At 60.4% G+C, this 56,891-nt stretch carries 51 protein-coding genes and 1 tRNA gene (1 of these 52 cut by a window edge); 18 read left to right on the forward strand and 34 right to left on the reverse strand.

Annotation, left to right across the window (positions count from 1 at the left end; all coding sequences use genetic code 11):
- The 4 genes from ACTIE1_RS08130 to ACTIE1_RS08145 form a co-directional block, all read left to right on the forward strand.
- A protein-coding gene (locus ACTIE1_RS08130; protein WP_439562016.1) for a lytic murein transglycosylase crosses the window boundary here: on the forward strand, positions 1-1,089 show its 3' portion. It extends 90 nt beyond the left edge of the window; the window shows 1,089 of its 1,179 coding nt (coding positions 91-1,179); its start codon lies beyond the left edge, outside the window; its stop codon occupies positions 1,087-1,089.
- Positions 1,090-1,216: 127 nt separating this feature from the next.
- Complete coding sequence (locus tag ACTIE1_RS08135; protein ID WP_439562017.1) at positions 1,217-1,558, forward strand: DUF2853 family protein; 342 nt, start codon at positions 1,217-1,219, stop codon at positions 1,556-1,558.
- Between the two features lie 338 nt (positions 1,559-1,896).
- On the forward strand, positions 1,897-4,302 hold the full coding sequence (gene lon, locus ACTIE1_RS08140; protein WP_439562018.1) for an endopeptidase La: 2,406 nt from the start codon (positions 1,897-1,899) through the stop codon (positions 4,300-4,302).
- Between the two features lie 177 nt (positions 4,303-4,479).
- Positions 4,480-4,554: transfer RNA gene (locus ACTIE1_RS08145), tRNA-Val, on the forward strand.
- A 98-nt stretch (positions 4,555-4,652) separates the two neighbouring features.
- On the opposite strand, the gene ACTIE1_RS08150 is transcribed toward ACTIE1_RS08145, so the two are convergent.
- Entirely contained in the window at positions 4,653-4,967 is a 315-nt protein-coding gene (locus tag ACTIE1_RS08150; RefSeq protein ID WP_439562019.1) for a DUF1244 domain-containing protein, read from the reverse strand.
- Positions 4,968-5,170: 203 nt separating this feature from the next.
- Here ACTIE1_RS08150 and pyk point away from each other — a divergent pair, with 203 nt between their 5' ends.
- The 7 genes from pyk (at position 5,171) to ACTIE1_RS08185 (ending at position 9,513) form a co-directional block, all read left to right on the forward strand.
- Entirely contained in the window at positions 5,171-6,628 is a 1,458-nt protein-coding gene (pyk, locus tag ACTIE1_RS08155) for a pyruvate kinase (RefSeq protein ID WP_439562020.1), read from the forward strand.
- Between the two features lie 30 nt (positions 6,629-6,658).
- Positions 6,659-6,892 carry a hypothetical protein gene (locus ACTIE1_RS08160; protein WP_439562021.1) on the forward strand — a complete coding sequence of 78 codons (234 nt, stop codon included), beginning with the start codon at positions 6,659-6,661 and terminating at the stop codon, positions 6,890-6,892.
- A gap of 118 nt (positions 6,893-7,010) precedes the next feature.
- Complete coding sequence (gene rpmI, locus ACTIE1_RS08165) at positions 7,011-7,211, forward strand: 50S ribosomal protein L35 (RefSeq protein WP_274352190.1); 201 nt, start codon at positions 7,011-7,013, stop codon at positions 7,209-7,211.
- 12 nt (positions 7,212-7,223) lie between these two features.
- Positions 7,224-7,586 (forward strand): 50S ribosomal protein L20, encoded by a 363-nt coding sequence (rplT, locus tag ACTIE1_RS08170; protein WP_439562022.1) that lies wholly within the window; start codon positions 7,224-7,226, stop codon positions 7,584-7,586.
- A 164-nt stretch (positions 7,587-7,750) separates the two neighbouring features.
- Entirely contained in the window at positions 7,751-8,659 is a 909-nt protein-coding gene (gene trxA, locus ACTIE1_RS08175) for a thioredoxin (protein WP_439562023.1), read from the forward strand.
- 27 nt (positions 8,660-8,686) lie between these two features.
- On the forward strand, positions 8,687-9,328 hold the full coding sequence (locus ACTIE1_RS08180; protein WP_439562024.1) for an LON peptidase substrate-binding domain-containing protein: 642 nt from the start codon (positions 8,687-8,689) through the stop codon (positions 9,326-9,328).
- Complete coding sequence (locus tag ACTIE1_RS08185; protein ID WP_439562025.1) at positions 9,325-9,513, forward strand: Trm112 family protein; 189 nt, start codon at positions 9,325-9,327, stop codon at positions 9,511-9,513. Before ACTIE1_RS08180 ends, ACTIE1_RS08185 begins: the two co-directional genes overlap by 4 nt.
- Before the next feature lie 89 nt (positions 9,514-9,602).
- On the opposite strand, the gene ACTIE1_RS08190 is transcribed toward ACTIE1_RS08185, so the two are convergent.
- The 4 genes from ACTIE1_RS08190 to ACTIE1_RS08205 all read right to left on the reverse strand — a co-directional run bounded on the left by ACTIE1_RS08190 (position 9,603) and on the right by ACTIE1_RS08205 (position 12,606).
- A complete protein-coding gene (locus ACTIE1_RS08190) occupies positions 9,603-9,740 on the reverse strand; it encodes a hypothetical protein (RefSeq protein ID WP_439562026.1) in 138 nt (45 codons plus the stop codon).
- Positions 9,741-9,962: 222 nt separating this feature from the next.
- Positions 9,963-10,361 carry a (deoxy)nucleoside triphosphate pyrophosphohydrolase gene (locus ACTIE1_RS08195; protein WP_439562027.1) on the reverse strand — a complete coding sequence of 133 codons (399 nt, stop codon included), beginning with the start codon at positions 10,359-10,361 and terminating at the stop codon, positions 9,963-9,965.
- Complete coding sequence (gene argJ, locus ACTIE1_RS08200) at positions 10,358-11,587, reverse strand: bifunctional glutamate N-acetyltransferase/amino-acid acetyltransferase ArgJ (protein ID WP_439563332.1); 1,230 nt, start codon at positions 11,585-11,587, stop codon at positions 10,358-10,360. Before argJ ends, ACTIE1_RS08195 begins: the two co-directional genes overlap by 4 nt.
- 161 nt (positions 11,588-11,748) lie before the next feature.
- Positions 11,749-12,606, reverse strand: coding sequence for a peptidylprolyl isomerase (locus ACTIE1_RS08205; protein WP_439562028.1), 858 nt, complete (start codon positions 12,604-12,606; stop codon positions 11,749-11,751).
- A 223-nt stretch (positions 12,607-12,829) separates the two neighbouring features.
- Between ACTIE1_RS08205 and secA the strand changes: the two genes are divergently transcribed.
- Positions 12,830-15,520: a preprotein translocase subunit SecA gene (gene secA / locus ACTIE1_RS08210; protein WP_439562029.1), complete on the forward strand. Its 2,691-nt coding sequence runs from the start codon at positions 12,830-12,832 to the stop codon at positions 15,518-15,520.
- Here secA and pdeM read toward each other — a convergent pair.
- The 10 genes from pdeM to ACTIE1_RS08260 form a co-directional block, all read right to left on the reverse strand.
- Complete coding sequence (gene pdeM / locus ACTIE1_RS08215) at positions 15,492-16,142, reverse strand: ligase-associated DNA damage response endonuclease PdeM (protein ID WP_439562030.1); 651 nt, start codon at positions 16,140-16,142, stop codon at positions 15,492-15,494. The two genes, secA and pdeM, sit on opposite strands and share 29 nt — an antisense overlap.
- Positions 16,139-18,514, reverse strand: coding sequence for a ligase-associated DNA damage response DEXH box helicase (locus tag ACTIE1_RS08220; protein WP_439562031.1), 2,376 nt, complete (start codon positions 18,512-18,514; stop codon positions 16,139-16,141). The genes pdeM and ACTIE1_RS08220 overlap by 4 nt, the downstream gene beginning before the upstream one ends.
- A complete protein-coding gene (locus ACTIE1_RS08225) occupies positions 18,511-20,079 on the reverse strand; it encodes a cisplatin damage response ATP-dependent DNA ligase (protein WP_439562032.1) in 1,569 nt (522 codons plus the stop codon). Before ACTIE1_RS08225 ends, ACTIE1_RS08220 begins: the two co-directional genes overlap by 4 nt.
- A complete protein-coding gene (locus ACTIE1_RS08230) occupies positions 20,076-21,074 on the reverse strand; it encodes a ligase-associated DNA damage response exonuclease (RefSeq protein ID WP_439562033.1) in 999 nt (332 codons plus the stop codon). The genes ACTIE1_RS08225 and ACTIE1_RS08230 overlap by 4 nt, the downstream gene beginning before the upstream one ends.
- An 82-nt stretch (positions 21,075-21,156) precedes the next feature.
- Positions 21,157-22,062, reverse strand: a complete 906-nt coding sequence (locus ACTIE1_RS08235; RefSeq protein ID WP_439562034.1) for a bile acid:sodium symporter family protein — start codon at positions 22,060-22,062, stop codon at positions 21,157-21,159.
- Between the two features lie 4 nt (positions 22,063-22,066).
- Positions 22,067-23,800 carry an AMP-binding protein gene (locus tag ACTIE1_RS08240; RefSeq protein ID WP_439562035.1) on the reverse strand — a complete coding sequence of 578 codons (1,734 nt, stop codon included), beginning with the start codon at positions 23,798-23,800 and terminating at the stop codon, positions 22,067-22,069.
- 159 nt (positions 23,801-23,959) lie between these two features.
- Positions 23,960-24,565, reverse strand: a complete 606-nt coding sequence (locus ACTIE1_RS08245) for a pyridoxamine 5'-phosphate oxidase family protein (RefSeq protein WP_439562036.1) — start codon at positions 24,563-24,565, stop codon at positions 23,960-23,962.
- Between the two features lie 3 nt (positions 24,566-24,568).
- On the reverse strand, positions 24,569-25,297 hold the full coding sequence (locus tag ACTIE1_RS08250; protein WP_439562037.1) for a lysophospholipid acyltransferase family protein: 729 nt from the start codon (positions 25,295-25,297) through the stop codon (positions 24,569-24,571).
- Positions 25,297-26,169 (reverse strand): cell division protein FtsX, encoded by an 873-nt coding sequence (locus ACTIE1_RS08255; RefSeq protein WP_439562038.1) that lies wholly within the window; start codon positions 26,167-26,169, stop codon positions 25,297-25,299. Before ACTIE1_RS08255 ends, ACTIE1_RS08250 begins: the two co-directional genes overlap by 1 nt.
- On the reverse strand, positions 26,166-26,837 hold the full coding sequence (locus ACTIE1_RS08260) for a cell division ATP-binding protein FtsE (RefSeq protein WP_439562039.1): 672 nt from the start codon (positions 26,835-26,837) through the stop codon (positions 26,166-26,168). The genes ACTIE1_RS08255 and ACTIE1_RS08260 overlap by 4 nt, the downstream gene beginning before the upstream one ends.
- 163 nt (positions 26,838-27,000) lie before the next feature.
- On the opposite strand from ACTIE1_RS08260, the gene ACTIE1_RS08265 reads away from it, so the two are divergent.
- Positions 27,001-27,780: a zinc-ribbon domain-containing protein gene (locus ACTIE1_RS08265; protein ID WP_439562040.1), complete on the forward strand. Its 780-nt coding sequence runs from the start codon at positions 27,001-27,003 to the stop codon at positions 27,778-27,780.
- Positions 27,781-27,808: 28 nt separating this feature from the next.
- On the opposite strand, the gene ACTIE1_RS08270 is transcribed toward ACTIE1_RS08265, so the two are convergent.
- Positions 27,809-29,974, reverse strand: a complete 2,166-nt coding sequence (locus ACTIE1_RS08270; protein WP_439562041.1) for a transglycosylase domain-containing protein — start codon at positions 29,972-29,974, stop codon at positions 27,809-27,811.
- A 316-nt stretch (positions 29,975-30,290) separates the two neighbouring features.
- On the opposite strand from ACTIE1_RS08270, the gene ACTIE1_RS08275 reads away from it, so the two are divergent.
- Positions 30,291-30,629, forward strand: a complete 339-nt coding sequence (locus ACTIE1_RS08275; protein ID WP_277805398.1) for a P-II family nitrogen regulator — start codon at positions 30,291-30,293, stop codon at positions 30,627-30,629.
- Between the two features lie 41 nt (positions 30,630-30,670).
- Positions 30,671-32,026, forward strand: coding sequence for an ammonium transporter (locus ACTIE1_RS08280; RefSeq protein ID WP_439562042.1), 1,356 nt, complete (start codon positions 30,671-30,673; stop codon positions 32,024-32,026).
- Positions 32,027-32,123: 97 nt separating this feature from the next.
- Here ACTIE1_RS08280 and ACTIE1_RS08285 read toward each other — a convergent pair whose 3' ends face one another.
- The 5 genes from ACTIE1_RS08285 to ACTIE1_RS08305 all read right to left on the reverse strand — a co-directional run bounded on the left by ACTIE1_RS08285 (position 32,124) and on the right by ACTIE1_RS08305 (position 37,167).
- A complete protein-coding gene (locus ACTIE1_RS08285; RefSeq protein ID WP_439562043.1) occupies positions 32,124-33,284 on the reverse strand; it encodes a WD40/YVTN/BNR-like repeat-containing protein in 1,161 nt (386 codons plus the stop codon).
- Positions 33,285-33,370: 86 nt separating this feature from the next.
- Positions 33,371-34,201 (reverse strand): sulfate ABC transporter permease subunit CysW, encoded by an 831-nt coding sequence (gene cysW, locus ACTIE1_RS08290; RefSeq protein ID WP_439562044.1) that lies wholly within the window; start codon positions 34,199-34,201, stop codon positions 33,371-33,373.
- Positions 34,198-35,058, reverse strand: a complete 861-nt coding sequence (cysT, locus tag ACTIE1_RS08295; protein ID WP_439562045.1) for a sulfate ABC transporter permease subunit CysT — start codon at positions 35,056-35,058, stop codon at positions 34,198-34,200. The genes cysW and cysT overlap by 4 nt, the downstream gene beginning before the upstream one ends.
- 4 nt (positions 35,059-35,062) lie before the next feature.
- Positions 35,063-36,061: a sulfate ABC transporter substrate-binding protein gene (locus tag ACTIE1_RS08300; RefSeq protein ID WP_439563333.1), complete on the reverse strand. Its 999-nt coding sequence runs from the start codon at positions 36,059-36,061 to the stop codon at positions 35,063-35,065.
- On the reverse strand, positions 36,058-37,167 hold the full coding sequence (locus ACTIE1_RS08305) for a sulfate/molybdate ABC transporter ATP-binding protein (RefSeq protein WP_439562047.1): 1,110 nt from the start codon (positions 37,165-37,167) through the stop codon (positions 36,058-36,060). Before ACTIE1_RS08305 ends, ACTIE1_RS08300 begins: the two co-directional genes overlap by 4 nt.
- Before the next feature lie 360 nt (positions 37,168-37,527).
- Between ACTIE1_RS08305 and ACTIE1_RS08310 the strand changes: the two genes are divergently transcribed.
- The gene (locus ACTIE1_RS08310; RefSeq protein WP_439562048.1) at positions 37,528-38,454 is read left to right on the forward strand and encodes a cation diffusion facilitator family transporter; all 927 of its coding nucleotides are present in this window, start codon (positions 37,528-37,530) and stop codon (positions 38,452-38,454) included.
- A 53-nt stretch (positions 38,455-38,507) separates the two neighbouring features.
- Here ACTIE1_RS08310 and ACTIE1_RS08315 read toward each other — a convergent pair whose 3' ends face one another.
- The 4 genes from ACTIE1_RS08315 to dgcN form a co-directional block, all read right to left on the reverse strand.
- Positions 38,508-39,371, reverse strand: a complete 864-nt coding sequence (locus ACTIE1_RS08315; RefSeq protein ID WP_439562049.1) for a D-amino-acid transaminase — start codon at positions 39,369-39,371, stop codon at positions 38,508-38,510.
- Between the two features lie 3 nt (positions 39,372-39,374).
- Positions 39,375-41,216 carry a dihydroxy-acid dehydratase gene (gene ilvD, locus ACTIE1_RS08320; RefSeq protein WP_439562050.1) on the reverse strand — a complete coding sequence of 614 codons (1,842 nt, stop codon included), beginning with the start codon at positions 41,214-41,216 and terminating at the stop codon, positions 39,375-39,377.
- 60 nt (positions 41,217-41,276) lie between these two features.
- Positions 41,277-42,239, reverse strand: a complete 963-nt coding sequence (gene dgcA, locus ACTIE1_RS08325; protein WP_439562051.1) for an N-acetyl-D-Glu racemase DgcA — start codon at positions 42,237-42,239, stop codon at positions 41,277-41,279.
- Between the two features lie 89 nt (positions 42,240-42,328).
- On the reverse strand, positions 42,329-43,330 hold the full coding sequence (gene dgcN / locus ACTIE1_RS08330) for an N-acetyltransferase DgcN (RefSeq protein WP_439562052.1): 1,002 nt from the start codon (positions 43,328-43,330) through the stop codon (positions 42,329-42,331).
- Positions 43,331-43,587: 257 nt separating this feature from the next.
- On the opposite strand from dgcN, the gene ACTIE1_RS08335 reads away from it, so the two are divergent.
- Positions 43,588-44,544 (forward strand): L-malyl-CoA/beta-methylmalyl-CoA lyase, encoded by a 957-nt coding sequence (locus ACTIE1_RS08335; protein WP_439562053.1) that lies wholly within the window; start codon positions 43,588-43,590, stop codon positions 44,542-44,544.
- A 142-nt stretch (positions 44,545-44,686) separates the two neighbouring features.
- Here the strand turns inward: ACTIE1_RS08335 and dnaE are convergent, their stop codons facing one another.
- From dnaE to ACTIE1_RS08375, 8 genes are all read right to left on the reverse strand, one after another.
- The gene (gene dnaE / locus ACTIE1_RS08340) at positions 44,687-48,130 is read right to left on the reverse strand and encodes a DNA polymerase III subunit alpha (protein WP_439562054.1); all 3,444 of its coding nucleotides are present in this window, start codon (positions 48,128-48,130) and stop codon (positions 44,687-44,689) included.
- Positions 48,127-48,666 (reverse strand): bifunctional adenosylcobinamide kinase/adenosylcobinamide-phosphate guanylyltransferase, encoded by a 540-nt coding sequence (gene cobU / locus ACTIE1_RS08345; RefSeq protein WP_439562055.1) that lies wholly within the window; start codon positions 48,664-48,666, stop codon positions 48,127-48,129. Before cobU ends, dnaE begins: the two co-directional genes overlap by 4 nt.
- Positions 48,656-49,189: an alpha-ribazole phosphatase family protein gene (gene cobC / locus ACTIE1_RS08350; protein WP_439562056.1), complete on the reverse strand. Its 534-nt coding sequence runs from the start codon at positions 49,187-49,189 to the stop codon at positions 48,656-48,658. The genes cobU and cobC overlap by 11 nt, the downstream gene beginning before the upstream one ends.
- A complete protein-coding gene (locus ACTIE1_RS08355; RefSeq protein ID WP_439562057.1) occupies positions 49,180-49,950 on the reverse strand; it encodes an adenosylcobinamide-GDP ribazoletransferase in 771 nt (256 codons plus the stop codon). The genes cobC and ACTIE1_RS08355 overlap by 10 nt, the downstream gene beginning before the upstream one ends.
- Before the next feature lie 4 nt (positions 49,951-49,954).
- Positions 49,955-50,968: a nicotinate-nucleotide--dimethylbenzimidazole phosphoribosyltransferase gene (gene cobT, locus ACTIE1_RS08360; RefSeq protein ID WP_439562058.1), complete on the reverse strand. Its 1,014-nt coding sequence runs from the start codon at positions 50,966-50,968 to the stop codon at positions 49,955-49,957.
- A gap of 178 nt (positions 50,969-51,146) precedes the next feature.
- Positions 51,147-53,411, reverse strand: coding sequence for an ATP-binding protein (locus ACTIE1_RS08365; protein WP_439562059.1), 2,265 nt, complete (start codon positions 53,409-53,411; stop codon positions 51,147-51,149).
- Between the two features lie 183 nt (positions 53,412-53,594).
- Positions 53,595-54,749, reverse strand: a complete 1,155-nt coding sequence (locus ACTIE1_RS08370; RefSeq protein ID WP_439562060.1) for an RsmB/NOP family class I SAM-dependent RNA methyltransferase — start codon at positions 54,747-54,749, stop codon at positions 53,595-53,597.
- 161 nt (positions 54,750-54,910) lie between these two features.
- A complete protein-coding gene (locus ACTIE1_RS08375) occupies positions 54,911-55,330 on the reverse strand; it encodes a PaaI family thioesterase (RefSeq protein ID WP_439562061.1) in 420 nt (139 codons plus the stop codon).
- Between the two features lie 77 nt (positions 55,331-55,407).
- On the opposite strand from ACTIE1_RS08375, the gene ACTIE1_RS08380 reads away from it, so the two are divergent.
- Positions 55,408-56,199, forward strand: coding sequence for an enoyl-CoA hydratase (locus tag ACTIE1_RS08380; protein ID WP_439562062.1), 792 nt, complete (start codon positions 55,408-55,410; stop codon positions 56,197-56,199).
- 50 nt (positions 56,200-56,249) lie between these two features.
- Here the strand turns inward: ACTIE1_RS08380 and ACTIE1_RS08385 are convergent, their stop codons facing one another.
- Complete coding sequence (locus tag ACTIE1_RS08385; RefSeq protein ID WP_439562063.1) at positions 56,250-56,879, reverse strand: CoA transferase subunit B; 630 nt, start codon at positions 56,877-56,879, stop codon at positions 56,250-56,252.
- Positions 56,880-56,891 lie beyond the last annotated feature (12 nt).

A 56,891-nucleotide genomic window follows, 5' to 3' on the forward strand; every position in this document is an offset into this window, starting at 1 on the left:
TTCGTTCAGGGCCTGAAATCAGAAGCCGCGACCCGCGGCTATGACCGCGCCTTGATTGACAACTTCTTTGCCAATGTCCGGCAGGAACAGGCGGTTCTGAATGCGGACCGGCGGCAGGGCATCTTCCAGCGCCCGTTTCTGGATTTCTCGCGTGCGCTGATTTCGCAGAACCGGATGAATGCGGGGCGGTCGAATGCGGATCGCCACGCGAATATCTTTCGTGCGGCACAGCAGACCTATGGTGTTCAATCCGGCATCCTGCTGGCCTTTTGGGCGTTCGAGACGGATTTCGGCGCGGTTCAGGGCGATTTCAACACGGTCAATGCGCTTGTGACGCTGTCGCATGATTGCCGCCGCCCCGAACTGTTCCGCCCGCAGGTGTTTTCCGCGATTGAAATGTATCGCCGTGGCATGCTGGACCCCGCGCGCACGCGCGGTGCTTGGGCTGGCGAAATCGGTATGGTGCAGAAATTGCCTTCTGACATCATAAATCACGCGGTCGATGGGGACGGGGACGGGCGCATCGACCTGCAAAACTCTGTCCCCGATTCCATCCTGTCGGCGGCATCGATGCTGCGCGCCAAGGGCTGGCGCCCGAATGAACCGTGGATGCATGAAGTCGCCCTGCCAAGCGGGCTGGACCTGACGCAAACAGGGCTGCGCAATGAACTGACCGTCAGCCAGTGGCAAAATCTGGGCGTGCGCCCCACCCATGGCAGCCTGCCATCGGGGAACATGCGCGCGTCTGTGATCCTGCCGCAAGGGCATCGCGGGCCAGCGTTCATGGTTTTCCCGAATTTCAACACGCTGTTTGAATGGAACCAGAGTTTTATCTACATCACCACAGCCGCCTATTTCGCCACGCGGCTGATGGGGGCACCAGTCTATCAGGCGGGCAATCCCGAACAGGGGCTGAATCAGGACCAGATGCGCCAGTTGCAGCAAAAACTGGCACAGCGCGGGTTCGATGTTGGCGGTATTGACGGCATTCTGGGCGCAAATACGCGCGCGGCAGTGCAGGATATTCAGGCGCAGCTTGGCCTGCCCGCGGATGGTTGGCCCACACCCCAGTTGTTGCGCATGCTATAGTGCCTTTGCGGCATTTCAGGCGCTTGCGCAAATTTTTGTTGGTTTTGCGTGGATTTTCTTACACTCTTCACGCCTGCGTGAGGATCGCGCGGAAAAGTGAAATTGTGCAAGTTAATGGAGTGACGCCATGGGACGCAGGGATGATTTGATTGAACGCTATGCCTCGGATTTACGGGAAAAATGCGGGGTGAACCCTGATATGGAGCTGCTGCGCAAGGTGACCATAGGATGTGGCCCATCCATCTATGACGCAGATGCCAGCACGGTTGCGGCCACGCAACAGCATGAACTGGATACGGTGCGCAGGGGCTTCCTGATCAAGAAACTCGGTTTGCCGGACGGGCCTGAACTGAACGCCGCGATTGATGCGGTCATTGAACAATATGGCCGGTCGGAACGGAACAAGTACCGTGCGGTTGTGTATTATTTGCTGGTCAGACATTTCGGCAAGGAAGCGCTATACCACTGATTGCAGTGATTAAACTTTTAGATTTTGTTCGCTTGAAATCGGCGTGCATCACTGGTTTGATTAACGTGCGGGTCAGGATGGCCGGCCTTATTTCTTCCGGTGCTGTGAAGGGCATATGGGTGAGTGGGGCCGCGTTCCATGCGCGGCCCCGTTTCCATTTCCCTTTGTGCGTCGTGAAATGACACCGCTTCGTCAGATGCCGGCCCAGAAATGACCGTTTTCCGCCAGTATTCCGATTGTGATGCAATTTTTCAGGCGTTAGGTTGAAACAACCCGACGCCAACCCTTATCTGAGGGTGAAAGGCGCTGTTGGCGCCGCCTGAACAAAGGATCTGGTCATGAGTGAATTCAGCAGTTTTCCAGTTTTGCCGCTGCGGGACATGGTGGTGTTTCCGCATATGATCGTGCCCCTGTTTGTCGGGCGTGACAAATCCGTGCGCGCACTGGAAGCGGTGATGGCAGATGACAAGCAGATCCTGCTTGTTTCGCAGAAGGATCACACGCAGGAAGATCCGGGCAGTGATGATATCTACCGCGTTGGCGTGCTGGCCAATGTGCTGCAACTTCTGAAACTGCCCGATGGCACCGTCAAGGTGCTGGTTGAAGGGCGCGCCCGCGTCCGTATTTCGGAATTTCTGGAAAATGATTCCTATTTCGAGGCCTTGGTGCAGCCCGTGCCCGACACCCAGGGTGATGCCGCCACAACGACAGCCCTGATGCGTTCGGTTCAGGGGGAATTCGAACGCTATGCGAAAGTGCGCAAGAATATCCCTGATGAGGCGCAGGCCGCGATCGCTGAAGCAACCGATTCCGCAACCCTTGCGGATCTTGCGGCCGGGCATCTGGGCGCGAGTGTGGAACAGAAACAGGCACTGCTGGAAAAGCAGGATATTTCTGCCCGTCTGGAAGAAATTTACGGGCTGATGCAGGGCGAATTGTCGGTCCTTCAGGTCGAACGCAAGATCAAGACCCGCGTGAAAAGCCAGATGGAACGCACCCAGCGCGAATATTACCTGAATGAACAGATGAAGGCCATTCAGAAGGAACTGGGTGACGGCGAGGACGGCCAGAACGAAGTGGCCGAACTGGAACAGCGCATTGCCGCAACCAAATTGTCCAAGGAAGCCCGCACCAAGGCCGAGGCCGAAGTCAAGAAGCTGAAGAACATGTCGCCCATGTCCGCAGAAGCGACCGTTGTGCGCAATTATCTGGACTGGATGCTTGCCATTCCGTGGGGCACCAAAAGCCGCGTCAAGAAAGACCTTGGCCGCGCGCAAGACGTGCTGGATCAGGATCATTACAGTCTGGACAAGGTCAAGGAACGCATTGTCGAGTATCTGGCCGTGCAGGCGCGTTCATCCAAGCTGAAAGGCCCGATCATGTGCCTTGTCGGCCCGCCGGGCGTGGGCAAGACCAGCCTTGGCCGGTCGGTTGCGAAGGCAACGGGGCGCGAATTCATCCGCATCTCGCTGGGGGGGGTGCGTGACGAATCCGAAATCCGTGGCCACCGCCGCACCTATATCGGGTCGATGCCGGGCAAGATCATTCAGGCCCTGAAAAAGGCCAAGACGACGAACCCGCTGATCCTGCTGGACGAGATTGACAAGATGGGTCAGGATTTCCGCGGTGACCCCGCCAGCGCCATGCTGGAGGTGCTGGACCCTGAACAGAACTCCACCTTCGTGGACCACTATCTTGAGGTCGAATATGACCTGTCCAATGTCATGTTCCTGACCACCGCGAACAGCTATAACATGCCCGGCCCGCTTCTGGACCGGATGGAGGTTATTCCCCTGTCCGGTTATACCGAGGATGAGAAGCTGGAGATTGCGCGCCAGCACCTGCTGCCCAAATCCGTCAAGAACCATGGCTTGCGCCGTGGTGAAATGACAATTTCTGATGGGGCCATCACCGAAATCATCCGCCGCTACACCCGCGAGGCTGGTGTGCGGAACCTTGAACGCGAACTGAACAAGATCGCGCGCAAGGCGGTGACGAAGATTATCAAGAAGGAAACCGACAAGGTCATCGTCGCGCGTGACAACCTGTCGGATTTTCTGGGCGTGTCGCGTTTCCGGTTCGGCCTGGCCGAGCGGGAGGACCAGATTGGCGTTGTAACCGGCCTTGCTTGGACGCAGGTTGGCGGCGATTTGCTGCAAATCGAAGCGCTGCGCCTGCCGGGCAAAGGCCGGATGAAAACCACTGGCAAGCTGGGCGATGTGATGAAGGAATCCATCGATGCGGCAAGTTCCTTCGTGCGCTCTATCGCGCCGGATATCGGGGTGAAGCCGCCGCGTTTCGATGCGCTGGATATTCACGTCCACGTTCCCGAAGGCGCCACACCCAAGGACGGGCCAAGCGCTGGTGTTGCGATGGTCACGTCCATTGTGTCAGTGCTGACGCAAATTCCGGTGCGCCGCGATATTGCCATGACAGGCGAGGTGACGCTGCGCGGTAATGTGCTGGCCATTGGCGGGCTGAAGGAAAAGCTGCTGGCGGCTTTGCGCGGCGGGATCACAACAGTTCTGATCCCGCAGGAAAACGTCAAGGATCTGGCCGAAATTCCCGATAACGTCAAAGAGGGGCTGACGATCATTCCCGTCGAGAATGTTCGTGACGTGTTGCGTCACGCGCTTGTCTCGCAGCCCAGTGCCGTCGAATGGGACGAGGAAGCCGAGGAAGCCGCCCGTATGGCCAGACTCGCCGCCCCGTCCTCTGATGAAAAGCCGCGCGCTGCGCATTGACGCTGCCAGATCGCGGAATGACCCCCGGCGTATCGCATTACCCAAGGTGGTGCGATACGCCCGCCAGTTCGTGGCCTTAGGCATTTTGCAGATCAGGCCTTCGCGGTTGTTTTCCTGACGCTTTCATCCTCTGCCCCTCTTGCGCAGAATAATTCCAGCGGGTAAGGAACCCATCGGGGGCGATTAGCTCAGCGGTAGAGCGCTTCGTTCACATCGAAGATGTCAGCGGTTCAAATCCGTTATCGCCCACCATACACTCCAACCTGACATATTGAGGGTGAACCGGAATATGCTGTCGGCAGTGGTGCCGACAGGTGCAACGCAAAATCTGGCTGGCAGGCTGCGGTGGTTCAGTCCCCCTGGTTCAGGACATTCCGCGCAAAGGACTTCTGGAATTCTGCCTGCTTTTCAGTGCCCGCTTCGGTCTGGTATTTGTCCCGCCACTGATTATAGGGCATGCCATAGATGGCTTCGCGGGCAGTGTCCTTGTCCATATCCAGCCCGCGCGCATTGGCGGCTTCCTGATACCAGCGGGACAGGCAGTTGCGACAGAACCCTGCAAGGTTCATCATGTCGATATTCTGCACGTCGCTGCGCGTGTCCAGATGTGCCAGTAGCGCCCGAAATGCGGCGGCTTCCAGTTCGGTGCGGGTGGTGTCGTCCATCATTTCCTCCGGCATGTTGACTTGTTGGACCTGTTCATTCTTGCGCCCGACGTCAAGTCGGCAGTATCACGGGGCTTGATATTCTGCGCCAAAATGATAACCGTTTGCGCTAACAGCTTCGGCAGGCTGGCAAGTGTTGGACGACCAGCATGTCAGACCCGCAGAACGCATTTCGGGGTCATACCCGCCTGAAAGGACCTTGCATGACCGCTTTACGTCGCCACCGCATGATCAAGATTGTCGCCACCCTGGGGCCGTCGTCATCCAGTTACGAGATGATACGCGCCCTGTTCGAGGCGGGTGCGGATGTGTTTCGCCTGAACATGAGTCACGGCACACATGAGGAAACCGCGCAGCGGCATGCGATTATTCGTCAGGTCGAGGCTGATCTGGGCCGCCCCATCGGTATTCTGGCCGATCTTCAGGGGCCGAAGCTGCGGATCGGCGCATTTGGCAGTGGTCCGGTGGATTTACAGGTCGGTCAGGCATACCGGCTTGATCTGGACAAGGCGCCGGGCGACAGCAAGCGTGTAAACCTGCCCCACCCCGAGATTTTCGAGGTTCTGGAGCCGGGCGCCGAATTGCTGGTCAATGACGGCAAAGTCCGCTTGAAGGTCGAGGCATGCGGGCCGGATTTCGCGGATTGCACCGTGACTGTGGGCGGCGTTATTTCGGACCGCAAGGGTGTGAACGTGCCCGATGCTGTGTTGCCGGTCGCGGCACTGTCTGACAAGGACCGCAAGGATCTGGAATTTGCCTGCCGTTTGGGTGTGGATTGGCTGGCACTGTCCTTCGTTCAGCGCCCGTCAGATGTGCTGGAGGCCCGCCAACTGGCGCAGGGGCGCGCGGCAATCCTGTCCAAGATTGAAAAACCCGCAGCAGTGAAGGCGTTTGACGAAATTCTGGCTGTATCTGACGGCATTATGGTGGCGCGTGGCGATCTGGGGGTTGAACTGCCTGTGCAGAACGTGCCGCCCATCCAGAAACGGCTGGTGCGCAAGGCCCGTGCGGCCGCGAAACCCGTGATTGTGGCAACCCAGATGCTGGAATCCATGATCGAAAGCCCCATGCCCACCCGCGCCGAGGTATCGGACGTTGCGACGGCGATCTATGAAGGGGCCGATGCGGTGATGTTGTCGGCAGAATCTGCCGCAGGGCAATTCCCCATCGAGGCGGTGACAACCATGAATAATGTCGCGATCGAAGTTGAAAGCGACCCCACCTATATTGATGTGATCGATGCGTCGCGCAAGAATGTGCATCACCACTCTATCGCGGATGGCATTGTATCGGCCGCACGCGAACTGGCCGAGAAAACGGATATTGCCGCCATCTGCTGTTTCACCGAATCGGGCACGACAGCCAGCCTTGTTGCGCGTGAACGTCCGCATGTGCCGATTCTGGCACTGACACCTTTCGTCGGGGTGGCGCGGCGCTATTCGCTGACATGGGGTGTGCATTGCGAACAGGTCAACGAGGTCGAGCGCTTCAAGAAGGCCGTTATCAATGCCGTGCGCGTGACACGGAAATACGGATTTGCCACTGAAAAGGACCAGATCCTTGTGACTGCGGGCATCCCGTTCAACCAACCGGGCACCACCAATATTTTGCGCGTGGCACCTTGTGCTGAGCACTTGATTGTTCAGGGAGAGCCCGAGTAACCTGACCATGCCTTGTGTTGCGTGGTGGGTATGGAATTAGAAACCTTGTTTCTGTTGGGCGTGTATCTGCTGCCGCTTGCGATGGTCAGTGCAATGGCTGCATGGGCCGACAACCGTAAACCCGTTTTGGGCCTGCTGCTGTTGTTGTGCAGTGGCGGCCTGATTGCGTGGGTCTGGGTGCAACGCCCCGACGGCATGTTTGCCTTGCGCGAGATACCGGAACTTACCGTGGCGCTGGCCGCGCAGGTTATGGCACTTTTCTAGGGAAACCAACTTGCGCCCCCCCGACTTCTGGTGTAGCGAGCACGCTCTAGTTGATGCGTCCGGCCAAGTGGCATGCCGAGTCGCATCGTAAACCGGTTTTCGAACTAAGGAGTCGGAAATGCCCAAGATGAAGACCAAATCAGGCGCGAAGAAGCGCTTCTCCATGACCGCCAGCGGCAAGGTCAAGGCAGGTCAGGCCGGCAAACGCCACGGCATGATCAAGCGGACCAAGAAATTCATTCGCGACGCACGCGGCAACACCATCCTGTCCGATCAGGATGCGCGTATCGTCAAGAAATATATGCCCTACGACCGCTAAGGAGGCGCTGTCATGTCCCGAGTAACTTCCGGCAAAGTCACCCATGCCCGTCACCGCAAGGTCGTAAAAGCCGCAAAAGGCTATTATGGCGCGCGGTCGCGCAATTTCCGCACTGCAACGCAGGCGGTTGACAAGGCCAACCAATACGCAACCCGTGACCGCAAGGTACGCAAGCGGAATTTCCGCGCATTGTGGATTCAGCGTATCAACGCTGCCGTGCGCGAAATCGACCCCAACCTGACCTATTCGCGTTTCATCAACGCACTGGGTCTGGCCGGTATCGAAGTGGACCGCAAGGTTCTGGCCGATCTGGCCGTGCATGAACCCGAAGCCTTTGGCCAGATTGTTGCCAAGGCACAGGCCGCAATGGCCTAAGGGGTCCGCAACACCCGATCTGAATGAACCGCATGCCCCCGCGCATGCGGTTTTTTCTTTGCCCGCAGGATGAACCGCGATATGGCAGACGAAAATCGGCCAGCCCCTTGGCCTTTATCCACCGACTGCCCATATAGGGCAAAAGAGTAATACAGAGGGCGATTATGCTGGAATTGAACGCAGGCGCGAATGCCGCCGATGAAACCCTTATCGTTGATGGCTCGGACCGTGATTTTATGGCACAGGTCATTGAGGTCAGCAAGGACGTGCCGGTTATTGTCGATTTCTGGGCGCCCTGGTGTGGCCCGTGCAAGACCCTTGGCCCCGCGCTGGAGGCAGAGGTGCGCGCCGCCCGTGGCAAGGTGCGTATGGTCAAGATCAATGTCGATGAAAACCAGGCAATTGCCGGTCAGTTGCGCGTCCAGTCCATTCCCACGGTTTACGCGTTCCATCAGGGCCAGCCGGTTGACGGGTTTCAAGGTGCGCAGCCGCCCGCCGCGTTAAAGGAATTTGTGGCCAAGCTGGCCGCGCTGGCATCTGGTGATGACGGGCTGGACGCCGCGCTGGATGAGGCCGACAGCATGCTGGAACAGGGGGCCGCAACAGATGCCGCGCAGGTTTTTGCGGCTGTTCTGGCAGAGGAGCCTGAGAATGCCCGCGCCTTCGGCGGGTTGGCCCGCGCCCATATCGCCGCTGGTAATCTGGATCAGGCAGAGGCGCTTATTGCCAATGTTCCCGCCGCCATCGCCACCACCCCGGAGGTGGAGGCCGCACGCGCGAAGCTTGCACTGGCCCGTCAGGCCGAAAATGCGGGACCGGTCGACGATCTGCGTGCGCAGGTTCAGGCGGAACCCGACAACCATCAGGCGCGGTTTGACCTTGCGCAGGCATTGTATGCAACCGATCAGGTGGAAGCGGCGATTGACGAATTGCTGGAATTGTTCCGCCGTGATCGTGACTGGAACGAAGCGGCAGCCAAGGCGCAATTATTCACCATTTTTGATGCCTTGAAGCCGAACGACCCGCTTGCCGCAAAAGGGCGGCGCAAACTTAGCTCGATGATATTTGCCTAAGCCGGTTTGCGGGTTAGGTTCCCTGTCATGGTGCGTATAAAAGACCTTCCCGATCTGATTCCCGTGTTTCCATTGCCGGGGGCGTTGCTGTTGCCGCGCGCCCGTCTGCCGTTGCATATATTTGAACCCCGCTATCTGGCCATGCTGGATGATTGCATGAAAACCCCGCAGCGGCTGATCGGAATGATCCAGCCGCGCAGCGTTCCGCAAAGTGACGAAAAGGCGTTGCACAGTATCGGCTGTGCGGGTCGCCTGACCGCGTTTTCCGAAACCGAAGACGGGCGCTACATGATTACACTGACAGGTGTTTCGCGGTTTCGTCTGCGTCAGGAAGTGTCGGGTTTCACGCCTTACCGCCGCGCTGAAATAAGCTGGGACGGGTTTGAACGGGATCGCGGTGATGACGAACAGGACAGCGGGTTTGACCGCGACCAGTTCTTCGATGTGCTGCGGCGTTTTTTCACGATACACGGCCTGTCGACGGATTGGGACAGCCTGACCGAGGCAGATGACGAATTGCTGATCAATTCCCTGTCCATGCTGTGCCCGCTGGACCCTGACGACAAACAAGCCCTGTTGGAAGCGCCATCCTTGACGACGCGGCGCGAAACGCTGGTCACATTGATGGAATTCGCGCTGCGCGGCGGCTCGGACGAGGCGATGCAATGAACGAAACCCCAAGCCGGAATTTTGACAGGCGTATGCTGGAAGCCCTTGTGTGCCCGCTGACGAAGGGGCGGCTAAGTTATGATGCGCAGGCGCAGGAACTGGTGTCAAAGGCCGCGCACCTGGCCTTTCCCATCCGCAACGGGATTCCCATCATGCTGGTCGATGAAGCCCGCGAAGTCGATTGATTTTCACCTTTTGGCCAGAATCCGGGGGCCGCAAATAGATACGCCCTGACCAATGGTCAGGGCGATCCGAGCAGTAAACGTGCCGTTGGTCAGGCGACACGGGTGGAAATCGGGCGGCCGGTCAGCGTTTGCGTTCCGGCCTTAATGATGATGTGGCCATTCCCCAACGCACGCACAAAAACACCCTGAGCGGTGATGTACTTGCCGATCTTGATTGTGCGTATCATGGTCTGGTCCTTTCTCGCGGTGCCGTGTCCCGCAGGGGTTACCCCAGGACCAGCGTTAAGCCCAATTTGCCAGATTTCACCATCGATACAACGCCTGGACCTTTCCATTTCCTTAATTCTGACAAATTTCTTCGCTGCGGTGCAAAGGGTCGTTTCCAAAATCGAAACAGTCTTTGAGCTTGGCGGGTGAGGTGCGGAGTCAGGAAACACACAGGGGCTGCACTACAGCCAGTCACGCAGAATCGGTATCAGTGGCAGGTCTGCCGCTGGCATGGGGTAGTCCCGCAAATTTGCCGCGCGCACCCATTTCAGTGCCTGCCCTTCGCGCGATTGCACCTGCCCGTCCCATTTGCGGCACGCAAATAGCGGCATCAGCAGATGAAAATCATCATAGGCATGGCTGGCAAATGTCAGCGGCGCAAGGCAACTGGACCATGTGTCTATGCCCAGTTCCTCATGCAGTTCGCGTATCAGCGCCGCTTCGGGGGTTTCGCCCGCTTCCACCTTGCCGCCCGGAAATTCCCACAAGCCCGCCATGGACTTGCCTTCGGGACGCTGTGCCAGAAGCACACGCCCGTCAGCGTCTATCAGCGCGACCGCAGAAACCAGAACCAGCTTCACGAACGGTAATCCGTGTTGATGTCGATATAGCGGTGCGTCAGATCGCAGGTCCAGACGGTTGCCGCGCCAATACCAAGGCGCAGATCCACCCCGATAACAAGTTCCTGCTGGCGCATGTATTCCGCGCCGACCTGTTCGGCATAACTGGGCGCGACCTGCCCTTGAAACGCGACCAGATGCGGCCCGAAGCGGATGGACAGGCGGTCGCGGTCAGCCTCGGCCCCTGATTTTCCGACGGCCATGACAATCCGGCCCCAATTCGGGTCTTCGCCTGCGATTGCGGTTTTGACCAGCGGCGAATTCGCGATCGCCATCGCAACCTTGCGCGCGTCCGCATCAGACTTTGCGCCGGACACAGACACTTCAACGAACTTGGTGGCCCCTTCGCCGTCGCGCACAACCTGATGCGCCAGATCCAGCATGACCTTGCCCAAAGCATCTGAAAACGCGCGCGCGCTATCGCTGGTGGCATCCTCGATCACGGGCATATCGGCCTGACCTGTGGCCCCAAGCAGCACCATATCCGATGTTGATGTGTCGCTGTCCACTGTGATGCAGTTGAAACTGCGGTCGGTTTGTTGCGACAGAATGGACTGCAGGGCAGGGCGGGTGATCTTCGCATCAGTGAAAATATAGACCAGCATCGTCGCCATATCGGGCGCAACCATGCCGGACCCTTTGGCGATACCGGAAATGGTGACAGACTCGCCCGCAATCTCGAACGTGGCGCTGGACCCTTTGGGGAAGGTGTCGGTCGTCATGATGGCGCGTGCCGCGTCATGCAAGGCCGCGCTGGACAATCCGACCGTCAGTTCGTCCAGCACCGTGATGATACGGTCATGGGGCAGCGGCTCGCCGATCACGCCGGTCGAGGATGTGAAAACACGGGTGGCAGGCAGGCCCAGCTTTTGCGAGACGGCCGCGCTGATTGCGTTGACCGAGGCCACGCCGGCTGCGCCGGTGAACGCGTTTGCATTGCCGGAATTGACAAGGATCGCTGCGCCTTCGGTGCCGTCGCCTGCGATCTTGGCCTGCGCGTCCAGCACGGATGCCGAACGCGTGGCAGAACGGGTGAATGTGCCTGCGACAACCGAACCGGGGTCCAGAACCGCCAGCATGACATCAGTGCGTCCCGAATAGCGCACGCCGGCCGCTGTCGTGGACAGACGCACGCCCTTGATCGCGGGCAGGTCGGGGAAGTCCACAGGCGCCAGTGGCGACACCATAACCCCGCCCTTAGGGAAGGAGGGCGCCGCCGTTTTCAGCTGTGCCTTCAATGACTTGATCTTCTTCTTCAGTTTTTTCTTCGCGCCCATCGGATGCCCCCAAAAGAAAGGCCGACCCGCAAGCGGGTCGGCGCTGCGCGGCCAGATTACACCTAGTCCGCTTAGTCGTCCAGAAGCTCTGAACGGGTCAGCACATCAGGTGTCAGGTCTTCATAGGCGCGTTCAATCGTTGCGGAACCCGTCGCGCGGTCCAGTTCTTCTTGTGCGGCTTCGCGCTGGATGTTCTGGACCAGCGCTTCGCGCACTTCTTCCAGTTCCGGTGCCTGTGACATGCGCATGTCATTCAGCAGGACCAGATGCCAGCCGAACTGGGTTTCCAGCGGTCCCATATACTCGCCGACTTCCAGCGCCTCGACGGCTTCCTCGAATTCGGGAATCATTGCACCCGGACCAAACCAGCCAAGCGACCCGCCATTCGCGGCCGCCCCGTCAAAGGAATGCTCGCGCGCCAGTTCGGCGAAATCCGCCCCTTCATCAAGCTGCGCGCGCAGGGCTGCGGCTTCTTCCTCTGTTTCGACGATAATATGCGATGCGTTATATTCGGGTGTGGGTTCCTGACCGTCAAATTCGGTCACAAACGCGCCATATGCCTGTTCGATCGCGTCATCCGTCACGGCGCTTTCCGCAATCCGCGACAGCGCAGCATTGGCAACAAAGGCACGCTGTTCGTTTTCCAGCGTGATCTGTTCGCGCGCGCTCAGGGTGCCATCGGCCATTTGCATAATGGCGGTTTGCTCGATCAGTTGCTCGACCAGCGGTTCAAACAACGCATCTGCGGGCAGTTCGCGGAATTGTTCGGGCAGGGCATCGCGGGCGGCCAGAAGGTGCCCCAGCGTGATATTGGTGCCGTTCACGGTTGCCAGAACGGTGTCGCGCGTCACGTCGTCTTGTGCGATGGCGGGGGCGGAAAACGCCAGCCCTGCCGCAAGAACAACACTCATTCGTGTAAATCTGCCCATATTCTTGTTCCTTTCCCTGTGCGACAGGCGCACATCGTTGACACTTTTGGGGGCGACCATTACATCGCAGACTGGTTCTGCATTGCTAGGGGGCCGCGCGGTTCATCTGCCCTTCTATGGAAGCCAGCGCGTTCCGACAACCCCGGCAGCATTAGTGCAACATGACGATTTCTTTAGCGGCCGTCAAAATACGCCGCATCAGATGCAACGAGGCGGAGATAGAATGCTGGGTTTGGGCGCGATTTCAAAGAAAGTTTTCGGCACGGCGAATGACCGCAAGGTCAAGGCAGTCCGCCCGATCGTTGCAAAAATCAACGCATTGGAGCCGGAGTTTCAGGCCCTGTCCGATGAGGGGTTGGTTGCCAAGACCGAAGAATTGAAAACCCGCGTTGCGAATGGCGAAACGCTGGATGCGGTTTTGCCCGAAGCCTTCGCCAATTGCCGCGAAGGGGCGCGGCGCGCGCTGGGATTGCGGGCGTTTGACGTGCAGCTGATTGGCGGCATGTTCCTGCATCAGGGCAATATTGCCGAAATGAAAACCGGCGAGGGCAAGACCCTTGTGGCCACATTTCCGGCATATCTGAACGCGCTGACCGGCAAGGGCGTGCATGTCGTCACTGTCAACGACTATCTGGCACGGCGCGATTCCGAATGGATGGGCAAGGTTTTTGCCAAGCTGGGCATGCGTTGCGGGGTCGTGTATTCGCAACAACCCGACGCCGAGAAGAAGGACGCCTATGCCGCCGATGTGACCTATGCCACCAATAACGAGCTGGGATTTGACTATCTGCGCGACAATATGCGTATGCGTCTGGATGACATGAACCAGCGCGACCATTTCTTCGCCATCGTAGACGAGGTGGACAGTATCCTGATTGACGAGGCCCGCACGCCGCTTATCATTTCCGGCCCTGCCGAGGACAAAAGCGATCTGTATGTCAAAGTCGATGCCCTGATCCCGCATCTGCAAGAACAGCATTTCACCATTGACGAGAAAATTCGCAACGCCACCCTGACCGAAGACGGAAACGAATTCATCGAGGAGAAGCTGCGCGAAGCGGGCCTGCTGACAGAAGAGCAGTCGCTGTATGACCCGGAATCCACGTCGCTTGTGCATCATGTCAATCAGGGTCTGCGTGCGCACAAACTGTTCCACAAGGACCAGAACTATATTGTCCGTGACGGGCAGGTTGTGTTGATCGACGAATTTACCGGCCGCATGATGGCGGGCCGCCGCCTGTCCGAAGGGCTGCATCAGGCCATCGAGGCGAAAGAAGGTGTCGGAATCCAGCCGGAAAACGTGACCTATGCGTCGGTCACCTTCCAGAACTATTTCCGCATGTATAAGAAACTTGCGGGCATGACGGGCACGGCCTCCACCGAAGCGTCGGAATTTCAGGAAATCTATAACCTTGGGGTGGTCGAAATTCCGACAAACCTGCCGATCTCGCGTCTTGATGAACATGATCAGGTGTACCGCACATCGCAGGAAAAACTTGATGGTGTGCTGTCGGAAATTCGCACTGCGCATGAACAGGGCCAGCCCATTCTGGTGGGCACCACATCCATCGAGAAGTCTGAAGAACTGTCCGCACTGCTGACGAAGGCTGAAATCAAGCATAACGTCCTGAATGCGCGCCAGCACGAACAGGAAGCGCAGATCGTCGCAGATGCGGGCCGTCTGGGTGCGGTGACAATCGCCACCAACATGGCTGGGCGCGGCACCGATATTCAGTTGGGCGGCAATGTCGACATGCAGGTCATGCAGGCACTTGACGCCAACCCCGACACCGACCCCGCCGAGTTGCGCGCCCGTATCGAGGCCGAGGTCGCAGAAGAAAAGGCAAAGGTCATCAAGGCAGGCGGGTTGTTCGTTCTGGCAACAGAACGCCACGAAAGCCGCCGCATCGACAACCAGCTGCGCGGCCGTTCGGGGCGGCAGGGGGATCCGGGGCGTTCGGTCTTCTTCCTGTCGCTGGAAGATGACCTTATGCGCATTTTCGGGTCTGAACGGCTGGAAAAAGTGCTGTCCACCCTTGGCATGAAAGAAGGCGAGGCGATTGTTCACCCATGGGTCAACAAATCGCTGGAAAAGGCACAGGCCAAGGTCGAGGCCCGCAATTTCGACATTCGCAAGGAATTGTTGAAATACGACAACGTGATGAACGAACAGCGCCGTGTTGTGTTTGAACAGCGCCGCGACATCATGGAAGCCGATGATCTGTCCGAAATCATCGAAGATATGCGCCATCAGGTGGTCGATGATCTGGTCGATACGCATATGCCGCAAAATTCCTATGCCGAACAATGGGACATGGACGGGCTGCACATTGCCGCGCGCGACAAGCTGGGTCTGGACCTGCCCGTTCAGGACTGGGGCGAAGAAGATGGCGTGGATCAGGACGTGGTGCGCGACCGGCTGTGCGAAGCGTCTGATGCGCTGATGGCGCAGAAACAGGACCAGTTCGGGTCCGACACGTTGCGCAATCTGGAAAAACAGATCCTGCTGGAAACCATCGACCGCAAGTGGCGCGAACATTTGCTGACGCTGGACCATCTGCGGTCTGCGGTGCGGTTCCGTGGCTATGCCCAGAAAGATCCGCTAAACGAATACAAGGCCGAAGGGTTCTTGCTGTTTGAGGCGATGCTCAATTCATTGCGCGAAGATGTGTCGGCCTATCTGGCGCGCATCCGACCGCTGTCGGAGGAAGAACAGAAATCCATGCTGCAACGCATGGCCTTGCATCAGCATAATGCACAGATCGCCGCCGAAAACGCGGGCGAGGCGCCCGAACCCCTTGTCGAAGGGTTTGACGAAACCGACCCCGCAACATGGGGCAATCCCGGCCGGAATGACCTGTGCCCCTGCGGGTCCGGCAAGAAATTCAAGCATTGCCACGGGCGGCTGGCGTAACGCGCGCATAGGGCACAGCCCGCGCAACGCGACCCGTCAAAATGGCCAGACCCGGCCCGACCAGCCCCGTCAACACGGGGCTGTTTGCGTCCAGCCCGCCTGTGTAAGTGCCGAAGGCGGGCAAGATCAGATGATCCTTGCCCACCAGAAATGCCGCATGCCCGCGTCCGGCCAATCTGAATTTCGGGTGGAAATGGCCTGATATATCGGGTGGCGAGTCTGGCGCCGCCTGATGGCGCAGGGTTATTCCCGCAAGCGTCAGTTCCGGCGCACCATGGGCGGGGTCATGGTTGCCGCTGACGGATGCCAGTTGCGTCATGCCCTGCAATCGCTGCCATTGTGGCCCCGCCGTCACGTCCCCTGCCGCATCATCATCGTCGAATGTATCGCCCAGCAGGATGGTTTGCGCGGCCCCTGTAGCGGCCACGTCCTGCGTCAGGCGGTGAAGCGTGTCCTGCGCGTCAAACGGGGGCAGAAGGCCGCCGCCGCGCCGTGCCATACGGGCCGATTTACCCAGATGCAGGTCAGCCACGACCAATGCGTTTTGCGCGGGCCACCATAGCGCACCTGTCGGGCGGGCGGTGAAACGCGCCCCCGCGAATGTGAAGTCATACCCCTTCATGCCAGCCCCGCATCTGCCAGCATGCGCGCGGCTTCTTCGTCCAGCAGGCGTTCATGCCCCAGCCCGCGAATGGGCACGCGCCCTGCTTCCAGCATCAGGGGCGCGGCAAGGGGCGTCACGCGCGCGCAGCTGGTATGCACAATCCGCGGGCGGTCCCGCAGCATTTGTTCGATGCGTCCGAAATCCACCAGACCATGCGCCGCTTGGTCGCGGGTTATGCGCAACAGCAGGTGGTCGGGGTCGTATTTGCGCAAGGTGTCATACAGGATATCGCTGGAAAACGTGGCCTGTTTGCCGGTTTTTCGTTTGCCGGGCAAGTTGCGCTGGATCAGCCCCGCAATCGCGGCCACGGCGCGGAAACTGCGTTTCATCACCGCATTTTCGGCCAGCCAGTCGGCCAGACCGTCCCGCAAGCCGTGCGGGTCCAGCAAGGGGGCGGGGTCTGTTACCGGATCCAGTGACCAGATGAGAACCGCGTAATCGGTGGCGACAAATCCCAAGGGGCCAAGGCCCGCCCCCTCCATCCGGCGGGTCAACAACAGGCCCAGCGTCTGATGCGCATTATAGCCCGCAAAGCCATATAGGCAGAAATAGGCCCGCCCCCCGCGCATAAAGGTTTCGCAGGTCAGGGTTCCGGGTTGGGGCAGGTGCGATATATCCGCCTGAAGCTGCAACCATTGCGCGGTTGCCGCCGGCAAGGCCACCCATTGCGCGGGGTTCCCGATCAGGGCCAGCACCTGGTCGCTAAGCAGGGTGGATGTCGACATTTTCAACCCGCCGAATACGGCAATCTTGGGCTGGCGGGCCGGTTGCGGGGTCACCTCGACCACCATATCGCGCAGCATGTCATAGCGCACGGTTTGCCCGCCAATCAGGAATGTGTCGCCGGGCGTCAGGGTGGCGGCAAATCCTTCATCCACCTCGCCCAATGGCATGCCGCCACGCCCCTTGCGGCGCACCTTCAGCGTTTCGGAGGCGGTGATCGTGCCGATATTCATGCGAATATCTCGCGCGGTGCGCGGGTCGCGCAACTGCCACAGCCCGTCACGCAGAACCAGCCTTTGCCAGCGGTCATAGGCGCGCAGGGCATAACCGCCAGTGGCGCAGAATTCCAAACAAGCCTCGAACTCAGCGCGCGTGACATTCGCATAGGGACCGGCGCGCGTGATTTCGCCAAACAGCGCATCCGCACAGAACGGCCCTGCACAGGCGATCAGCAGAATATGCTGGCACAGCACATCAAGGCCGCCTGCGGGGCGCGCGTCACCATCCAGCTTGCCATCCTGCACCGCTTGCAGGGCGGCCACGCATTCCAGCACCTCAAACCTGTTGGTGGGCACGATCCGCGCGCGCGACGGGGTGTTATACTGGTGGTTTGCCCGCCCGATACGCTGGACCAGCCGTTTGACATTCTTGGGCGCGCCCACCTGTAGCACCAGATCCACATCGCCCCAGTCAATGCCCAGATCCAGACTGCCGGTGCAAACCATGGCGCGCAACTGCCCTGCGGCCATTGCCGCTTCGGCGCGGGTGCGTACATCGCGCGACAGGCTGGAATGGTGCAACCCTATGGGCAGGTTCCGGTCATTCACGTCCCACAGCGCCTGATAGAATAGTTCCGCCTGCGCGCGGGTGTTGATGAATACCAGCGTCATGCGCGCGCCCTCGATTGCGCGCATGACGTCGCGCGCGGCGTATTGCCCGCCTGCCCCCGACCATGGCGGGGGCGCCGTGACCGGCAGCATGGCAATGTCGGGTGCGGGGCCGGGGTCCGCGTGCAACACCTGCGCGCCCCCAATGAACGTGGCCAAAGCGGGCGGGTTTTCAACAGTGGCCGACAGGCCCGTGACCGTCAGCGCGGGCGCAAGGCTGCGCAATCGCGACAGGCCCAGCATAAGCTGGTCACCGCGTTTGGACTCGGCCAGTGCGTGGATTTCGTCAATGACCACGCGGCGCAGCGTGCCGAAAATGCGCGGCGCTTCCGGGTAGGACAGCATCAGCGCCAGTGATTCCGGCGTGGTCAGCAAAATATGGGGCGGGTCCAAGCGCTGGCGCGCGCGGGTGGTGGCGGTTGTGTCGCCGGTGCGGTCCTCAATGCGGATATCCAGCCCAAGCCCCGCCACGGGCCGCGCCAGATTGCGCGCAATATCATGGGTCAGCGCCTTCAGGGGCGACACATACAGCGTGTGCAACCCTGCAAAGGGCTGTTGCAGATCGCATAGCGTGCGCAAGAACCCCGCCAATGTCTTGCCCCCGCCCGTGGGTGCAATCAGCAATGTGTCGCAATCCGCGCCCGCCAGCGCGATCTGGTGGGGGTGGGGCTGCCAGCCTTGCGCGGCGAACCAGTCAAGAACAGGGGGCGGCAATGTCATTTCGGCAGAAATTCCTGCAGGGTTTCAAGCGTGTCCGCCTGTGCGGCAGGTTTGTCATCGCGAATGCGGCTGATCCTTGGAAAGCGCATTGCCACACCGGATTTGTGACGCGGTGACCGGTTCAACCCCTCAAAGGCAACCTCGACCACCTTCAGCGGTTTGACCGCGCGCACAGGGCCGAAACGGTCGGTTGTATTGTCGCGCACAAAATGGTCCAGCGCCTTCAGTTCCGCATCGGTGAACCCGAAATACGCCTTGCCGACTGGAACCAGCACACCCCCGTCCCACACCCCGAAGGTGAAATCCGAATAATAGCCGGACCGCTTGCCATGCCCGCGTTGGGCATACAGCAGAACAGCGTCAATCACGAACGGGTCGCGTTTCCATTTGAACCAGTTTCCCTTCGCGCGCCCCGCAACATATGGGCTGTCGCGGCGCTTTATCATTACCCCTTCGATCACGGCATCGGGCGGGTTTGCGCGCAGGGCGGCCAGATCGTCCCATGTCGTGAAATCCAGCCTTGGCGACAGGTCAATCTGTGCGGGCAACGCAGGGGTGGCCGCGTCCAGCACGGCGCGGCGCGCGTCATAGGGCTGGTTGCGCATGTCCTGCCCCTGCCAGACCAGCACATCATAGACGCGCAAACCGGCAGGGTGGCTGCGCAGCATGGCGGCGCTGACGGTCTTGCGGTTCAGGCGTTGTTGCAAGTCCCCGAAGGGCGCAACCGTATTCCCCCGCCGCACCAGCAATTCCCCGTCCAGCACCCCGTCAAAATCCAGTAGGGCCAGCACATCGGGAAAGGCGTTCGATATATCCTCGCCGGTGCGGGAATACAGGCGCTGCGTGCCACGGTCGCTGACAGCCTGCACACGAATGCCGTCCCATTTCCATTCCGCTGCAAAATCCGCAGGGGGCTGACCCGCCATCGCGTCCGCATCCCACGCAGTGGACAGCATGACGGGGCGAAAGGGCGCGTAGGCGGCAGTTTCAGGCTTCGTACCGCCCTGCGCCCAAGCGAACAACTCCAGATAGGGGGGCGTCAGGCCGTGCCATATCTCCTCAACCTCGGGCAGGGGCAGGGCGGCCCATTTGGCAAAGGCCGTGCGGGCCAGCCGCGCCGACACCCCCACCCGCAAGCCCCCTGTTGCCAGTTTCAGGCAGGCATAGCGTTGTGACGGGCCAAGACTGTCCAGCAGCGCCACAATCACACCCTCAAGCTGCGCTTTGGGCGTGTCGCGCAACTGCGCAACCACATCGGCCAGCGCGGGGTTCTTCTGCCCGTCCACTGGCCAGATCAGCGCAATGGTTTCCGCCAGATCGCCCACAAAATCATAGCTATGGGCGAATAATTCGGCATCAACCCTGCCCGCCACCAACCCGCGCAACAATGACGGGCGCACCTGCCGCAAATCCAGATCACCCGTCAGCGCCGCCAGCGCAAGCCCGCGGTCCGGGTCGGGCTGGGTGGCGAACCAGTCGGCCAGCACCCGTTCCTTGCCCGACCGCTGCGGGGTGAAGGCCAGCTGTTCCAGCAGCCGCGCGAATGCCGCAAGCCCGCCTGTCATTCCGCCTCGTCCTCATAGCCGATCAGGCGCAGGGGGTGGGCCGCGCGCCCGTTCAGGCTGCACCAGCGCATGACGGCATCTTCGCGCCCATGGGTGACCCAGACCTGCGCGGGGTCCAGTTCGGTGATGGTGCGCGTCAGGTCGGGCCAGTCCACATGGTCGGAAATGACAAGCGGCAGTTCAACACCGCGCTGGCGCGCACGCGCGCGCACCTGCATCCAGCCTGATGCAAAGCAGATCACCGGATCGGGAAAACGCTGCGCCCATGTGGCTGCAAATGCTGATGGTGGCGCAAGCACGATTGCGCCCGCAAAATCCGGCTTGCGCCCGCGTTCAAGGGTGGCAGGGCGTAGATCGCCCAGCGCGATACCTTGGGAAATGTGATACTCGCACAGCTTTTGCAACGCGCCATGAATATGGATTGGCCCGTCATAGCCTGCCTGCCGCAACAGCATGATGACGCGTTGCGCCTTGCCCAGTGCATAGGCCCCGACCAGATGCGCGCGGTCGGGCTGCGCGCGCACAGATGCCAGCAGTTTGGCGATTTCGTCCAGTGGGTCGGGGTGGCGAAAGACCGGCAGGCCGAATGTGGCCTCGGTCACGAAAATATCGCAGGGAACGGGTTCAAACGGTGCACAGGCCGCGTTTGGCACGCGACTGTAATCGCCCGACACCACAACGCGCCCCTGCACGCCCGTCACCGCAATTTGCGCCGAACCCAGCACATGACCGGCGGGGTGAAAACTGACCGTCACATCGCCAATACGCACTGGCCCGTCATAGGTCTGGCGGTTTTCGGTGAAGCCCGCGCCATAGCGCAGCGCCATGATGTCCAGTGTTTGCGCAGTGGCCATAACCGCCCCATGCCCCGCGCGGGCGTGGTCGGCATGGCCGTGGGTGACAAGCGCACGCGCCACAGGGCGGACAGGGTCAATGAAGAACCCGCCCGCCGGACAGAATAACCCTTCAGGTCTGGGGACCAGAATAGGGTCCATTCATTCCCCCGCATTGCATGACAGGGACCGCCCCTGCCACATGTTCCAAAGTGTGGCAGGGATGCGGGAAATCAAGCCGTGATCACGCGTCCTGTATGACCTTGGCGGCATCGCGCGCCAGCGCTTCGCGCGTGGCATTGCGCCGATACCACAGCATGACCGCCGTTGATGTCAGGACAATGAACAGCGAATACAGCACCGGAATAAGCAACACTGCCTGCTGTTGTGCCGCCGAGAAACTTAGCGTGATGACCAGCACCGCCAGCGGGCCGTTCTGGATGCCGGTTTCCAGACTAATGGTGCGCGCGCGGTTGGTGTCCTGCCCCAAACCCCGCGCCACCCAATAGCCGAACAACATGCCAATCAGGCCAATGCCGATGGTGGCCGCATAAATCGGCGCGGGCGTGTCCAGCAGCAACTGGTAATTGCGCGGCACCCAACTGATGATCAGGAACAGGATCACCACCACCCCCATGAACGACCCGATCAGTTCCACTGTTGCGCCCACATTGGGGTTCAACCGCCGCAGGACCATACCCAGCATTGTGGGAACCAGCAGCACGGCCAGAATTTGTGCCACATTGCCCGGCGGGATGACATAATCCGCCCCCACACCCGCGAGCCCGCCGTAAAAGGACAGCAGCAGCGGCACCATGACCACAGCCGCCATCGTGGACACGGTGGTCATCATGATCGACAGTGCCAGCACGCCCTTGCTGAAATAGGCAAAGATGTTGGATGTGGTGCCACCGGGCATACAGGCAATCAGCAACAACCCCACGACCAGCGCAGGCGGCAGGCCCAACAGCACCGCCAGCAAAAACCCCAGAAAGGGCATGACCGCGAACTGACTCAGCAGCCCGACCAGAATCCCCTTGGGTTTGCGAAAGGCGATCAGGAAGTCGCGCGGTGTCATGCTGGCCCCCATGCCCAGCATGATCACCATCATCATGATTCCCAGTAACGTAGTTTCCAGTTCTGTCAGCATGGTGTCAGACCTTTCCAGCGAATTCGGCGCGCACTTCTGCCTTCAAGTCCTTGCGCAGGATTTTCCCGATCGGGGATTTGGGCAGTTCATCGCGGATAATAACGCTTTTGGGCACCTTGTAGGCCGCTAGATACTTGCGGCAATGCGCGATCACGTCCTGCTTGCTCAGGTCATCCGGCTGGTCAGGGTTGCGCACGACATAGGCGCGCACGGCCTCGCCCGAATTCGGGTCGGGCACGCCGACAACCGCTGCTTCCAGAACTGTGGGCAATTTGGCCAGACAATCCTCAACCTCATTTGGGTAGACATTGAAGCCCGAGACAAGAACCATGTCCTTCTTGCGATCCACGATGCGCAAATAGCCGTCTTCGTCCATCGTTGCCACATCGCCGGTGAACAGCCAGCCGTTCTGAACGGTTTTGGCGGTGTCTTCAGGGCGGTTCCAGTAGCCCAGCATGACCTGCGGCCCCTTGACCAGCAATTCGCCGGGTTGTCCGTCATCGACAGGGTCCGCATTGTCATCGACCAGCGCGATATCCGTTCCCGGAACCGGCACCCCGATGGAACCTGCCCGCATGGGTTGTTCCAGCGGGTTGAATGTCACCAACGGCGAGGATTCGGTCAGGCCGTATCCTTCGGCCACGCGGGTGCCGGTTATGTTTTGCCAACGCTCGGCCACGGCGCTATGCAAGGCGGTGCCGCCTGCAATCGCCGCCGTCAGGGTTTTGGGTGGATAGGCTGCAAACCATTCTTCATTCATCAGCCCGTTGAACAGCGTATTCACGCCGGTAATCCATGTTACGGGATAGTTTTCCAGCGCCCGCTGGATATTCTGGACAGGGCGGGGGGACGGCACCAGAATATTGCGCGCGCCGATCGCAAAGAACTTCATCAGATTGGCGGTAAACGCGAAGATATGATAGACAGGCAGCGCCGTCAGAACACAATCATCGCCGGTCATATGGTGCGACCCCATGGCGCGCACCTGTTCCAGATTGGCCAGAATGTTGCCATGGCTTAGCATCGCGCCCTTGGCGACGCCTGTTGTACCGCCGGTATATTGCAACAGCGCCAGATCATTGGGTTTCAACTGGTCCCAATCCGTCACCTTGGGGTGCGCGCGTCCCTTGCGCAGGGCATCGCGGATGCGCAACACCGGCACCGCCAGTTCAGGCACGGCGGGCAGGCTGCGTGTCCAGACCTTCTGGACGCTACGGATAATGAATTCCGGCACACGCGGAAAAAATTCGGGCACACCGGCCAGAACCACATGCCGAATGCCGGTCTGTGGGACAACCTCGGCCAGCTTGTCGGCGAACATGTCGCTGATAACCAACACCTCTACACCGGCATCATTGAACTGATGCGTCATTTCAGATGCGGTATATAGCGGGTTGGTGTTGACCAGAACGCAGCCCGCCTTGAACGCGCCAAAGGCCGCCACCGGATAGGCCAGCCCGTTAGGCAGTTGCACCGCCACCCTTGCCCCCGGTTTCAGCCCGCATTCATGGCGCAGGAAGCTGGCGAATTCGTCCGACAGCTTGCCAACCTGCGCATAGGTGTGGGTGCCACTCATGCCGTTTGGCACCACACAGGTAAAGGCTTTCTTGCTGGCGAATTTTGTGCAGGCATCCTGCACCAGTTCGGCCAGACTGGCATAGGGTGACTGGGCAAGCGTGGGTGATATGTCATCGCCATAGGCTGCCAACCACGGACGGTCAGGTGCGGTCGTGTTCAAGGTATCCTCCCTCGTCCGTGTTTATGGTACAGACGCTGGCGTCAGCATTCCCCAGTATAGCGATGCAAACAAGCCCTGACGTTCAGTCGACGCGGGGGCAAGTTGCAAAAAACCTTGCGTCACTTCGCGGAAAACCGGTTAACGGGCATGTTGCAGGGGCTACCACATGGTCGTGCGTGCCCGTTCCGGCCATTCGCGGTCATATGCGGGGCCGTCAATTTCACCACGCGCCAGTTCGGACAGAATGTCGCCCATGCTGGGCAGATCCTGTGACTGGTCACCATCCAGCCATAAGCGCGCGCGCATTATGGCCCGCGCGCATTGAAAGTAAATTTCACTTATTCGGAGTTCGATGACCGAACGGGGTTGCTTGCCTTGTCGTTCAAAACTGGCAAGCAAGGATGCATCGACGGTCAAATTCGCACGGCCATTCACGCGAATGACATTCTGCGCCCCAGCCACCACGAACATCAGGGATGCGCGGCCATCCGTGACGATATTGCGCAAACTGTCGATGCGATTGTTACCGTGCCAGTCCGGCAGCAGCAGGGTTTGTTCATTCTGAATGCGCACAACGGCGGCATCATCGCCGCGCGGGCTTGCATCGACCCCATCCGGCCCGACGGTGGACAGGATACAAAAGCGGGCGCGCATAATCCATGCGTGATAGGCAGGCGTGATCCTGTCCGCGACCTTCAGCAGGCTTGCGGGCGCGGGTGGCCCGTAATGGCGTTCCAGATCCTCGATTGACCGGATATAGTCCATATCCTACCCCTTTCCCTGTGTCTCGTCCATCAAGGCGTCAGATTGCTGTTCGATCACCGTTTCCATCTGCGCAAGGAAATCACGCGGGGGCAGCCCCGCTGGAATGGGGGGCAGAAATTCCACCACCGCCAGACCGGGTTTGCGAAACAGGCTGTGTTTGGGCCAGAACAGGCCCACATTGGTGGCAACCGGCACGCAATCCTGTTTCATCTGGTCATACAGGACCGCCGTGCCCACCTTGTAGGGCATTTTTGCGCCGGGCGCGACGCGGGTGCCCTGCGGATAGATGATAAGCTGCCCCGCTTCTTCCTGCCCTGCGGCGACGCGCTTCATCATGTCCTTGATCGCCGATCCGCGCTTGCCGCGATCCACAGGAACGCACCCTATGCGCATGGCATACCAGCCCAGCAAGGGGGCCCATTTCAACTGTTTCTTCATCACGAAACGCGGGCGCGGCAATGCGCCGAAAATCAGGATAATGTCAAAGAATGACTGATGCTTGGCCGCGACCAGAACCGCGCCATCGGGCACAGTGCCACGAATTTCGGAACGCAGTCCCGCGATCCATGCCGCAGACCAGCGCACATAATGGCAATAGGTGTGACATGCCCGCAGCGCCATGTCCCGCCGCACCAGCGCAAGGGGCGCAAACACAACCGCCAGCACCAGCATTGCAACATACATCTGCGCAATGAACACCACAGACCGGACCCACTGGACCGCATAGCGCATCAGGTAACTCCTTTTAGAACGCCAAGGGCCGTTGCCTTCGCGGAAGCCCATGCAAGCAGGGCGGTTATGACAGGCAGGGTGGCTGGCAACAACCAGCCCGCACCCTGAAAACCCATGCCTGACAAGGTATCGCTGCCGATCGCCGGATCAGGCAAAAACAGCATGGCCATGGCCCCCAACGCGCTGCCTGCGGCTGCGCCCAGTGTGGCGCGCAATGTCATGCGCCGGACAAATGCCTGCGCAATGAAACGGTCCTGCGCACCCACCAGCCGAAGCACGCGTATCACCTGCGCATTCGATGCCAGTGACGCGCTGGATGCCAGCATGACGATGACAGTCATCACCGACCCGATCAGCACCAGCGACAGGTTTGCCAACTGGCGCAACCGCGCCGCCCCGTCCGCCAGTGGCCTGCGCCAGCGTGTATGGTCGTCATAGACCGCGCCCGGCGCCTCGGCGGACAGGCGCAGGCGCAGGCCCTGCCGGTCCGGCCCGTCAGCGGTTTCGGTGACATCAATCAGGCGGGGCAGTGGCAGCGCATCCAGTGGCAGGTCGGGGCCAAGCCATGCTTCCAGCAGGCCCGCCTGTTCATCATCCGTCATTTCGCGCGCGTCGGCTATGCCGGGGGTGGTGCGCAGGATTTCCAGCACAATGGCGGTCTGTTCCATCATTTCTTCGGGCGGGGCAGAGATACGCACAGTCGCGGTTTGTGACAGTGCCGCCTGCCAGTTCTGCGCCAGCCGCGCCGCCGAGACGGACAAGGCCAGCGCAAAAACCGCCAGAAAAGCCATTGCCGCCGCACTTGAACTGACCAGCCAGACACCGCGCCCGCTGCGCGGCACCACAAGGCGTGAGATCTGTTGGCGGTTCATAGATCCGCACCCGCTGTCTGCACTTCGCCGCGCGCAATGCGCAAGACCCGCGCCGAAACCTGCGTTTTCACAAAGCGGATCAGGTTCATGTCATGGGTCGCAATCAGGACAGCCGTGCCCATGCGGTTCAACTCTATCATCAGGGACACCAGACGCTGGGACATGTCCCAATCCAGATTGCCCGTTGGTTCATCGGCCAGCAACACTTCGGGCGAGGCGATGATGGCGCGCGCAAGTGCTGTGCGCTGACGCTCGCCGCCTGACAAGGTTGGCGGCAGCGCGCGGGCCTGCCCCGCCAGCCCGACCCATGCCAGCAGGTCGGCAAGATTGTCATCGGAAACCGCGCGCCCTGTCACGCTTAGGGGCAGGGCAACATTCTGTGCCACGCTCAGATGATCCAGAAACTGGCAATCCTGATGCACAATACCAATACGCTGGCGCGTGCGTGCCAGATCGTCGCGCGACATGGCTGCCATATCCTGCCCCAGCAGGTTGATGCTGCCGGATGTTGGCTGCAATTCACCATAGCACAGCTTCAAAAAGGTGCTTTTGCCAGCCCCCGAGGGGCCGGTAAGGAAGTGGAAACTGCCTTTTTCCAGTGTCAGGGATGCGTTGCTGAACAATGCCCCGCCCCCATAATCATGGGCAACATTCTGAAATGCGATCATCGTTGCACCAACCTTGTTTTCCGTCCCGCACATGCCCGCCAACACCATCGCGCGATTTCAGTTGGCCGGACAAGTCAGCAATACCTTGGAACACGCTTGATCGCTTGCTACAATACTTGACGAACAGCGCCAATCCTGCATTTGCAAGGCAAAGGGTCCATTGATGCGTATCACCTGTCCAAGTTGCCTTGCGCAATACGAAATCGACGCCGCCCTTCTGCCCGCTGACGGGCGCGAAGTGCAGTGTTCGGCCTGTAGCCATATCTGGTTCCAACCGGCCGAGGGGAATTCGCCCCCCCCGGCAAAGCCCGATCCGGTGAGCGGGCCGGATACCGGTGATGCCGACGGCGCGACAGATGCGCAACAGCAGGCCCCGTCAACACCGCCCCCGCCAGCCGCCCCGCCCCCCGAGCCTGAAGCCGAGGCCCCGCAGTCAGAGGCGGGCAGGCCAAAATCGCGCCGGCTGGACCCGTCCGTCGCGGATGTCCTGCGCGAGGAAGCCCAATTCGAGGCAAGCCAGCGCCAGCGCGAGGCCGAAGGGTTGCAATCGCAGCCGGATCTTGGATTGTTGGCAGGGGCACCCTGGCCCGCATCGGGTGCAGATACGCAGGCTGGGGAGGATACGTCAGGGGGGACGCAGTCACCCGCGCAAACGCAATCCGCATTTCCGGATATCGATGACATAAGTGCAACGCTTGAACCCGCTGGCGAGGCCCGCAGACAGGGCGAATTCCAGTTGCCGCAGACGGCACAGGCACGCCAGCGCAGTTTCCTGCGCGGGTTCATTGTGCCGCCGGTTCTGGCCGCGCTGCTGGTCGGGTTGTACATTGCCAGCCCGCAGATTGTGAATGCGTTGCCAGCCGCCGCACCGGTCATGTCCGCATATACAGGGCTGGTTGATACCGCCCGCGAAGGGATTCAGGCCATCGTCGCAGGTTTCTGACGGTGGCCGACGGGGGCGCCGCGTGCGGTCAGTTGCCCCCGAAAATGGAGCCCAGAATGCCGCGGATTGTATCATCCAGCGACGATGCAGGGCCGCGTGCCGGTTCAGGGGCGGGACGGAAACCCTGGTCCTCGACAACGGGGCGCTGCGGTTCCAGCATGGGCAGGTCGCGCGCGGGCAGGCCCTGATGCACGCGGGTCATCACTTCGCGCCAGATCTCGGCGGGAAGTCCGCCGCCGGTAACACCTGTCAGGGGTGAATTGTCGTCATAGCCCATCCAGACGCCGGTCACATAATCCGCTGTGAACCCGATAAACCACGCATCGCGCGATGCCTGTGTCGTGCCCGTCTTGCCTGCGGCCTGCCGGTCGGGCAGGCGCGCCCGCGTGCCTGTCCCCTCTTGCAGCACACGCGTCATCATCCATGTCAGCAACTGGGCGGAATGTTCGGTTATGACGCGGTCGCCAATGCCGGTGCTTGCGCCGAACAATGGTGTGGATTCCCCCATCAGCGTAAGATCATGTATGCCGAAGGGGCGCACCGCGCTGCCACCGTTCAGAATACCGGCATAGGCTGCGGTCATTTCCAGCAGGGTGGATTCCGACGCGCCAAGTGCCAGTGCCGGCCCCTCGGCCAATTCGCTGCGCAGGCCGAACTGGTTGGCCACCGCGCGCACCTGATCGCGCCCCATGGCCTCGGATATGCGCACGGCAGGCGTGTTCAGCGACTTGGCAAGCGCTTCTGTCAGGGTGACAAACCCGTGAAATTCGCCGGTATAGTTGCGTGGCGACCACGGGCCTGAGCCCGGAATGTTAATTGTCAGCGGTGCATCTTCGACAATGTCGAACGGTTCAAACCCGTTTTCCAGTGCTGCGGCAAACAGGAACGGTTTGAATGCCGAACCGGTCTGTCGCATGGCCTGTGTCGCGCGGTTGAAGCCGCCAACGGACGGGTTGCGCCCGCCGACCATGGCGCGCACGGCCCCGTCTGCGGACATGACCACCACGGCCACTTCCGCCTCGGACCCTTCGCGGACACGGTTTTCAAACACTTCGTTAACCGCTTCTTCTGCGGCAGCCTGAAGGCGCGCGTCGAAGGTGGTGCGCATGATCACATCTTCGGTGGTGTCGCGCGTCAGGTAGGCGGGGCCGCTTTGCATAAGCCAGTCGGCAAAATGGATGCCGCGCCGCGCTTCGGCAGATTCCGACAATGTCGCAGGATAGGACCGCGCTTCGGACAGTTCGTAATCCGTCAGCAGACCTTGTTCATGCATCAGGTTTATAACGACATTCGCCCGCGCCTGTGCCCGCGCCAGATTGCGCGTTGGTGCGTAATATGACGGCGCGACCAGCAAACCGGCCAGCATCGCGGCCTCTGACGGGCCGACCTCATTTGCCGAACGCCCGAAATAGCGCTGTGCGGCGGCTTCGAACCCGCGCGATCCGGCACCCAGAAAGGCGCGATTCATGTAGACTGTCAGAATGTCATCTTTTGACAGCTTCGCTTCCAATGCGAAGGCGTAGGGCAATTCCCGGATCTTGCGCCAGACCGTGCCACGGCGGCAGTCGGCCTCGTATGCGGCCTCTGACTCCCACTCATCGGGGTCGAATGGCACGCCAAGACACAGCAGTTTTGCGACCTGCTGCGTGATGGTTGACCCGCCCGCACCTGAAAATGCACTGCGCCCTGATGACAGATTAGACCGGATCGCACCGGCGATACCCCGCGGGGACACCCCGAAATGCCAGTAAAAGCGCCGGTCCTCTGTCGCGATGATGGCGTTTTTCAAATAGGGCGACACAGTATCGGCGGTGATTGCCCCGCCGAAGGATTCCCCGCGCCACGCAAATACGCTGCCATCGCGGTCCATCATGGTCACGGACCCGCGCGCGCGTGCATCCAACAGGTCGGCCAGGGGCGGCATGTTGGCATAGAAGTAGAATGTGGCACCTGCCAGAATCAGCGCGATAACAGCAGTTGTGCGCCAGACCACCCCCCAGACCACCCGCCACAGGAACCGGAATACCCCCCTGACAAAACGGGTAATGACATTGCCCGAGGATGCGTTCACGCGCGCCGGTCTGGACTTGCGTGCGGCCTTGGCCTTTGGCCCCGTGGTGCCGGAACGCGCAGCAGGCTTTGCCCCGCGCTTCTCCGCGACCAGATTTCCGCGTTTGTTTCCCGGACCTGCCATTCAAACCAACCTGCTTACCAAACCCTGAACATTTGGCACCGCCATTCCGGCATATTGCCAATATTGCAGCCCTTTTGCCATTGCGCAGGGCATCTGACCAGCACCTTCGCGACAAAGTGTTGCGCTGTTTGCGTCAAGTCACGATTCAGTTCTGACTAATATTTGTGCATCGATGCCTTTTTGTGCATTTTTTTTCGGATTTCACGAACTCAGCCCTTCTGCGGCGCGGCAAATGATTGAGGGGGTGGCCCCTTTGCGTGCTGATTATGCCTGAGGCCCGAGGGGGTCCCTGCAGAAGTGGAAAGGGGAACGTACCGTGAAATACATCATAGCGGCAATAAAACCGTTCAAGCTGGAAGAGGTCCGCGAGGCGCTGACATCTATCGGCGTGCGCGGAATGATGGTTACCGAAATCAAGGGCTTCGGCGCGCAGTCGGGACATACCGAAATTTACCGTGGCGCTGAATATGCTGTCAATTTCGTGCCCAAGCTGAAGCTGGAAATCGCGGTTTCCGATGGCATGGCAGATCAGGTCGTCGAGACGCTTCAGAAAACCGCCCGTACCGACAAGATCGGCGATGGCAAGATTTTCGTGCTGGATCTGGCCGCAGCAACACGCGTGCGCACCGGCGAAACCGGCGACGACGCACTGTAAGCCGCGGAAACTCTGGGAAAAGACCAAAAGGACAAATGCAGATGCAACTTAAAAAACTCATACCCCTTGTGGCCGCTGCCGCGTTGTTGCCCGGACTGGGCTTCGCGCAGGAAGCCGCCGAAGTCGCAGAAACCGGCATGGATTCAGTTGAACGCCTGAACATGGAAATGGTGTTCATCATGAACTCGCTTCTGTTCCTTGTTGGCGGGTTTCTGGTGTTCTTCATGGCTGCCGGCTTTTGTATGCTGGAAACCGGCCTTGTGCGTTCCAAGAACGCCACAATGCAGCTGATCAAGAACGTAGCGCTGTTTTCAGTTGCGACCGTTGCCTATTTCGTTGTCGGGTTTAACCTGATGTACCCGCTGGGCGATTGGGTCGTCGAAGGCTGGCTGGGCGGCATTGCGCCAACCGTGCTGGAACCTGTCGGCGTCGCATTCGAGGATCTGGACGATGTTGAATATGCCTCCATCGGGTCAGATTTCATTTTCCAGCTGATGTTCTGTGCGGCTGTCGCGTCCATCGTGTCGGGTGCTGTGGCTGAACGCATCAAGCTGTGGCCGTTCCTTGGGTTTGTGATTGTCCTGACCGGCATCATCTATCCCATTCAGGCCAGCTGGAGCTGGGGCGAAGGCTTCCTGGACGAGTTGGGCTTCCTTGACTTTGCCGGATCGTCCATCGTGCACGGTGCCGGTGGCTGGGCTGCGTTGGCCGGGGTGATCGTTCTGGGCGCACGCGCTGGCAAATATGGCAAGGATGGCCGCGTAACTGTCATGGCCGGTTCGAACCTGCCGCTGGCCACGCTGGGCATGTTCATCCTGTGGCTGGGTTGGTTCGGCTTTAACGGCGCGTCGCAGCTTGCCATGGGCACAGTCAGCGATGTTGCAGATATCAGCCGTATCTTCGCAAACACGAACACGGCTGCTGCCGGTGGTGCGATTGCAGCGCTGCTTCTGTCGAAGTTCCTGTACACCAAGCCTGACCTGACAATGGTGCTGAACGGTGCGCTGGCCGGTCTGGTCTCGATTACCGCAGAACCCCTGACGCCTGGTCTGGGTGCGGCAACGCTGATCGGCGCTGTTGGCGGTGTGATTGTTGTGCTGACTGTTCCGCTGCTGGACAAGCTGAAGCTGGACGATGTTGTCGGCGCAATTCCGGTTCACTTGTTTGCCGGTATCTGGGGCACACTTGCAGTCGTTCTGACCAACCCCGACGCGACCCTGTCGGCGCAGATCATCGGGATTGTGGCCATCGGTGCCTTCATGTTCGTCGCATCGCTGGTCATGTGGCTGATCCTGAAAGCCGTGTTCGGTATCCGCGTCAGCGACGAAGACCAGATCACCGGTCTGGATACGACCGAACTGGGCATGGAAGCCTATCCGGAATTCAGCAAGGGCTAAGCTGACCCGATACAAAGTGTTGATAAGGCCCGGTCGTGTGATCGGGCCTTATGCTATGCGCAACGATATGTGTGCGTTTGTGCGGCAGTCTGTGGTGTCAGCGGTGCTCAAGGACTTCTACGGCCAGAATGGTGGGCAGGTGCCGCGCGATTTCCTGCCATGTGTCCCCTTCATCCGTGCTGGCAAAGAGCGAGCCGCTATTGGTGCCGAAATACACCCCCGCCGGATTGCGCATGTCCCCGCACATTCCCTGCCGCAGCACAGTGAAAAAGCAGGATGTTTGCGGCAGGCCCTGACGCAGCGCGTGCCAGCTTTTGCCACCATCGTGCGACCGCCATACGGCTGCGGCCGCATCGGGCGGGTAGCGCCCCGCCATGTCGCCATTCAGGGGCAGTGTCCAGATTGTATCGGGGTCATGGGGGTGCACATGTATGGGGAAGCCGAAGGTTGACGGCAGCCCGTCGGTAATGTCGTCCCAACTGCGCCCGCCATCTGCCGAGCGCCACACACCATGATGGTTTTGCTGATACAGCACATCCTCGGCCCCTGACGCGCGCGCCATGTTGTGAACGCAATGCCCCGTTTCGCCGCCCTGCGGACCGGCGGGATGGTCGCAATGGCTGTGGGCCTGTGCATTGGACAGACGGTTCCGGCGTTCCCATGTCCGCCCGCCATCTTCTGTGGCAAAAACGCCTGCGGCAGATATCCCGACCCACAGTTTGGCTGCATCGGCAGGGGCGGGCACGATTGTGTGCAGCACCAGCCCCGCCGCGCCGGGGTTCCAGCTGTCGGCAGAAGGGTGATCGCCCAGCCCGTCAACCCGTGACCATGTCGCGCCATTGTCCGGACTTTGCAGCAAGGCAGCGGGCTTCATTCCGGCATATAACCTGCCATGCGCATGGCACAGGGACCAGACCTGTGAATAGGCATCGCCGAAGGGCAGGGTTTCCTGCGTCCAGCCCACCATACTGGCAAAATCGGGATCATTGGCGGCCCAGTCGTCCAACGTGCCTTTGGACAGGCGCGTCAATGTCCATGTCTGCCCATGATCATCGGACCGCCAGACACCCGCGCCATGCCATTCGCCCCCGCCACCAGCCCAGATTGTCCCGCTGTCGCTGTCGCCGATCACATGGTTTATCGGCCAGCCGTCACAATAGGGACCGCAAACGCGCCATCCGCTTCGGTCGCCGGTATCGGAAACCATAAATGCGCCTTTTGTCGTGCCCACAAGAAGTGCGATAGTGCCCTGAGCCATGATCTGCCCCCCCCCCGATCGGTCCCCCAGTCAACCCGAGAGTATCACGAAACAGTATCATGGCATAGCAGCGCGCGGCATCAGCGTCAGGCTTGTTTGCGACCTTCCAGCACCGCCTTAATGATCAGGGCGATAACCGCAATAAGCGTCAGGGTCGACGCGGCAGCAAAGGCGCCCACGGCATTCAGGTCGTTGAACAGCAACTCCACATGCAGCGGCAATGTGTTTGTCTGCCCGCGAATATTGCCCGACACGACCGAAACGCCGCCGAATTCGCCCACCGCCCGCGCGGTACACAGAACGGCACCATAAAGCAGCGCCCATTTGATGTTGGGCAGCGTCACGCGGGTGAATATCTGCCAGCCATTCGCGCCCAAGGTGACTGCGGCCTGTTCCTGCTCGGACCCTTGTGCCTGCATCAGGGGCAGCACTTCGCGCGCAACAAAGGGGGCCGTCACGAACATGGTGACCAGCACAATACCCGGCAGCGCGAAGACCACCTGCATGTCATTGGCCTGAAGCCATGGCCCCAATATGCCCTGCCGCCCATACAGCAGCAGATAGCAGATGCCCGCGATGATGGGCGAGATCGAGAAAGGGATCTCGATTATGGTGACAAGGATACCGCGCCCCGGAAAGCGGTGTTTGGCCACAGCCCATGCGGCGGCAATGCCAAACCCCACATTCAGCGGCACGACGATGATTGCCGTGATCGTGGTCAGCCAGATGGCGTGCAGCGTGGCAGGGTGCAGGATATTGGCGGCATAGACCTGCCACCCCTGCGAGAAGGCGCGCGCGAAAATGAACAGCATTGGCGATGCGATAAACAGCAGTGTCAGCCCGACCGCCAGCCCGATCAGGATGCGTTCGCCACGGCGGCTTGCGCCGGGCAGGTGGGTGTGTGTTGCGGCGCTCAACGGCTCGCCTCCCGGTAGCGCGAGGCCCAGACTTGCAGCAGATTGGACACCACCAGCAGCACCAGCGCAAAGCCCAGCAGAACAAGTGCGATGGCGGCCGCGCCGTTATAGTCGAACTCTTCCAGCCGGATATAGGCCAGCAGGGCGGCGATTTCTGTGCGGAAGGGCAGGTTTCCGGCGATAAACACAATCGCCCCGAATTCCCCGAGTGAGCGCGCGAAAGCTGTTGTGCAGCCCGCCAGCCATGCGGGCAGGATCGCGGGGAAGACCACGCGTGTGAAAATGGCCCATGGCCGCGCGCCCAGCGTCAGCGCGGCCTGTTCCAGCGCGGGGTCCATATCCTCCAGCACCGGCTGGACAGTGCGCACGACAAAAGGGACGGATGTGAACGCCATGGCCAATGCAATGCCCCAGATGGTATAAACCACCTGAAAACCCATTGCGTCCAGCACCGGACCAAACCAGCCATTGGCGGAAAACAACGCCGTCAGCGCCAGTCCCGCCACCGCCGTTGGCAGCGCAAAGGGCACATCCATCAGCGCATCAAGGATGCGTTTGCCGCGGAATTCATAGCGCACCAACACCCAAGCCATCAAAAGCCCGTAGATCGCGTTGAACACTGTCGCGATCAGGGCCGCTGTCAGTGTGATCTGGAACGCCGCCACCGCCCGCGGGCTGGAGATGATGCGCCAAAACCGGTCAGGGCCGATTTCGGCCCCTTTCAGGATCAGCGCGATCACCGGAATCAGCACGATGAAGGTCAGATACAGCAGCGTCGTGCCAAGGCTTAGGGTAAAGCCCGGCAGGACGCGTTTGGCGCGGATGGGCGCGCCGGTATTGGTGGCTGTGGTGGTCATCGGCTCACTGGTTCACAAACACATTGTCAAGGCGCGCGCCTTCGGCAAAGTGGTTTTCCTGAACAGCGTCCCAGCCGCCGAACACCTCGTCCACGGTTACAAGGCGGACATCTGGCAGTTGATCGGCATATTCTGCCGCGACGTCTTCATCGGCGACACGGTAGAAATGCTCGGCCACAATGCGCTGGGCATCAGCGGTGTAGAGCCATTCAAGATAGGTGGTTGCCAGCTCCGTGGTGCCGTTGCGGTCCGCAACGTCCGAAACCACCGCGACAGGGAAAGCCGCAAACAGGCTGACCGACGGCGTTACACGCTCCAGCCCCTGATCGGCATAAGCCGCTGCAATGCCGCCGGTTTCGGCCTCGAATGTGACCAGCACGTCACCGATATTGCGTTCTGCGAAGGTCTGGGTTGCCCCGCGCCCACCCGTGTCAAACACTGGCACATTGTCAAAGATTGCCTTGACGAAGGCTTCGGCGGCATCCTCATCACCGTCATTCTGCTCCAACCCATAGGCGAACGCGGCCAGATAGGTATAGCGTGCGTTTCCGCTGGTGCGCGGGTTGGGGAAGATCACTTCGACATCGTCGCGGGCCAGATCACTCCAGTCCTGAATGTCCTTGGGGTTGCCCTCTCGAACCAGAAAGGCCGGCAGCGAATACCACGGCGACGCGCCATTGGGCAGCGCATCGCGCCAGTCGGCGGACAAAAGGCCACCTTCGGCCAGTACGTCAATATCGGTTTCCTGATTGAAGGTCACGACATCGGCGGGCAGCCCTTCAAGGATAGCGCGCGCCTGCCGCGACGATCCACCATGGCTTTGGTCAATCGTGACAGTGCGGCCAGTGGTTTCCTGCCAATGGGCCTGAAAGCCGGGGTTCAGGGCCTCGAACAATTCGCGCGCAATGTCATAGCTGGTGTTTAGCAGGGTATCTTGTGCAGTCGCGGGTGTGATGCCAAGTGCAAGGACCACGGCAGATGTACGAAGAACGGGGAACGTCATCTTGTCTTCTCCTTTTGGGATGTAAGCGGAAATTCTGATACAGACGCGGCTTGCTTGCGCCGGTCGGTGGGAAAGATCGTGCCTGCCTCGATCTTCAGGCGCACAGCCGCGTCCGGCGTCAAGGCCTCGGCGCGTACAGCGCGGCGGGGCACTTCGGCCTCGGCCTCGCCCAGATCGGGGTGGCGCAGCACAAGGCGCAGATGCGCGCCGGTGCTGGTTCGGGACACGATCCGCCAGGGGGCGTCTGTGTCAGGCACGGGTGTTATGTCTTCGGGGCGGACGAACAAGTGACCATTGCCATCAGGCAAGGCCCGACGTGGCAGCGCGCCAAGGTCCAGCCCCGCCCCTTCGGCCCGTCCTGCCAGCAGGGTGACCGGCAGTTCCACAGTCGCGCCCATGAACCGCGCGACAAAAGGCGTGGCAGGGTGATCGTGGATTGTATCGGCATTGCCGATCTGCGCGATCTGCCCTTCGCCCATGACGACCACGCGGTCGGCAAGCTCAAACGCTTCTTCCTGATCATGGGTCACGAAAATCGTGGTGGACCCTGTTGCCTCGTGCACGTCGCGCAGCCAGCGGCGCAGGTCACGGCGTATCGCGGCATCCAGCGCGCCGAACGGTTCGTCCAGCAGCAGGACTTTCGGTTCAATCGCCAAGGCCCGCCCCAGCGCCACGCGCTGGCGCTGCCCGCCAGACAGTTGCGCAGGAAAGCGGTCTGCCAGATGCGCGATTTGCAGGAAATGCAGCAATTCATCGACCTTGGCCGCAATCACGGCCTTGCCGGGGCGCTGGGATCGTGGGCGCACAGATAACCCGAAAGCGATATTGTCGCGCACCTTCATATGCGGAAACAGCGCATAATGCTGGAATACAAACCCGATGCGGCGGTCTTGTGCGGCCAGTTGCAACCAGTCCTGCCCGTCCACCGCCAAGCGGCCCGTATCCGGCCATTCCAGCCCGGCGATGATTTTCAGCAATGTTGTCTTGCCGGAACCCGAAGGCCCCAGAAGCGCGACCAACTCGCCCTTGTCCACGCCAAGCTCTATCCCGCGCAGAACATCTGTCTGCCCGAAGCGTTTTGTTAGTTCTGAAATGGCAATCGACATGACCTGCCCCTTTATCTTGAGGGGCGAGGTAGTGAGTGTTTTTGCGCGCGGCAAGACGACACCCCCTGCGGCCGTGGGCGCAAGGCGGCAATGGACGCGGCCAGAATTCCATGCGCGGCGCTTACGGCGTAACAACAGTGTCGAAAGCGGGTCTGGCACTGTGTTTTTGGTTTTTGCGAGCGCGAATTCTGACGATAGCTATCTTTTTTGCACCCCGTCCCCGTATCATGCTGCGAACAGGACTATCGGGTCCGCGCGCGGCAAATGCCCCGACATTGACCGCCGCATGCACCGCAAGATATAAGCCGCAAATACCATGACTTGACCCGACAGCACTGCATCAAGCGGAAGAATACGTCCATGCCCACCGAAGAACGACTGCTGAAGCAATCGCTTGTCGCGATTTTGCTGGTGTCCATGCTGGGCATCGGGTTCGGTATTTTGTCAGGGTCGTTTGCGATCCTGTTTGATGGCGTGTTTTCACTGGTCGATGCCGCGATGACAGTGCTGTCACTGTTTGTGGCGCGGCTGATTACCCGCGCGACCCTCGCCAACGGGTTGCCAGAGCATTTGCACCGCCGGTTCAGCATGGGGTTCTGGCATCTTGAACCCATGGTTCTGACGCTGAACGCGACGATTTTGCTGGCCGTGACGCTGTATGCGATTTTCAGTGCAGTCATGGCCCTGCTGGATGGCGGGCGCATCATGGAATTCGGGCCTGCGATGGTTTATGCGGCGGTTGTGGTCATGATCAGCGTAGCGATGGGCTGGTATGAGCATCGGGCCAACCGGCATATCCAGTCGGATTTCGTCAGGATGGATGTGCATGGCTGGATCATGGCAGGGGGCGTCACGATGTCGTTGCTGATTGCCTTCGCGATCGGTTTTTCCTTGCAGGATACAGCGCAGGCATGGCTGTTGCCCTATATCGACCCCTTGGTTTTGCTGCTTGTGGGGCTTGTGCTTCTGCCTGTGCCCGTCGGAACACTGCGCCGCGCAGCGTCCGAGGTATTGCTGATAACCCCTGATGATTTGCTGCAAAAGGTTGAACAGGTCGCGGATTCTGTTCTTGCGTCAGAAGGCTTCATCGCGCATCGCGCCTATGTTGCGCGCGCCGGACGTGGCACCCAGATCGAGCTTTATTTTATCGTGCCCCCCGACCAGCCGCCGCGCCGTCTGGAAGACTGGGACGCGCTGCGCGACCATATCGGCGCAGCTATTGGTGGCGATCCGCGCCACCGCTGGCTGACCATTGCCTTCACCACCGACCCTGACCGCGCGAATTAGGGCCTGCGGAAAACCCTGCCGGATCTGTGGACCTGCCCGGCGGGGTCATCGCGTTAAATGGCGGCCTTGCGGCTTTCCTCGATATAGATTTCGCGCAACCGCAACGCCAAGGGCCCCGGCGTTCCAGCGCCCAGTTTCACGTCATCAATTTCCACAACCGGCATCACGAATGTACTGGCCGAAGTGACGAACGCTTCATCCGCGGCTTTCGCTTCATCCACGGTGAAACTGCGTTCCTCGACCGGCATCTGCGCTTCGCGCGCAAACCGCAGCACAGCGGCGCGCGTGATCCCGTGCAGGATATCATTGCTTAGCGCGCGGGTAATGATACGCCCGTCCTTGATGATATAGGCGTTGTTTGACGTGCCTTCGGTGACCAGCCCGTCCTGAACCATCCAGGCATCATCCGCGCCCTGCTGGATGGCCATCATCTTGCCCATGGACGGATACAACAGTTGAACTGTCTTGATATCGCGACGGCCCCAGCGGATATCATCAATGGTGACCACCTTGATACCCTTGCGCGCCTTCGGGCTGTCCACCAGTGCGGGGTTTGACTGGCTGAACAGCACCACAGTGGGCTTGGTGGTTTCAGGGTCGGGGAACACGAAATCCCTGTCCGCGGCCGCCCCGCGCGTGACCTGCAAATAGATCATGCCCTGTTCGACATCATTTCGCGCGACCAGCTGGCGATGAACTTCCAGCCAGTCTTCGCGCGGCATCGGGTTTTCAATGCCCAATTCCCCAAGCGAGCGTTCCAGCCGCACGAAATGACCGTCAAAATCAATAAGTTTACCGTCGATGATGGTTGTCACCTCATAGACGCCATCGGCCATCAGGAACCCGCGGTCAAAGATGGATATCTTTGCCTCGCCCTCGGGCAGATAGTCACCATTCACAAAGACGATACGACTCATCCGTTACATTCCTTCAGGCAATTTTCGCACGGCCCCCATGGCCGCCGATGTGGTCAGCGCGGCATAGGCGCGCAATGCCGTTGTCACCTTGCGCGGGCGCGGTTTTGCGGGTGTCCAGCCCTTTTCATCCTGTGCGGCACGGCGCGCGGCAAGGACGGCATCATCCACCGCCAGATGAATTGTGCGGTTGGGAATATCGATTTCGATCATATCGCCGGTTTCCACCACACCGATCAACCCACCTTCTTCGGCTTCGGGGCTGACATGGCCGATAGACAGGCCCGAGGTGCCGCCCGAAAACCGCCCGTCCGTGACCAGCGCACAGGCCGCGCCCAGCCCTTTGGATTTCAGGTAGCTGGTGGGATACAGCATTTCCTGCATGCCAGGGCCGCCGCGCGGCCCCTCATAGCGGATGATCACAACATCACCGGCCTGCACCTTGCCGGTCAGAATGCCGCTGACCGCGTCATCTTGCGATTCATATACCCGCGCGGGGCCGCTGAATGTCAGAATGGACTCGTCCACGCCAGCGGTTTTCACAATGCAGCCCTGCTCGGCCAGATTACCGAACAATACCGCAAGCCCGCCATCCTGACTGAAGGCATGTTCCTTGTCGCGGATCACGCCGGTCTGGCGGTCCATATCGACCGACTCGTACCGCCGGTCCTGCGAGAATGCAGTCTGCGTGGGCACACCGCCGGGGGCTGCGGCATAGAATTTATGCACATCAGGGCTGTTCGTGCGCCGCACATCCCATGTGTTCAGGGCATCGCCCATGGTCGGGCTGTGCACTGTCGGCAAATCGCTGTGCAACAAGCCCGCACGGTCCAGCTCGCCCAGAATTGACATGATGCCGCCTGCGCGGTGCACATCTTCCATATGGACATCATCCTTCGCGGGCGCGACCTTGCACAGGCAGGGCACCTTGCGCGACAGGCGGTCAATATCCTGCATGGTGAAATCAATCCCGCCCTCATGGGCGGCGGCCAGCAAATGCAACACCGTGTTTGTTGACCCGCCCATGGCAATATCCAGCGACATGGCATTCTCGAACGCCTTGAAGCTTGCGACATTACGCGGCAATACGCTTTCGTCATCCTGCTCGTAATAGCGCTTGGCCAGATCGACAATTACATGACCCGCGCGCAGGAACAACTGCTTGCGGTCGGCATGTGTGGCCAGTGTGGACCCGTTTCCGGGCAGGGACAGGCCCAGTGCCTCGGTCAGGCAGTTCATGGAATTGGCGGTGAACATGCCCGAACAGGACCCACATGTCGGGCAGGCGGCTTCCTCGATCGCCTGAACCTGTTCATCGGTATATTTGTCATCGGCGGCCGCGACCATCGCGTCAACCAGATCCAGCGCCTTGTCCACGCCATCCACGTTGATCTTGCCCGCTTCCATCGGCCCGCCGGACACGAACACCACCGGAATGTTCAGCCGCATCGCCGCCATCAGCATGCCGGGCGTGATCTTGTCGCAGTTCGAAATGCACACCATCGCGTCTGCGCAATGGGCATTCACCATATATTCGACCGAATCGGCAATAATCTCGCGCGAGGGCAGGGAATACAGCATTCCATCATGTCCCATGGCAATGCCGTCATCCACCGCGATGGTGTTGAATTCCTTGGCCACGCCGCCAGCCTTCTCGACCTCGCGCGCAACCATCTGTCCCAGATCTTTCAAATGCACATGGCCGGGCACGAATTGGGTGAAGCTGTTGACAATGGCAATGATGGGCTTGCCGAAATCACCTTCCTTCATCCCAGTCGCGCGCCACAGGCCGCGTGCGCCTGCCATGTTGCGTCCATGTGTCGTCGTACGAGAGCGGTATCTTGGCATATGGCTGTCCTCCGGTTTCGGATGATCCATAACGCATGTGCTGGCGTTGGAAAAGGGCGATCAACCCCAAAGCGCGGGGATGGACGGATGAACGCCCTGCGCGTCATACGCCAGGGGCGGCTCGCGATCCTCGGCCAGCAAAAGCGGTCCGTCAAGATCCACAATATCCGCGCCTTGCCCCGCCAGAACCGCAGGGGCCATGGCCAGCGAACTGCCCACCATGCAGCCGACCATAACCCCGAACCCGTCCTTGCGCGCGGCATCGCGCAGCGCCAGCGCCTCGGTCAGACCGCCGGTCTTGTCCAGTTTGATATTCACCATATCGTATTTGCCCCTCAACGCAGGCAGGCTGGCGCGGTCATGGCAGGACTCGTCGGCGCAAACCGGCAGCGGCCGCGCAATCTCGCCCAGCATGCCATCCTCACCTGCGGGCAGGGGTTGTTCCACCATCGCCACGCCCAACCCTATCAGATGGGGTGCAAGCTCGGCATAGACTTCGGCGCTCCAGCCTTCATTCGCGTCAATGATGATGCGCGTATCGGGTGCCCCGCGCCGCACGGCTTCCAGTCGCGGCATGTCATCAGGGGTGCCCAGCTTGATCTTCAGCAGGGGACGCGCGGCATGGCGGCGGGCGGCCGCTTCCATCCTGTCGGGCGTATCCAGCGACAAGGTGAACGCCGTGACCAACGGGCCGGGTGCGGCCAGCCCCGCCAGGTCCCACACGCGCTTGCCGGCCCGCTTGGCCTCCCAGTCCCACAAGGCACAATCAACGGCATTGCGCGCGGCACCGGCTGGCAGAACGTCCTGCAACGCCGCCCGCCCAAGTCCGGCCGCCAAGGATTCAATCTGGCCACAGACCGAATCGAGGCTCTCACCATATCTGGCATAAGGTACACATTCCCCGCGCCCGCTCGCACCGTCACGCGTGACGCTTACACTCACCACATCCGCATGGGTCCGCGAACCGCGCGCGATTGTAAACACTTCGGCCAGTCGAAACCTGTCACGGGTTACTGCAAACATGTCCTGCCCTTTTCAGTCTGGTTCAAATATCCTGGGGTAAATGGGGCCATCCGGCCCCAGAGGGGCAAAGCCCCTTAAAGGCTTGCCAGTTATAGGGCGGCCAGTGCGTCCACCAGTTTGCCGGCCCCGTGACGATACGGGTCCACAGTCGGCAGGCCCATTTCCGCCTCGAGCGCGGCGCAATAGTCCAGCGCTTCCTGCGCGCCCATGGCGGCGGTATTGACGGAAATCCCCACAACCTGCGCGGCCGGGTTTGCCACCCGTGCCAGATGCAGCACCGTGTCGCGCAAATCTGTCAATTCCGGCAGGGCATAGCCGGGCAGCCCGCGCATATGGGTGCGGGTGGGTTCATGCGACAGGATCAGGGCGTCGGGCTGGCCGCCATGGATCAGGGCCATGGTCACACCGGAATAGGACACATGAAACAGGCTTCCCTGCCCTTCAATCAGGTCCCAGTGATCGGCCTCATTGTCGGGCGTCAGCCATTCGATGGCGCCTGCCATGAAATCGGCGATCACCGCGTCCAGGGGCACACCGTCGCCGGTGATCAGAATGCCTGTCTGGCCGGTTGCCCGGAACGTGGCCTTCATGCCGCGCGCGACCATGTCGCGTTCCATGCACAGGGCAGTATACATTTTACCTACCGAACAGTCGGTTCCAACGGCCAGACACCGTTTGCCGCTGCGTTTTTCACCGTTGGCGATGGGGTATTTCACCGATGGAACTCGCACGTCATGCAACTGGCGTCCTGTCGCCTCGGCCACGGCTTTCAGGTCCGGCTCGTCGCGCAGCAGGTTGTGAAGTCCGGACGCCAGATCGAAGCCCTCTTCAAGCGCTGTCACCAGCACTTTTTTCCACGCGGCAGAGATCACGCCGCCGCGGTTGGCCACACCGATCACCAGCGTTTTTGCCCCGGCCGCTTTGGCTTCGGCCAGTGTCATGTCAGGCAGGCCCATATCGGCGCGGCAGCCATCCATCCGGAACTGGCCGATGGCGTAATCCGGGCGCCAGTCCTTGATACCCTGCGCGACCTTCGCGGCAAGCGGGTCGGGCGCATCGCCCAGAAACAGCAGGTAAGGGGTCTTGATCATGATATGCTCCAAAAGGATCGCGGTTTTTTGCAGTTTTGCGCGGAACAGGGGCAAGTATATCGTTTATTGTCAGGCATACCTGGATTTATCTGCAAGATGCTGCGATTTTTGGCGGAAACTGCGCGATTTTTTTGCATCCATCATTTGGGAATGCTTGCCTTATCGTGCAGGTGCAGAAAATCACCTTGCGAAGGTGTGCGCAACATTATAACCCAAAGCAAGGAAAAATAGAAATTTACTGTCCAAAGAGGTGATGAATGAGCTTTCGCATCCAACCGGCCCCGCCCGCGCGCCCCAATCGCTGCCAGTTGTTCGGACCAGGCTCGCGCGTTGCGTTGTTCCAGAAGATGGCGGTATCGGATGCGGATGTCATCAATCTTGATCTGGAAGACTCGGTCGCGCCCACGGACAAGGATGCGGCGCGCGCGAATATCATTGCGGCAACCCATGATGTGGATTGGGGCAATAAATACCTGTCGGTGCGCATTAACGGGCTGGATACCCCGTTTTGGTACCGTGATGTTGTCGATCTGCTGGAACAATCCAGCGACCGGCTGGACCAGATCATGATTCCGAAAGTGGGGTGCGCGGCGGATGTCTATGCGGTTGATGCGTTGGTCACGGCCATTGAGGCGGCCAAAGGGCGCAAGCGGCGCATCAGTTTCGAAGTGATCATCGAATCCGCGGCAGGTATTGCGCATGTTGACGAGATTGCGGCCGCCAGCCCGCGTTTGCAGGCCATGAGTCTGGGTGCGGCTGATTTCGCGGCATCCATGGGCATGGCCACGACCGGAATTGGCGGCACTCAGGAAAATTACTACATGCTGCATGACGGCGCGCGTCACTGGTCGGACCCGTGGCATTGGGCGCAATCCGCGATTGTCGCGGCCTGCCGGACGCATGGGGTTTTGCCTGTTGACGGACCGTTCGGGGATTTCAGCGATGATGACGGATACCGCGCGCAGGCGCGCCGGTCTGCCACGCTGGGCATGGTTGGCAAATGGGCGATCCACCCCAAGCAGATCGCCCTTGCCAATGAAGTGTTCACCCCGTCAGCCGAGGCAGTGGCCGAGGCGCGCGAAATCCTTGCTGCGATGGAAGCCGCAAAAGCCCGCGGAGAAGGGGCGACGGTATACAAGGGGCGGCTGGTCGATATTGCATCGATCAAACAGGCCGAAGTGATCGTGCGCCAATCCGAGATGATTTCCGGCTGAGGCCATTTCTGCCCTGAAGGGGTGTGGGGGCGCAGCGGGGGGCTGTGCCCCCCGCTGCGCCCCCACTTGGGTGCCATGTGGTCTGCCGAAGGCAGAACACATGGCGCAACCTGATGGCATTCGCCATTGCGGTTGGGGGTGGTCAGATATCCTCAATCATCACAACCCCGCCAATGGATTTTACCGCCCCCTTGATTTGCGGGGTAATGGCAAAATTCAGGCCGGTGTCGATGTCAATTTCGCGCCCCTTGGCCAGATCAGCGACGCAGAACCGCACCGGACCTTGTCCGCGCTTGGCCTGCGCGCGGCCCTGTCCCAACAGCTTCGCCACGGATTCAATCGCGGCGGTGTTTTCCACATGTATGCGCAAACCGGCCGCATCCGCATCGGCCACGACAGAATCAATCGGCTGGATGCCGCGCGCCAGCAATTTCAGGGTTTCGGCCTCCATCGTGGCCTCGACGGTCAGGACCACATTCTGGCCGGTTTCAAGATACTGGCGTCCCGCCTCCAGCGTGTCGGAAAACACCGTCACCTCATACAGCCCCGTGGTGTCGGACAACTGGACAAAGGCAAAGCGGTTCCCGCGCGCGGATTTGCGTTCCTGCCGCCCTGACACGGCCCCCGCGATCTTGCCCACAAATGCCCCGCCTGCGGCCTTCTTCTCAACCTCGGCCAGGGTCAGGACCTGTTTGCGTTTCAATGCGGCGGCGTAATCATCCAGCGGGTGACCCGACAGGTAAAAGCCGATCGCCTGATGTTCATAGCCCAGCCGTTCGGTGGGCAGCCAGTCGTCGCATTGCGACAGGCGCGGTTCGGGAATGTCTGCGCCTGCCTCGCCAAACAGTGAAACTTGATTGGAGGCGCGCGCGTCATGGATGGCGGCCGAATAGCTGACCAGCCCGTCAAGACTGTCGAATACCCGCCTGCGGTTGCGGTCCAGCTGGTCAAACGCGCCCGCCCGCGCGAGCATTTCCAGCGCACGTTTGCCCACGCGTTTCAGGTCCACACGGCGGGCCAGATCAAACAGCGTGACAAAGGGTTTGTCGCCGCGCCCGTCCACGATCAGGCGCATGGCGTCCAGACCGACATTCTTCAGGGCGCCAAGTGCATAGACCAGTGCGCCGTCCTGCACATCGAAGCGCGCGCGGGCGCGGTTGACGCAAGGGGGCACTACGGTAATGCCCATCCGGTCCACTTCGCGTTTATAGACGGCCAGTTTTTCGGTCAGGTGGATATCGCAATTCATGACGCCTGCCATGAATTCCACGGGATAATTCGCCTTCAGATAGCCGGTCTGGTAGCTGACCACCGCATAGGCGGCGGCGTGGGATTTGTTAAACCCGTAATTGGCGAATTTTTCCAGCAGGTCGAACACCTCGCCTGCTTTCTTTTCATCCACCCCGTTTGCAATGGCCCCTTTCACGAATTTGGGGCGTTCCTTGGCCATTTCCTCGGCGATTTTCTTGCCCATGGCGCGGCGCAGCAGGTCCGCACCGCCAAGGCTGTAGCCCGCCATGACCTGCGCGATCTGCATCACCTGTTCCTGATAGACAATAATGCCTTGGGTTTCCTCCAGAATGAAATCAATCGACGGGTGGATCGATTCCAGCGGCTTCAACCCGTTCTTCACCTCGCAATAGGTGGGAATATTTTCCATCGGGCCGGGGCGATACAGCGCCACAAGCGCCACGATATCCTCGATACAGGTGGGTTTCATGCGCCGCAGCGCGTCCATCATGCCCGAACTTTCCACCTGAAACACGGCCACAGTGCGCGCACTGGCATAGAGTTTATAGGTCGCTTCATCATCCAGCGGGATGGCAGAGATGTCCAGATCCACCCCGCGTCGTTTCAGCAGATCCACCGCGTTCTGAATGACGGTCAGGGTTTTGAGGCCCAGAAAGTCGAACTTGACCAGCCCTGCCTGTTCCACCCATTTCATGTTGAACTGCGTGGCGGGCATGTTCGATTTCGGGTCACGATACAGCGGCACCAGCGCGTCCAGCGGGCGGTCGCCAATCACGACCCCCGCCGCATGGGTTGAGGCATTGCGCAACAACCCTTCGACCTGCTGGGCATAGGTCAGCAGGCGGTCAACCACTTCTTCGGACTTGGCGGCTTCGCGCAGGCGCGGTTCATCGGCCAGCGCCTTTTCAATGCTGACGGGTTTCACCCCTTCGACCGGAATCATCTTGGACAGTTTGTCCACCTGCCCGAAGGGCAGTTGCAGCACGCGCCCCACATCGCGCACCGCAGCCTTGGACAACAGCGCGCCGAAGGTGATGATCTGGCCGACCTTGTCATCGCCGTATTTGTTCTGGGTGTAGCGGATGACTTCTTCGCGGCGGTCCATGCAGAAATCGATGTCGAAATCGGGCATCGACACACGTTCGGGGTTCAGGAACCGTTCAAACAGCAGGGCATAGCGCAGCGGGTCAAGGTCCGTGATGGTCAGCGCATAGGCCACAAGACTGCCCGCGCCCGACCCCCGGCCGGGGCCAACAGGAATGCCGTTATCCTTGGCCCATTTGATGAAATCGGCAACGATCAGGAAATAGCCGGGAAAGCCCATGCCCTCAATGATGCCCAGCTCAAACTCCAGCCGTTCTTCATATTCGGCCACGGGGGCTGCATGGGGGATGACGGCAAGGCGTGCGGCCAGCCCCTCCTTGGCCTGCCGGCGCAGTTCCTGAACCTCGTCATCGGCAAAGCGCGGCAGGATGGGCGCGCGGCGTTCGGCCTTGTAGGCGCAGCGGCGCGCAATCTCGACCGTGTTTTCCAGCGCTTCGGGCAGGTCGGCAAACAGGGCGGCCATTTCTTCGGGGGATTTCAGGTAATGCTGCGGCGTCAGGCGGCGGCGCGGCGCGGATTGGTCCACATAGGCCCCTTCCTTGATGCACAAAAGCGCATCATGGGCTTCATACATCTTGGATTTCGGAAAATAGACATCATTGGTCGCCACCAGTGGCAGGCCCATCGCATAGGTCATTTCCACGAAGGGGCGTTCGGTTACGCGCTGGGCGTCCATCATCTGGCCGTCCTCGCCTGCGTGGCGCTGCAATTCGACATACAGCCGGTCGGGGTAGGTTGCAGCCAGCCGTTCCATCAGCGCGCGCGCCTTGGGCATCTGGTTGGTCTGGACCAGCTTGCCCACGGCCCCTTCAGCCCCGCCGGACAGGCAGATCAGCCCGTCTGAATATTGTTCCAGTTCTTCCAGCGTGACCTGTGGAACGGGCCGGTCCTTGGGCAGATACAGGCAGGAATTCAGTTTCATCAGGCTCATGTAGCCCGCTTCGGACTGTGCCAGCAGCACAATGGGCGCGGGCATGCGCAGTTTCTCACCGGGGGCGGGCGGGTCATAGGCCACTGAAATCTGGCATCCGATGATGGGCTGCACGCCTGCGCCTGTTGCCAGCACCGAAAATTCCAGCGCCGCGAACATGTTGTCCGTGTCCGTCACCGCGATGGCGGGAATGTTCTGGGCGGCGCAATCCTTGACCAGCTTTTTCAGCGGCAAAGCCCCTTCCAGCAGCGAATATTCGGTATGTGTGCGCAGATGAATGAAGCGGGGTGTCTGTGTCATGGGTCCATCCTAGGGGCGCTGGCCGGTCCCTTCAATGGCAGCGGCAGGCCGGCGGCCACGAAAATGACGCGGCTGGCAAGGGCGGCCATACGCTGGTTCAATATGCCCGCTTCATCGCGGAACCGTCGGGCAAGGGCGTTTTCGGGCACAATACCAAGGCCCACTTCATTTGCCACCAGCCAGACCGGCCCCTTGCGCGCGACCAGTGCAAGTTCCAGCGCGGCAATTTGCGCGGGTAAATCATGGTCGGCCAGCAGGTGGTTCGTCAGCCACAGGGTCAGGCAATCCACCAGAACGGGCGCGCCATCGGGCAGTGCCGTCAGGCGCTGCGCAAGATCAAACGGGACTTCATGTGTCTGCCAGCCCGCAGCACGGCGGTCGCGGTGCTGGTCGATGCGCGCGCGCATTTCATCATCAAATGCCTGCGCGGTGGCGATATAGTGCCATGGTGGGGGCAGGGCCGTGATTTCGCGTTCCGCCAGTGCACTTTTGCCCGACCGCGCGCCGCCAAGGATCAGCGTCAGGTCATGTGGCATTCGTGATCACCTGCGTTGACATCGTTATCCATTGGCCGAATGGCAGGTTCGATTGCCACGCATCATTGCCCATAGTCAGGCTGCGGGCACATTTGATGACGCCGTGATGGGTCACAACCAGCGTGGCGGGCGCTGCATGGTCGCGCAATGCCGCCAGCGTGCGTGCGCGCAGGGCGGCCACGCTCTCGCCGCCATGCGGGCGGGCGTGCAGAATGTCACGCGCCCATGCGTCCAGCTGGTCGCGCGGTATGGCGTCCCATGGTTGCCCTTCCCATGTGCCGAAATCCATTTCCGTCAGGCGCGGGTCGATCAGCAGCGGCAGGGCGCGTGCCTGTGCCACATGCTGTGCCAGTTGCAGGCAGCGCGTCAGCGGTGATGACACAATGCGCGACACATCCGGCAATGTATCAACGATGCCGCGCGCAGTGTCCGCAAAGCAGGGCGCAAGCCCCAGATCGCTGCGCCCGTAGCAAATGCCAGCCGCCACATCCGGTTGTGTATGTCGCAGCAGGATCATACCCATGCCACGACCCCGATCAGGCAGGCGGTGGCCGCAATAACTTGGGCGGCGCCCAATGTGTCGCCAGTGTCACCGGCAATCTTGTTGCGTGCAAACCGTAGCCAGACTGCGGATGCAACAGAACTTATGCTTAGCGCAACCAGTATTGCCCCGACGGGCAAGGCCAGCGCGACCCCGAAACCAATGGCCGCCAGAAGTGCTGCACCTGTCAGTGCCAGCCCCCGCGCGCCCAAGGGCCGGTCAAGCCCCGTTCCCGCACCCCGTGGGCGCAGATAGCGGCCCTGCCCAAGGGCCAGCGCCATAATGGCGCGGCTGAACGCATGCGCCAGAACCAGCGCGCCCATCGCCCAAGGCAGCGGCAGCAGCGCCAGACAGACCGTTTGCAGCCCCAGCGCCACGACAAGCGCAAGCACGCCATAACTGCCGATCCGGCTGTCGCGCATGATTTCCAGCGCGCGGTCCGGTGTGCGCCCGCCGCCCATGCCATCAGCGGCATCGGCCAGCCCGTCTTCGTGCAGGGCGCCGGTCAGCAGCAGCATCAGCCCAAGCGTCAGGATCACGGCCACGGGTTGCGGAAAAACCTGCGCGCCCGTCCATAGAAGTGCGGCAGCAACACCCCCCAGCCCCAGCCCCACCAGTCCGAACCAGCAAGGAATGCGTGCCCAGCGTTCCGGCGTATAAGGCGCAGCCCCGCCAACAGGGATGCGGCTAAGGAATTGCAGGGCAAGGGCAATTTCGGCGGCCATGTCGCGCAGGCGGGGCATGGGGTCAGCCCGTGCTTACGCCAGCGCTTTCAAAACTGGCCATGTCGCACAGCATTGCAGCGGCGGCCTTGACCAATGGCCATGCCAGCAACGCGCCCGTCCCCTCGCCCAGCCGCATGTCCAGATCCAGCAGCGGATCGGCACCCAGCCAGTCCAGTGCGGCACGATGGCCCGTTTCCTGCGATCTGTGGCAGAATACCATCGCGGGGCGAATATGGGGGGCCCGTGCAAGGGCCGCAGCGGCGGCGGCGGTGGCGATAAAGCCGTCGACCAGCACCAGCCGTCCTGTTTCGGCGGCTTCCTGCATTGCGCCTGCCATCATGGCAATTTCAAACCCGCCATACTCCGCCAGAATGGTGTCTGGCGTCATGGTATCGGCACAGCGTGCGGCCGCGCGCTGCAAGACGTCGAGTTTATGGGCAAGGGCCGTATCATCAACCCCGGTCCCGCGGCCAACCAGCAGGGGTAAATCCAGTCCCGACAGCTTGTGCAGGACCATGCTGGCAGTTGCCGTATTGCCAATGCCCATTTCCCCGAACGCCAATGCATCAGCGCTGCTGGTGCGCGCGATCTCGGCGCCATGTGCCAGCGCCTGCGCCAGTTGGTCAGGCGTCATGGCAGGGCCGGTCAGAAAACTGGCGCTGCCCGCAGCAATGCGGCGCGAGATCAGTTTCGGGTGGGCGATTGCGGTGCCCGCAACGCCCGCATCCACCACCTGCACAGGAATGTTCAGGGTTGCTGCAAACACATTCGCGGCTGCCCCGCCTGCCAGAAAGTTCAGCATCATTTGCGCGGTGACTTCTTGCGGATAGGCGGACACACCTTCACGCGCGATGCCATGATCGGCTGCAAATATCGTCAAAACGCAGCTTTCGATGCGCGGCGTCAGGCTGTTGCGAAAGGCGGCGATCTGTGCGGCAAGTGTCTCAATGCGCCCCAGCGCCCCGACCGGCTTGGTTTTGGTGTCAATCGCGCGCTGGATTTCAGCAGGGCTAAGGCGGGGTGTCTGGTCGGTCATGGGCGTCCTGATGAAAAAAGGTGTTCTGCCGCCATTATCAAGATAACGGGCCAGCGCAGGAATGCGGTGCAGATTGACCGTAATGTCCCGATTGGCCTGATGCAATCTGAAAGGGGCATTTTATCCGGATCGTCGCTGTGCGGCCATGCCGTCCCGCGAAGGGCCGGATCGTCGGAACTCAGGTTGCCGTTTCTGTTTCACTAGGCGCATGTTGCAAAAGCTGTGCATTCACCGTCGATGTGAAATCACCAAGGGAAAACGGTTTCGCCAGAAACGCGGAATTCCCGATTCTGGCCTGCGCGGCAGACCTGCTATCCTCGGCGTAGCCGGACATGAAAACGACGGGTGTATCGGGGTATTGATCCCTGATCTTGTTGATCCATCCCGGCCCGTCAATGCCGGGCATTATGACATCGGTGACAAACAGATCCGGACGAATGCTGGTGTCGGCCAGAATGTTCAGCGCGGCCTCGCCGGACTCCGCTTCCAGAACGCGGTGACCTTGCAACTGCAAGGCCCGCGCAGCGAAGGACCGGACAGGTGCCTCATCCTCGACCAGCAGCACAAGGCTGCGGGGGCGCATGGACAGTGCGGGCGTTGCGGCTTTGGACGAACGGGGTTTCTGTGACGGTGCGCTGGCCGCTTGTGATTTGAAATACAAACTAACCGTTGTTCCGGTCCCTTCTTCGCTGTCGATAAAGATGAAACCGCCCATCTGTTTGACCAGCCCGTAAACAGTGGAAAGGCCCAGTCCTGTCCCCTCGCCCTGCCGTTTGGTGGTGAAGAAGGGTTCGAATAATTTGGACAGGTTGGCCTTGGGAATACCCTGCCCCTTGTCGCGCACTTCTATGACGGCATAGTCGCCGGGGGGCAGGGTGACCTGTTCGCGCGTCAGGCCCTGCGGCAGTTTGTGGATTGCGGTTTCAATCACGACTTCGCCGCCCAGTGGCATGGCATCGCGCGCGTTGACCACCAGATTGACAAGAATCTGTTCAAACTGGCGCCTGTCCGACCGGATGTTGATGACCTGATCGGCAAAGCGCAGGGACAGCGTGATCTTGGCCCCGACCAGCCGGTTCAGCAGGTGGACCAGTTCCGCAAGTGCGCCTTGCAGGTCCAGTGTTTCAAACTGAAGTGTCTGCTTGCGCGAGAATGCCAGAAGCTGGCGCACAAGTGCAGCGGCGCGGTTGCTGTTTTGCTGGATTTGCATCAGGTCGGGATAGTCGACATCACTGCTGTCATGGCGCATCAGGATCAGTTCGCAATGTCCTGAAATGGCCGTCAGCAGGTTATTGAAATCATGCGCGACCCCGCCAGCAAGCTGCCCGATGGCCTGCATCTTCTGGCTTTGGGTGAATTTCGCTTCCAGTGACTTCAGCTCTGTCGCGTCGTTCATCACTGCCAGTGTGTATCCTTCGGGGCCGGTTGTCAGCGCCCGCAGGGACACCTGAATATATGTTTCTTCGCCATGGCGGACCAGTCGCATGACTTCGGTGCTGCGTTTCAAGCGACCCGAGCGGACATCCTCCATCCATTCGTGAATGGGCCTGCCCAACCCTTCCAGACGGTCGCTGAACAGCGCGTCGTCATGTTTGTTCAGGTGCAAAAGGCGCCGCGCTTCGCGGTTGGCGAAGGCAATGCGTCCGTCCGGTGCGATATGGGTAATGGCAACAGGCAGCAGGTTCAGGGCGGCGTCACCGTCGTCAGGTGTCGGGCGGTCAAGATCGGCAGGCAGGAACAGAACCCCCCTTGAGTCGGTGCCTTGCGGCAGCGTCAAGGCAAGGCGCGTCTGGGATGTCTGCGTCAGCCTGACCTGCGTGATCTGTCCCGGTTCCGGACAGTCAGGGCCAAGAATGTCCTGCAAATGCGCAGGCGCGGTCTCAAAATGCGTTGCAAGCAAGGGCGAGATGTACTGAACCCGCCCCGACAGGTCGCACAGCACCCATTCAAGCGGCAGGTCCGGACTGTCCGGCGCTGACGGATTGGCCGGAATACGCCACAGATAATCGCCGCCTTTGGTCAAGACGATCTCGACGCGGCAGGCATTCGCGCCGATTTGCAGGGTTCGGATTGCATTGCCCTGCGCGCTGGCCTGTTCATGGGTCTGCGCGATAACATTCAGCGGGCTTGCGCAGTAATCGTCCAGCAAGGTTCTGATATCGGGCACGGCCCCAAAGGTTGCGACAGCGGCACGGTTTTGCCACAGCAGGGCCTGATCGCGGCCAGACACCAGCAGACAGGGTGTTTCGGAATTATCCAGAAGGGTTCTTATGGCCTTGTGTTCGTTGCGGTGAAGCGCGTTCAGGACCAGAAGGCCCGCAAACAGCAGCGCCGCCGCCATCAACAGTGAAACCCCCAATGCCAGACCCAGCATCGAGACCGAGGGCACAGCGATCAACCACCACGCGCCAATACAGGCCGCAAAACCGGCCAAAGCAAGCATGAGTAGACTGCGCGGGTGAAGGTCGACAAGGAATTGCATGACTATCTGACGAATAGGTGGCCCTGCCGATGGCATGACCGGAAACGGAACGCTGAAAATGAACTTACAAAAAATGCAGTAAAAATACGGTTAACAGCGCCTTGCTGTCATGCACAACCGATGGTTGCTGTGCGCGGTCTGAATTCAGCCTTTGTGTTGCAACACGGCCAGAAAAAAACCGTCGCCCCCATCCAGCGGGGTAAAGCGCTGTTCTATGCTTTGGCGAAACTGCGGTGCACCTTGCAGAAAGCTGGCGATCTGGCCGGCATTTTCAGCATCAAGCAGGGAGCAGGTTATGTAGCAAAGAACTCCGCCGGGCCTGACATGGTGCTGCGCCTTGTGCAGAATTTCGGACTGAAGTTGCATAACGGCATTCAGGCCCGCGCGGTCCAGGGTCCATTTTGCGGCTGGCGCGCGCCGCCAACTGCCCGAGCCTGAACACGGCACATCAGTAAGCACCATATCGAACAGCCCGACCGGTGCGTGTGTGACGGCGATATTGACACCGGCGCGCAATGCCCGTTCGGGAATATCCTTCATGCGGGCGGGGTTTGCATCATGCGCGGTGACCTGAGCACCCAATGCCGCAAGTGCCAGTGACTTGCCGCCACCGCCCGCACAGTAATCCAGCACACCAGCGCCTTTTGTGACAGGCAGGGCCTGTATCACAGCCTGCGACGCGGCATCCTGTAATTCAACCAAGCCCCCGATAAAGCTGGAGGATTGCCGCAGTTTGCGGGCGTTTTCCATGACTTCCAGCGCAGTATCGGCCAAGGAGTGGGGGCGGGTTGCGATGGCGTCCTGCGCAAGCTGGCGTGCGGCCTCGGCGCGGGTGGTTTTGGCCAGATTCGCGCGCAGAAATACAGGCGCGCGGTGTTGCAGGGATTGCATGACAGCGCTGAAATCAGCGCCAAGGCTGTCGCGCAGATCAGCCGCCAGCCAGTCCGGGCAATCCAGCGCTGCCAGCTCGGACATGGGCGTTTCGGGGGGCTGCATCTCGGCGGGGTCAAGGGCTGCGGGCGCGTAGCCCTGACCGGAGAAAAGCTGTTCTGGTGCGATGCCTTGTGCACGCAGCAACCCCAGTGCAAGCCCGCGTCCGGTTTCTGCCCCGCCCAGATGTGCAAAAGACCGCTTGCACCGCAGGCAGTCAAAGACATGGTCGCGAATGGCCGCGCGGTCTTTTGATCCGGCGAAGCGGCTGGCGCGTGCCCAGCCTGTCAGGGCCTGTTCGGCGGGGGTGCCGGCCAGAATCCGGTCAAGAATCTCGATTGTGGCTTGCAGGCGTGCGGCAGGTGTCATCTGGTTCCCCGAAACTGGCAATGGGTGCAGCCATAGCAAGCCGCAGGCCACTTGACCAGAACGGCCAGCCCCATGCGCCCCACCCGCCCGCCCTGTCGGCCCCTGACCTGTGTCAGGGGCCTTGCGCATGGGGCTGGCCATTCTGGTCGGGCGCAGTGGGGTTATCGCGGGTCTGGCGGGATGGAATATGTCAGCGATGCCCGCGCGACAGGGTCGTCCAGACCTTCGGAAAACAGCAGGCAATCCCCCACAGCCAGAATGCGCCCCAGCTTCAGTATTCTGGCCTGACAGATCAGGTCCACACCCGCCGCCGGTTTGCGCATGAAATCGATGGAGCAATTCGTCGTCACGCTAAGGGCCTTCGGGCCGATCATGGACAGAATCGCCAGATAGACCGACACATCGGCCAGCGCGAACATGGCCGGTCCCGACACTGTGCCGCCGGGCCGCAAATGGCGTTCGTCATGCAACAGGCGGACTGTCACAGCGCGCGGTTCGACATCATCGATGGCAAACATATCCGCCACTTGCTGAAACTCGGATTTCAGGAATTCGGTCAGTGTCTCGCGATTCATTTCCATGCCAGTCCCCGTTGTGATTGACTTTCGCTTATTATCCTGCGCCGCTATAGTCTGCGCAGCAGCGGGGGAATGACAAGATGAGCGATGCAATTGTGCACTGTGACGTAGCGGCAGGAATCGCGCGGGTCACGCTGAATTCGCCGTCCAACCTGAATGCATTGTCTGATGCGATGATCGCCGCGCTGTCTGCGCAGTTTTCAACGCTGGCACAGCAAGATGACGTCAAGGTCATTGTCCTGCGCGGTGCGGGCAAGGCGTTTTGTGCGGGGCATGACCTGAAGGAAATGCAGGCCGGTCGCGCGAGCGATGACAAGGGGGCGGCGTATTTCGCCGACCTGTTTGCACGCTGCGCGGCATTAATGCAGATGATTCCCGCATTGCCGCAACCGGTGATTGCCGAAGTGCATGGCATAGCGACCGCCGCAGGCTGCCAGCTGGTTGCCAGTTGTGACATGGCCGTAGCGGCCGAAGGCACAAGGTTCGGGGTGAACGGGGTGAATATCGGGCTGTTCTGTTCCACGCCCATGGTTGCCCTAACCCGCAACATTCCACGCAAACAGGCATTCGAAATGCTGACCACCGGTCAGTTTATTGACGCGGCGCGTGCCGCAGAGCTGGGACTGGTGAACCGTGTTGTTGCCGCCGATCAACTGGAAACCCAGACGATGGCGCTGGTACAGACAGTTGCCGGTAAACTGGGCAGCGCTGTCAAAATCGGCAAGCAGGCGTTTTACGCGCAGGCCGAGATGGGCGTTGCTGACGCTTATGCGTATACTGCCGATGTGATGGTCGAAAACATGCTGTGGCGCGATACCGAGGAAGGGATTTCCGCCTTTCTGGACAAGCGCAAACCCGATTGGGCGCAATAGACCAGTGCGTCAGGGGCCGCCCGATTGCAGCGGGCCGCCCCTAAGCCATATCAGTTCACGATCGCAGCTTCGGTTGCGTTGCGAATGTCATCTTCGCTGACACCATCGGCGCATTCGACGATTTTCAGCCCACCGTCGACCACATCCAGAACACCCAGATTGGTGATGATGCGCTTGACAACGCCTTGGGCGGTCAGCGGCAGGGTGCAGGCTTTCAGAAGTTTAGACTCGCCCGCCTTGTTGGTGTGGTCCATGACCACCACAATGCGTTCCACACCGGCGACCAGATCCATTGCGCCGCCCATGCCCTTGACCAGTTTGCCCGGAATCATCCAGTTTGCGATATCGCCGTTCTCGGCCACTTCCATTGCGCCAAGGATTGCCATGTTGATCTTGCCGCCGCGGATCATGGCAAAGGATTCGGCACTGTCGAAATAGGCGGTATGCGGCAGGGCCGTCACGGTCTGTTTGCCTGCGTTGATCAGGTCTGCATCGACGTCATCTTCGGTCGGGAAAGGGCCGATGCCCAGCATTCCGTTTTCCGATTGCAGGGTGACGGTCACGCCTTCGGGGATGTAGTTGGCCACCAGTGTCGGAATACCGATACCAAGGTTCACATACATCCCGTCCTGAAGTTCCTGCGCCGCGCGTGCGGCCATTTGATTGCGGTCCCAAGCCATGTGTCGTTCCCC

This window comes from Roseinatronobacter sp., from assembly GCF_051859525.1.
Lineage (GTDB): Bacteria > Pseudomonadota > Alphaproteobacteria > Rhodobacterales > Rhodobacteraceae > Roseinatronobacter.

Bases quoted from the DNA above. Each gene is read 5' to 3' on its own strand.
- ACTIE1_RS08135 (WP_439562017.1), top strand. From the start codon at position 1,217: ATGGGACGCAGGGATGATTTGATTGAACGCTATGCCTCGGATTTACGG.
- lon (WP_439562018.1), top strand. From the start codon at position 1,897: ATGAGTGAATTCAGCAGTTTTCCAGTTTTGCCGCTGCGGGACATGGTG.
- ACTIE1_RS08150 (WP_439562019.1), bottom strand. From the start codon at position 4,967: ATGGACGACACCACCCGCACCGAACTGGAAGCCGCCGCATTTCGGGCG.
- pyk (WP_439562020.1), top strand. From the start codon at position 5,171: ATGACCGCTTTACGTCGCCACCGCATGATCAAGATTGTCGCCACCCTG.
- ACTIE1_RS08160 (WP_439562021.1), top strand. From the start codon at position 6,659: ATGGAATTAGAAACCTTGTTTCTGTTGGGCGTGTATCTGCTGCCGCTT.
- rpmI (WP_274352190.1), top strand. From the start codon at position 7,011: ATGCCCAAGATGAAGACCAAATCAGGCGCGAAGAAGCGCTTCTCCATG.
- rplT (WP_439562022.1), top strand. From the start codon at position 7,224: ATGTCCCGAGTAACTTCCGGCAAAGTCACCCATGCCCGTCACCGCAAG.
- trxA (WP_439562023.1), top strand. From the start codon at position 7,751: ATGCTGGAATTGAACGCAGGCGCGAATGCCGCCGATGAAACCCTTATC.
- ACTIE1_RS08180 (WP_439562024.1), top strand. From the start codon at position 8,687: ATGGTGCGTATAAAAGACCTTCCCGATCTGATTCCCGTGTTTCCATTG.
- ACTIE1_RS08185 (WP_439562025.1), top strand. From the start codon at position 9,325: ATGAACGAAACCCCAAGCCGGAATTTTGACAGGCGTATGCTGGAAGCC.
- ACTIE1_RS08190 (WP_439562026.1), bottom strand. From the start codon at position 9,740: ATGATACGCACAATCAAGATCGGCAAGTACATCACCGCTCAGGGTGTT.
- argJ (WP_439563332.1), bottom strand. From the start codon at position 11,587: ATGGTGTCGCCACTGGCGCCTGTGGACTTCCCCGACCTGCCCGCGATC.
- ACTIE1_RS08205 (WP_439562028.1), bottom strand. From the start codon at position 12,606: ATGGGCAGATTTACACGAATGAGTGTTGTTCTTGCGGCAGGGCTGGCG.
- secA (WP_439562029.1), top strand. From the start codon at position 12,830: ATGCTGGGTTTGGGCGCGATTTCAAAGAAAGTTTTCGGCACGGCGAAT.
- pdeM (WP_439562030.1), bottom strand. From the start codon at position 16,142: ATGAAGGGGTATGACTTCACATTCGCGGGGGCGCGTTTCACCGCCCGC.
- ACTIE1_RS08220 (WP_439562031.1), bottom strand. From the start codon at position 18,514: ATGACATTGCCGCCCCCTGTTCTTGACTGGTTCGCCGCGCAAGGCTGG.
- ACTIE1_RS08225 (WP_439562032.1), bottom strand. From the start codon at position 20,079: ATGACAGGCGGGCTTGCGGCATTCGCGCGGCTGCTGGAACAGCTGGCC.
- ACTIE1_RS08230 (WP_439562033.1), bottom strand. From the start codon at position 21,074: ATGGACCCTATTCTGGTCCCCAGACCTGAAGGGTTATTCTGTCCGGCG.
- ACTIE1_RS08235 (WP_439562034.1), bottom strand. From the start codon at position 22,062: ATGCTGACAGAACTGGAAACTACGTTACTGGGAATCATGATGATGGTG.
- ACTIE1_RS08245 (WP_439562036.1), bottom strand. From the start codon at position 24,565: ATGGACTATATCCGGTCAATCGAGGATCTGGAACGCCATTACGGGCCA.
- ACTIE1_RS08250 (WP_439562037.1), bottom strand. From the start codon at position 25,297: ATGCGCTATGCGGTCCAGTGGGTCCGGTCTGTGGTGTTCATTGCGCAG.
- ACTIE1_RS08255 (WP_439562038.1), bottom strand. From the start codon at position 26,169: ATGAACCGCCAACAGATCTCACGCCTTGTGGTGCCGCGCAGCGGGCGC.
- ACTIE1_RS08260 (WP_439562039.1), bottom strand. From the start codon at position 26,837: ATGATCGCATTTCAGAATGTTGCCCATGATTATGGGGGCGGGGCATTG.
- ACTIE1_RS08265 (WP_439562040.1), top strand. From the start codon at position 27,001: ATGCGTATCACCTGTCCAAGTTGCCTTGCGCAATACGAAATCGACGCC.
- ACTIE1_RS08270 (WP_439562041.1), bottom strand. From the start codon at position 29,974: ATGGCAGGTCCGGGAAACAAACGCGGAAATCTGGTCGCGGAGAAGCGC.
- ACTIE1_RS08280 (WP_439562042.1), top strand. From the start codon at position 30,671: ATGCAACTTAAAAAACTCATACCCCTTGTGGCCGCTGCCGCGTTGTTG.
- ACTIE1_RS08285 (WP_439562043.1), bottom strand. From the start codon at position 33,284: ATGGCTCAGGGCACTATCGCACTTCTTGTGGGCACGACAAAAGGCGCA.
- cysT (WP_439562045.1), bottom strand. From the start codon at position 35,058: ATGACCACCACAGCCACCAATACCGGCGCGCCCATCCGCGCCAAACGC.
- ACTIE1_RS08300 (WP_439563333.1), bottom strand. From the start codon at position 36,061: ATGACGTTCCCCGTTCTTCGTACATCTGCCGTGGTCCTTGCACTTGGC.
- ACTIE1_RS08305 (WP_439562047.1), bottom strand. From the start codon at position 37,167: ATGTCGATTGCCATTTCAGAACTAACAAAACGCTTCGGGCAGACAGAT.
- ACTIE1_RS08310 (WP_439562048.1), top strand. From the start codon at position 37,528: ATGCCCACCGAAGAACGACTGCTGAAGCAATCGCTTGTCGCGATTTTG.
- ACTIE1_RS08315 (WP_439562049.1), bottom strand. From the start codon at position 39,371: ATGAGTCGTATCGTCTTTGTGAATGGTGACTATCTGCCCGAGGGCGAG.
- ilvD (WP_439562050.1), bottom strand. From the start codon at position 41,216: ATGCCAAGATACCGCTCTCGTACGACGACACATGGACGCAACATGGCA.
- dgcA (WP_439562051.1), bottom strand. From the start codon at position 42,239: ATGTTTGCAGTAACCCGTGACAGGTTTCGACTGGCCGAAGTGTTTACA.
- dgcN (WP_439562052.1), bottom strand. From the start codon at position 43,330: ATGATCAAGACCCCTTACCTGCTGTTTCTGGGCGATGCGCCCGACCCG.
- ACTIE1_RS08335 (WP_439562053.1), top strand. From the start codon at position 43,588: ATGAGCTTTCGCATCCAACCGGCCCCGCCCGCGCGCCCCAATCGCTGC.
- dnaE (WP_439562054.1), bottom strand. From the start codon at position 48,130: ATGACACAGACACCCCGCTTCATTCATCTGCGCACACATACCGAATAT.
- cobU (WP_439562055.1), bottom strand. From the start codon at position 48,666: ATGCCACATGACCTGACGCTGATCCTTGGCGGCGCGCGGTCGGGCAAA.
- cobC (WP_439562056.1), bottom strand. From the start codon at position 49,189: ATGGGTATGATCCTGCTGCGACATACACAACCGGATGTGGCGGCTGGC.
- ACTIE1_RS08355 (WP_439562057.1), bottom strand. From the start codon at position 49,950: ATGCCCCGCCTGCGCGACATGGCCGCCGAAATTGCCCTTGCCCTGCAA.
- cobT (WP_439562058.1), bottom strand. From the start codon at position 50,968: ATGACCGACCAGACACCCCGCCTTAGCCCTGCTGAAATCCAGCGCGCG.
- ACTIE1_RS08365 (WP_439562059.1), bottom strand. From the start codon at position 53,411: ATGCTTGCTTTGGCCGGTTTTGCGGCCTGTATTGGCGCGTGGTGGTTG.
- ACTIE1_RS08370 (WP_439562060.1), bottom strand. From the start codon at position 54,749: ATGACACCTGCCGCACGCCTGCAAGCCACAATCGAGATTCTTGACCGG.
- ACTIE1_RS08375 (WP_439562061.1), bottom strand. From the start codon at position 55,330: ATGGAAATGAATCGCGAGACACTGACCGAATTCCTGAAATCCGAGTTT.
- ACTIE1_RS08380 (WP_439562062.1), top strand. From the start codon at position 55,408: ATGAGCGATGCAATTGTGCACTGTGACGTAGCGGCAGGAATCGCGCGG.
- ACTIE1_RS08385 (WP_439562063.1), bottom strand. From the start codon at position 56,879: ATGGCTTGGGACCGCAATCAAATGGCCGCACGCGCGGCGCAGGAACTT.